The sequence below is a fragment of the Streptomyces longisporus genome (assembly GCF_039532765.1).
In the GTDB taxonomy this organism is placed as follows: Bacteria; Actinomycetota; Actinomycetes; order Streptomycetales; family Streptomycetaceae; genus Streptomyces; species Streptomyces longisporus.
On record NZ_BAAASG010000017.1, the window covers coordinates 230,687 to 286,924 of the forward strand.

At 70.8% G+C, this 56,238-nt stretch carries 51 protein-coding genes (2 of these 51 only partly in view); 13 read left to right on the plus strand and 38 right to left on the minus strand.

Going from position 1 to position 56,238, the window contains the following annotated elements:
- Together ABD355_RS34830 and ureA are read right to left on the minus strand one after the other, a co-directional pair.
- Positions 1-508: the 5' end (the start) of an urease subunit alpha gene (locus ABD355_RS34830; RefSeq protein ID WP_344404910.1), read on the minus strand. It extends 1,187 nt beyond the left edge of the window; only the first 508 of its 1,695 coding nucleotides appear in the window; the start codon lies at positions 506-508; its stop codon lies beyond the left edge, outside the window.
- Positions 505-1,188: an urease subunit gamma gene (gene ureA, locus ABD355_RS34835; RefSeq protein ID WP_344404912.1), complete on the minus strand. Its 684-nt coding sequence runs from the start codon at positions 1,186-1,188 to the stop codon at positions 505-507. The genes ABD355_RS34830 and ureA overlap by 4 nt, the downstream gene beginning before the upstream one ends.
- 140 nt (positions 1,189-1,328) lie before the next feature.
- On the opposite strand from ureA, the gene ABD355_RS34840 reads away from it, so the two are divergent.
- Entirely contained in the window at positions 1,329-2,792 is a 1,464-nt protein-coding gene (locus tag ABD355_RS34840) for a cytosine permease (RefSeq protein ID WP_344405030.1), read from the plus strand.
- Positions 2,793-2,829: 37 nt separating this feature from the next.
- On the opposite strand, the gene ABD355_RS34845 is transcribed toward ABD355_RS34840, so the two are convergent.
- Together ABD355_RS34845 and ABD355_RS34850 are read right to left on the minus strand one after the other, a co-directional pair.
- Entirely contained in the window at positions 2,830-3,918 is a 1,089-nt protein-coding gene (locus ABD355_RS34845) for a branched-chain amino acid aminotransferase (protein WP_344404914.1), read from the minus strand.
- A 252-nt stretch (positions 3,919-4,170) separates the two neighbouring features.
- A complete protein-coding gene (locus tag ABD355_RS34850; protein WP_344404915.1) occupies positions 4,171-5,214 on the minus strand; it encodes a 3-isopropylmalate dehydrogenase in 1,044 nt (347 codons plus the stop codon).
- 142 nt (positions 5,215-5,356) lie between these two features.
- On the opposite strand from ABD355_RS34850, the gene ABD355_RS34855 reads away from it, so the two are divergent.
- Positions 5,357-6,919: a purple acid phosphatase family protein gene (locus tag ABD355_RS34855; protein WP_344404916.1), complete on the plus strand. Its 1,563-nt coding sequence runs from the start codon at positions 5,357-5,359 to the stop codon at positions 6,917-6,919.
- 54 nt (positions 6,920-6,973) lie between these two features.
- Here the strand turns inward: ABD355_RS34855 and ABD355_RS34860 are convergent, their stop codons facing one another.
- Positions 6,974-7,105, minus strand: coding sequence for a hypothetical protein (locus ABD355_RS34860; protein WP_115905715.1), 132 nt, complete (start codon positions 7,103-7,105; stop codon positions 6,974-6,976).
- 309 nt (positions 7,106-7,414) lie between these two features.
- Between ABD355_RS34860 and ABD355_RS34865 the strand changes: the two genes are divergently transcribed.
- Complete coding sequence (locus ABD355_RS34865; protein WP_344404917.1) at positions 7,415-7,621, plus strand: DUF5988 family protein; 207 nt, start codon at positions 7,415-7,417, stop codon at positions 7,619-7,621.
- On the opposite strand, the gene ABD355_RS34870 is transcribed toward ABD355_RS34865, so the two are convergent.
- The 3 genes from ABD355_RS34870 to ABD355_RS34880 form a co-directional block, all read right to left on the minus strand.
- On the minus strand, positions 7,618-8,499 hold the full coding sequence (locus tag ABD355_RS34870) for an alpha/beta fold hydrolase (protein WP_344404918.1): 882 nt from the start codon (positions 8,497-8,499) through the stop codon (positions 7,618-7,620). The genes ABD355_RS34865 and ABD355_RS34870 overlap by 4 nt on opposite strands.
- A gap of 26 nt (positions 8,500-8,525) precedes the next feature.
- On the minus strand, positions 8,526-10,157 hold the full coding sequence (pruA, locus tag ABD355_RS34875) for an L-glutamate gamma-semialdehyde dehydrogenase (RefSeq protein ID WP_344404919.1): 1,632 nt from the start codon (positions 10,155-10,157) through the stop codon (positions 8,526-8,528).
- 77 nt (positions 10,158-10,234) lie between these two features.
- A complete protein-coding gene (locus tag ABD355_RS34880; protein ID WP_344404920.1) occupies positions 10,235-11,161 on the minus strand; it encodes a proline dehydrogenase family protein in 927 nt (308 codons plus the stop codon).
- A gap of 128 nt (positions 11,162-11,289) precedes the next feature.
- Between ABD355_RS34880 and ABD355_RS34885 the strand changes: the two genes are divergently transcribed.
- Positions 11,290-12,501, plus strand: coding sequence for a PucR family transcriptional regulator (locus ABD355_RS34885; protein ID WP_344404922.1), 1,212 nt, complete (start codon positions 11,290-11,292; stop codon positions 12,499-12,501).
- Between the two features lie 16 nt (positions 12,502-12,517).
- On the opposite strand, the gene ABD355_RS34890 is transcribed toward ABD355_RS34885, so the two are convergent.
- Entirely contained in the window at positions 12,518-13,108 is a 591-nt protein-coding gene (locus ABD355_RS34890; protein ID WP_344404924.1) for a TetR/AcrR family transcriptional regulator, read from the minus strand.
- Between the two features lie 96 nt (positions 13,109-13,204).
- Here ABD355_RS34890 and ABD355_RS34895 point away from each other — a divergent pair, with 96 nt between their 5' ends.
- Complete coding sequence (locus ABD355_RS34895) at positions 13,205-14,725, plus strand: MFS transporter (RefSeq protein ID WP_344404925.1); 1,521 nt, start codon at positions 13,205-13,207, stop codon at positions 14,723-14,725.
- A gap of 55 nt (positions 14,726-14,780) precedes the next feature.
- On the opposite strand, the gene serA is transcribed toward ABD355_RS34895, so the two are convergent.
- The 6 genes from serA to ABD355_RS34925 form a co-directional block, all read right to left on the minus strand.
- Entirely contained in the window at positions 14,781-16,370 is a 1,590-nt protein-coding gene (gene serA / locus ABD355_RS34900; RefSeq protein WP_344404926.1) for a phosphoglycerate dehydrogenase, read from the minus strand.
- 252 nt (positions 16,371-16,622) lie between these two features.
- Complete coding sequence (gene ilvC / locus ABD355_RS34905) at positions 16,623-17,621, minus strand: ketol-acid reductoisomerase (RefSeq protein WP_030942878.1); 999 nt, start codon at positions 17,619-17,621, stop codon at positions 16,623-16,625.
- Between the two features lie 118 nt (positions 17,622-17,739).
- Entirely contained in the window at positions 17,740-18,264 is a 525-nt protein-coding gene (gene ilvN, locus ABD355_RS34910) for an acetolactate synthase small subunit (protein WP_059128941.1), read from the minus strand.
- Positions 18,265-18,289: 25 nt separating this feature from the next.
- Positions 18,290-20,143: an acetolactate synthase large subunit gene (locus ABD355_RS34915; RefSeq protein WP_344405031.1), complete on the minus strand. Its 1,854-nt coding sequence runs from the start codon at positions 20,141-20,143 to the stop codon at positions 18,290-18,292.
- 236 nt (positions 20,144-20,379) lie between these two features.
- Positions 20,380-23,391, minus strand: coding sequence for a putative bifunctional diguanylate cyclase/phosphodiesterase (locus ABD355_RS34920; protein WP_344404927.1), 3,012 nt, complete (start codon positions 23,389-23,391; stop codon positions 20,380-20,382).
- Positions 23,392-23,838: 447 nt separating this feature from the next.
- Entirely contained in the window at positions 23,839-24,789 is a 951-nt protein-coding gene (locus tag ABD355_RS34925) for a 2-hydroxyacid dehydrogenase (protein ID WP_344404928.1), read from the minus strand.
- A gap of 75 nt (positions 24,790-24,864) precedes the next feature.
- Between ABD355_RS34925 and ABD355_RS34930 the strand changes: the two genes are divergently transcribed.
- Together ABD355_RS34930 and ABD355_RS34935 are read left to right on the plus strand one after the other, a co-directional pair.
- On the plus strand, positions 24,865-25,863 hold the full coding sequence (locus tag ABD355_RS34930) for an aldo/keto reductase (RefSeq protein ID WP_344404929.1): 999 nt from the start codon (positions 24,865-24,867) through the stop codon (positions 25,861-25,863).
- 157 nt (positions 25,864-26,020) lie between these two features.
- Positions 26,021-27,160, plus strand: a complete 1,140-nt coding sequence (locus ABD355_RS34935) for a PQQ-dependent sugar dehydrogenase (protein WP_344405033.1) — start codon at positions 26,021-26,023, stop codon at positions 27,158-27,160.
- Positions 27,161-27,164: 4 nt separating this feature from the next.
- On the opposite strand, the gene ABD355_RS34940 is transcribed toward ABD355_RS34935, so the two are convergent.
- The 16 genes from ABD355_RS34940 to ABD355_RS35015 form a co-directional block, all read right to left on the minus strand.
- Entirely contained in the window at positions 27,165-27,356 is a 192-nt protein-coding gene (locus ABD355_RS34940; RefSeq protein WP_344404930.1) for a DUF6191 domain-containing protein, read from the minus strand.
- 22 nt (positions 27,357-27,378) lie between these two features.
- Positions 27,379-30,417 carry a helix-turn-helix transcriptional regulator gene (locus ABD355_RS34945; protein ID WP_344404932.1) on the minus strand — a complete coding sequence of 1,013 codons (3,039 nt, stop codon included), beginning with the start codon at positions 30,415-30,417 and terminating at the stop codon, positions 27,379-27,381.
- 134 nt (positions 30,418-30,551) lie between these two features.
- Complete coding sequence (locus ABD355_RS34950) at positions 30,552-30,737, minus strand: hypothetical protein (RefSeq protein WP_344404933.1); 186 nt, start codon at positions 30,735-30,737, stop codon at positions 30,552-30,554.
- 208 nt (positions 30,738-30,945) lie between these two features.
- On the minus strand, positions 30,946-31,503 hold the full coding sequence (locus ABD355_RS34955; protein ID WP_344404934.1) for a hypothetical protein: 558 nt from the start codon (positions 31,501-31,503) through the stop codon (positions 30,946-30,948).
- An 80-nt stretch (positions 31,504-31,583) separates the two neighbouring features.
- On the minus strand, positions 31,584-32,156 hold the full coding sequence (locus ABD355_RS34960) for a GNAT family N-acetyltransferase (RefSeq protein WP_344404935.1): 573 nt from the start codon (positions 32,154-32,156) through the stop codon (positions 31,584-31,586).
- Positions 32,134-34,377: an MMPL family transporter gene (locus ABD355_RS34965; RefSeq protein WP_344404936.1), complete on the minus strand. Its 2,244-nt coding sequence runs from the start codon at positions 34,375-34,377 to the stop codon at positions 32,134-32,136. The genes ABD355_RS34960 and ABD355_RS34965 overlap by 23 nt, the downstream gene beginning before the upstream one ends.
- Before the next feature lie 296 nt (positions 34,378-34,673).
- Positions 34,674-36,188 carry an Asp-tRNA(Asn)/Glu-tRNA(Gln) amidotransferase subunit GatB gene (gene gatB / locus ABD355_RS34970; RefSeq protein WP_344404938.1) on the minus strand — a complete coding sequence of 505 codons (1,515 nt, stop codon included), beginning with the start codon at positions 36,186-36,188 and terminating at the stop codon, positions 34,674-34,676.
- 15 nt (positions 36,189-36,203) lie between these two features.
- Entirely contained in the window at positions 36,204-36,446 is a 243-nt protein-coding gene (locus ABD355_RS34975; RefSeq protein WP_344404939.1) for a hypothetical protein, read from the minus strand.
- Positions 36,443-37,945 carry an Asp-tRNA(Asn)/Glu-tRNA(Gln) amidotransferase subunit GatA gene (gene gatA, locus ABD355_RS34980; RefSeq protein WP_344404940.1) on the minus strand — a complete coding sequence of 501 codons (1,503 nt, stop codon included), beginning with the start codon at positions 37,943-37,945 and terminating at the stop codon, positions 36,443-36,445. Before gatA ends, ABD355_RS34975 begins: the two co-directional genes overlap by 4 nt.
- Positions 37,946-37,950: 5 nt before the next feature.
- Positions 37,951-38,247 (minus strand): Asp-tRNA(Asn)/Glu-tRNA(Gln) amidotransferase subunit GatC, encoded by a 297-nt coding sequence (gene gatC, locus ABD355_RS34985; RefSeq protein WP_030851400.1) that lies wholly within the window; start codon positions 38,245-38,247, stop codon positions 37,951-37,953.
- Between the two features lie 134 nt (positions 38,248-38,381).
- The gene (locus tag ABD355_RS34990; RefSeq protein ID WP_344404943.1) at positions 38,382-38,873 is read right to left on the minus strand and encodes a cupin domain-containing protein; all 492 of its coding nucleotides are present in this window, start codon (positions 38,871-38,873) and stop codon (positions 38,382-38,384) included.
- 102 nt (positions 38,874-38,975) lie between these two features.
- Positions 38,976-41,222 (minus strand): putative bifunctional diguanylate cyclase/phosphodiesterase, encoded by a 2,247-nt coding sequence (locus ABD355_RS34995; RefSeq protein ID WP_344404945.1) that lies wholly within the window; start codon positions 41,220-41,222, stop codon positions 38,976-38,978.
- A gap of 259 nt (positions 41,223-41,481) precedes the next feature.
- Positions 41,482-43,674 (minus strand): NAD-dependent DNA ligase LigA, encoded by a 2,193-nt coding sequence (ligA, locus tag ABD355_RS35000; protein ID WP_344404947.1) that lies wholly within the window; start codon positions 43,672-43,674, stop codon positions 41,482-41,484.
- Between the two features lie 15 nt (positions 43,675-43,689).
- On the minus strand, positions 43,690-44,691 hold the full coding sequence (locus tag ABD355_RS35005; protein WP_344404948.1) for a methionine synthase: 1,002 nt from the start codon (positions 44,689-44,691) through the stop codon (positions 43,690-43,692).
- Between the two features lie 250 nt (positions 44,692-44,941).
- Positions 44,942-45,640, minus strand: coding sequence for an SDR family oxidoreductase (locus ABD355_RS35010; RefSeq protein ID WP_344404950.1), 699 nt, complete (start codon positions 45,638-45,640; stop codon positions 44,942-44,944).
- A gap of 63 nt (positions 45,641-45,703) precedes the next feature.
- Positions 45,704-46,243 (minus strand): LOG family protein, encoded by a 540-nt coding sequence (locus ABD355_RS35015; protein ID WP_344404951.1) that lies wholly within the window; start codon positions 46,241-46,243, stop codon positions 45,704-45,706.
- A gap of 50 nt (positions 46,244-46,293) precedes the next feature.
- Between ABD355_RS35015 and ABD355_RS35020 the strand changes: the two genes are divergently transcribed.
- Together ABD355_RS35020 and ABD355_RS35025 are read left to right on the plus strand one after the other, a co-directional pair.
- The gene (locus ABD355_RS35020; protein ID WP_344404952.1) at positions 46,294-46,617 is read left to right on the plus strand and encodes a DUF427 domain-containing protein; all 324 of its coding nucleotides are present in this window, start codon (positions 46,294-46,296) and stop codon (positions 46,615-46,617) included.
- 59 nt (positions 46,618-46,676) lie between these two features.
- The gene (locus ABD355_RS35025) at positions 46,677-47,501 is read left to right on the plus strand and encodes an alpha/beta fold hydrolase (protein WP_344404953.1); all 825 of its coding nucleotides are present in this window, start codon (positions 46,677-46,679) and stop codon (positions 47,499-47,501) included.
- Here the strand turns inward: ABD355_RS35025 and mnmA are convergent.
- Positions 47,494-48,630 carry a tRNA 2-thiouridine(34) synthase MnmA gene (gene mnmA, locus ABD355_RS35030; RefSeq protein ID WP_344404955.1) on the minus strand — a complete coding sequence of 379 codons (1,137 nt, stop codon included), beginning with the start codon at positions 48,628-48,630 and terminating at the stop codon, positions 47,494-47,496. The two genes, ABD355_RS35025 and mnmA, sit on opposite strands and share 8 nt — an antisense overlap.
- A 60-nt stretch (positions 48,631-48,690) precedes the next feature.
- Here mnmA and ABD355_RS35035 point away from each other — a divergent pair, with 60 nt between their 5' ends.
- Together ABD355_RS35035 and ABD355_RS35040 are read left to right on the plus strand one after the other, a co-directional pair.
- The gene (locus ABD355_RS35035; protein ID WP_344404956.1) at positions 48,691-49,350 is read left to right on the plus strand and encodes an N-acetylmuramoyl-L-alanine amidase; all 660 of its coding nucleotides are present in this window, start codon (positions 48,691-48,693) and stop codon (positions 49,348-49,350) included.
- 239 nt (positions 49,351-49,589) lie between these two features.
- Positions 49,590-51,113 (plus strand): multicopper oxidase family protein, encoded by a 1,524-nt coding sequence (locus tag ABD355_RS35040; RefSeq protein WP_344404958.1) that lies wholly within the window; start codon positions 49,590-49,592, stop codon positions 51,111-51,113.
- 9 nt (positions 51,114-51,122) lie between these two features.
- Here ABD355_RS35040 and ABD355_RS35045 read toward each other — a convergent pair whose 3' ends face one another.
- From ABD355_RS35045 to ABD355_RS35055, 3 genes are all read right to left on the minus strand, one after another.
- Positions 51,123-52,286: a cysteine desulfurase family protein gene (locus ABD355_RS35045; RefSeq protein ID WP_344404959.1), complete on the minus strand. Its 1,164-nt coding sequence runs from the start codon at positions 52,284-52,286 to the stop codon at positions 51,123-51,125.
- A 117-nt stretch (positions 52,287-52,403) separates the two neighbouring features.
- Positions 52,404-52,688, minus strand: a complete 285-nt coding sequence (locus ABD355_RS35050; RefSeq protein WP_344404960.1) for a DUF4190 domain-containing protein — start codon at positions 52,686-52,688, stop codon at positions 52,404-52,406.
- A gap of 51 nt (positions 52,689-52,739) precedes the next feature.
- Positions 52,740-52,901, minus strand: coding sequence for a hypothetical protein (locus ABD355_RS35055; protein WP_181922309.1), 162 nt, complete (start codon positions 52,899-52,901; stop codon positions 52,740-52,742).
- A 146-nt stretch (positions 52,902-53,047) separates the two neighbouring features.
- Between ABD355_RS35055 and ABD355_RS35060 the strand changes: the two genes are divergently transcribed.
- On the plus strand, positions 53,048-53,674 hold the full coding sequence (locus ABD355_RS35060) for a TetR family transcriptional regulator (RefSeq protein WP_344404961.1): 627 nt from the start codon (positions 53,048-53,050) through the stop codon (positions 53,672-53,674).
- A 7-nt stretch (positions 53,675-53,681) separates the two neighbouring features.
- On the opposite strand, the gene ABD355_RS35065 is transcribed toward ABD355_RS35060, so the two are convergent.
- Both ABD355_RS35065 and ABD355_RS35070 read right to left on the minus strand, forming a co-directional pair.
- The gene (locus ABD355_RS35065) at positions 53,682-54,017 is read right to left on the minus strand and encodes a hypothetical protein (protein WP_344404962.1); all 336 of its coding nucleotides are present in this window, start codon (positions 54,015-54,017) and stop codon (positions 53,682-53,684) included.
- Between the two features lie 151 nt (positions 54,018-54,168).
- Positions 54,169-55,146 carry a helix-turn-helix transcriptional regulator gene (locus ABD355_RS35070; RefSeq protein ID WP_344404964.1) on the minus strand — a complete coding sequence of 326 codons (978 nt, stop codon included), beginning with the start codon at positions 55,144-55,146 and terminating at the stop codon, positions 54,169-54,171.
- A 111-nt stretch (positions 55,147-55,257) separates the two neighbouring features.
- Here ABD355_RS35070 and ABD355_RS35075 point away from each other — a divergent pair, with 111 nt between their 5' ends.
- Complete coding sequence (locus ABD355_RS35075) at positions 55,258-55,845, plus strand: TIGR03086 family metal-binding protein (protein ID WP_344405034.1); 588 nt, start codon at positions 55,258-55,260, stop codon at positions 55,843-55,845.
- Positions 55,846-56,014: 169 nt separating this feature from the next.
- On the opposite strand, the gene ABD355_RS35080 is transcribed toward ABD355_RS35075, so the two are convergent.
- On the minus strand, positions 56,015-56,238 hold the end of the coding sequence (locus ABD355_RS35080) for a thioesterase family protein (protein ID WP_344404966.1). It continues 637 nt past the right edge of the window; 224 of the gene's 861 nt are visible here — the last part of the coding sequence; its start codon lies beyond the right edge, outside the window; its stop codon occupies positions 56,015-56,017.

Genomic DNA, 56,238 nt, shown 5'->3' on the forward strand with positions numbered 1-56,238 from the left:
CCCACACGGGCCCGAACTCCTGCCCGATGATCGTGGTCACCCCGGACGCCAGCGAGGCCTCCATGATCCGCGGCGACAGCAGATGGACGTGCGTGTCGACGGCACCGGCGGTGGCGATGAGCCCCTCACCGGACACGATCGAGGTGCCCGTGCCGACGACGACGTCGACCCCGTCGAGGGTGTCGGGGTTCCCGGCGCGCCCGATCGAGCAGATCCGCCCCTCCCGGATGCCGATCGACACCTTCCGGATCCCCTGCACGGCATCGATCACCACCACGTTGCTGATGACGACGTCACAGGTCTCCCGGACGGCCGCGGCCTTGAGGTGCAGCCCGTCACGGGCGGTCTTGCCGAAGCCGGCGAGGAACTCGTCGCCGTACCGCTGGGAGTCGGACTCCACGCGGACGGTCAGCCCGGAGTCCCCGAGCCGGATCCGGTCGCCGGCGCGGGGGCCATGGGTGGCGGCATAGGCACGGGGGTCGATGCTCGGGCGGTGGTCGTTGCTCATCGGTCCGCTCCCAGGTATCCGCAGGCGGCGGCCCTGCGCAGGGCCTCTTCCTTCGCCCCCGGCGCGTCCAGCGCCCCGTCGACGAGCCCCGCGAACCCGATCGCGACCCGCTCGCCCCCGATCGGCACCAGCCCGACCTCGACGCTCTCCCCCGGCCCGAACCGCACCGACGACCCGGCGGGCACGGCGAGCCGCATCCCATAGGCCTGTTCCCGTACGAAGTCGAGGCGCGGGTTGGCCTCGAAGAAGTGGAAGTGGGAGGTGACGGAGACGGGCACGGTGGCGGTGTTGGTCACCGTCAGCCGCACGGCCGCCGCGGGCTCGGCATGCTCGGGCCCGGGCAGCAGCGCGCCCGGCGCCTGCTCCCCCAGCCCGCCCCCGCCGATCGGATCGCTCACCACCGCGAGCCGCGAACCGTCGTCGAAGACGGCCTCCACATGCACCTCGGTGACGACGTCCGCGACGCCGGGCAGCACATCGGCCGGGCCGAGCACGGACCGGGCGCGTTCGACGGCCTCGGCGAGCCGGGCGCCGTCGCGGGCGGCCTCGCAGACGGTGTCCGCGATGAGCGCGGTGGCCTCGGGCACGTTGAGCCGAAGGCCCCGGGCCCGCCGCGCCCGGGCCAGCTCGGCGGCCCCGAAGAGCAGCAGCCGGTCGCGTTCGGTCGGTGTCAGCCGCATGTCCATCCCTCCATTTAGAGTGACACTCTAAACAGAGAACCGTGGGAGAGGAAGGTCTTGACGCCCACAGCGTCAGGAGTCACATTGAGTGCCGCTCACTTTGAGTGCCGCTCTAACCGACCGAAAGGGCCGCCATGCCGATCTCGATAGAACAGCGCGGAGTGGACACCATCCCCGACGAGGAACGCAGCAGCGGGCCCCGCGACCTCGTCTCGATCCTGCTGGGCTCCAACCTCTGTCTCGGCGTGATCATCTTCGGCTGGCTGCCACCGTCGTTCGGCCTGGACTGGTGGTCGTCGCTGAGCTCGATCGTGGTCGGCACGGTGGCGGGCACGGCCCTGACGGCACCCCTGGCCCTGATCTCCCTGCGCACCGCGACGAACCTCTCCACCTCCTCCGGTGCCCAGTTCGGCGTGCGCGGCCGGCTGGTCGGCTCGGTGGTCGGTCTGCTCCTGGCCCTCGGCTACACGGCGCTGACCGTGTGGATCGGCGGGGACGTGATGGTGGGCGTGCTGCGCCGGCTGTTCGGGCTGCCGGTGGACGGAGTGGCGTACGCCCTGGTCTACGCGGTCCTCGCCGGGGCGACGGTGGCGGGCGCGGTGTACGGCTACCGGGTGCTGCTGGCCATGTCCCGGGTCCTGGCGATCGGCATGACGGCGCTGCTGGCGCTGGGCGTCCTCGCCTACGCCCCGCACTTCACCACCTCGGCGATCCCGGAGACCGGCGGCTATCTGCTGGGCGGCTACTGGCCGACCTGGTTCCTGGCCACGGTGGCGGCGGGCCTGTCCGGCCCGATCGCCTTCATCACCCTGCTCGGCGACTACACCCGCTACATCTCCCCGGCCCGCCACTCCTCCCGCCGGGTCCTGCACGCGACCTGGCTCGGCCTGATCCTGGGCCTGCTGGTCCCTCAGCTCTTCGGCACCTTCACGGCGTACGCGGCCCGCGCGGCGGCGGACTACGCGGGCCCGCTGGTGACGGCGTCCCCCGCCTGGTACCTGATCCCGCTCCTGCTCTCCGCCTCCGCGGGCTCGGTCGGCAACGCGGGTCTGATGCTCTACTCCATGGGCCTCGACCTGGACGCCATCCTGCCGCGCGCGTCCCGCGCCCGAGCCACCTACACGGTCGCGATCGTGGCCACCGCCTGCGTCTTCATCGGCCACTACACCTGGAACGCCCAGTCCGCGATGACGTCCTTCGTCCTCCTGCTGACGGCCATCGGCACCCCGTGGGCGGTCATCACCCTCATCGGCTTCGTGCGCTGCCGCGGGGTGTACGACGCGGACGCCCTGCAGGTCTTCAACCGCCGCGCCCGGGGCGGGATCTACTGGTACCGGGCGGGCTGGAACGTACGGGCGACGGTGTCCTGGGCGGTGGGCGCCGGTTTCGGCCTGCTGGGGGTGTCCCTGCCGTCGTACCAGGGCCCACTGCTGTCGCTGACGGGCGGGGTGGACTGCAGCTTCGTACTGTCGGGCCTTGTGGGCGGCGTGACGTACCTGCTCCTGCAGCCGAGGGCTGGGTCCGCGTTCTCAGCCCGTCCGGCGTTTGAGGACGAGGCCGTCCAGGCCGAAACGGGGGGCCTGGGGGGCGCAGCCCCCCAGTAGGGCGCAACACCCCCCGCACAAAACCCCCGCTCAGCCCTCAGCCGAGAACGTGCATCCAGCCGTGCTTGTCCTCCGCCGTCCCGCGCTGGATGTTCAGCAGCGCCTCGCGGAGCTTGAGCGTGACCTCGCCCGGCTCGCCGCCCGCCTGCTGCCACTCGGCGCTCTCGCGCTTGACGGTGCCGACCGGGGTGATCACGGCGGCGGTACCGCAGGCGAAGACCTCGGTCAGCGTGCCGTTCTCGGCGTCGCGCTGCCACTGGTCGATGGAGACCCGGCCCTCCTCGGACTCGTAGCCGAGGTCGCGGGCGACGGTCAGCAGCGAGTCGCGCGTCACGCCCTCCAGGATCGAGCCGGTCAGCGACGGGGTGACGATCTTGTCGCCGTACACGAAGTACAGGTTCATGCCGCCGAGTTCCTCGACCCACTTGTGCTCGACCGCGTCCAGGTAGCAGACCTGGTCGCAGCCCTTGGCGGCGGCCTCGGCCTGGGCGAGCAGGGAGGCCGCGTAGTTGCCGCCCGTCTTCGCGTCGCCCATGCCGCCGGGGACGGCGCGGACGCGGTCCTCGGAGAGCCAGATGGAGACCGGCTTGACGCCGCCGGGGAAGTAGGCGCCGGCCGGGGAGGCGATGACCAGGAAGAGGTACTCGTTGGCGGGCTTCACGCCCAGGCCGACCTCGGTCGCGATCATGAACGGGCGGAGGTAGAGGGACTCCTCGCCGCCGTGCGCGGGCACCCATGCCTTGTCCTGCTGGACGAGGACGTCACAGGCCTCGATGAACGTCTCGACCGGAAGCTCGGGCATGCCGAGGCGGTGCGCGGAGCGCTGGAAGCGCCGGGCGTTCATCTCGGGGCGGAAGGTGGCGACCGAGCCGTCCGGGCGGCGGTAGGCCTTGAGGCCCTCGAAGATCTCCTGGGCGTAGTGCAGGGTCATGTTCGCCGGGTCGAGCGAGAGCGGGCCGTACGGGACGAGCTGGCCGTCGTGCCAGCCGCGGCCCTCGGTCCACTTGATCGTCACCATGTGGTCGGTGAAGTGGCGGCCGAACCCGGGGTTCGCCAGGATCGCCTCGCGCTCCGCGTCGGAGAGTGGCGAGGCCGAGGGCTTGAGCTCGATCGTGGGCGTCGTCATGAGTGGTTGTCCTTCACCGGTTGTGTGTGACGGGCCGCGCTCACGTCCGTACGGCCGGTGGCCAGTGCTAGGACGTCCGAGCATTCCCTCAATCCGCGGCTCCGCGTTCGATTATCGCAAGGCGGGGACCGTGGAAGAAACGGCGTGAAATGCGGCCCAGGGGATGATGGTGGCACCCGGCGGGGACACAGCGGAAGCCGCCGGGTGCTGATGCGACCCGGCGGCTTCGAAAGGTTCGAGTGGCGCTGGGGGTCAGCCGGCTACTCGTACGGCCAGCGCGTCGCCGATCTCCGACGTGGAGCGGGCGGGCTTGCCGGTGCGCTCGGCGAGGTCGGCGGAGACCGCCTCGTCGATGCGGGCGGCCTCGGCCTCGTAGCCGAGGTGGCGCAGCAGCAGCGCGACGGACAGGACGGTGGCGGAGGGGTCGGCCTTGCCCTGGCCCGCGATGTCGGGCGCCGAGCCGTGCACGGGCTCGAACATCGAGGGGAACTCGCCGGACGGGTTGATGTTCCCGCTCGCGGCGACGCCGATGCCGCCGGAGACGGCCGCGGCGAGGTCGGTGATGATGTCGCCGAAGAGGTTGTCGGTGACGATCACGTCGAACCGGCCCGGGTCGGTGACCAGGTAGATGGTCGCCGCGTCGACGTGGATGTAGTCGGTGGTGACCTCGGGGAACTCCTCGGCCACCTTGTTGAAGATGTTCGTCCACAGGTGGCCCGCGAAGGTCAGCACGTTGTTCTTGTGGACCAGCGTGAGCTTCTTGCGGGGGCGGGCCTGGGCGCGGGCGAAGGCGTCGCGGACCACACGCTCGACGCCGAAGGCCGTGTTCACGGAGACCTCGGTGGCGACCTCGTGCTCGGTGCCCTTGCGGATGGTGCCGCCGTTGCCGGTGTACGGGCCCTCGGTGCCCTCACGGACCACGACGAAGTCGATGCTCGGCTCGCCGGCCAGCGGGGTGGCGACACCCGGCAGGAGCTTCGACGGACGCAGGTTGACGTGGTGGTCGAAGGCGAAGCGGAGCTTGAGCAGGAAGCCGCGCTCCAGGACGCCGGAGGGGACGCTCGGGTCACCGATGGCGCCGAGCAGAATGGCGTCGTGCTTCTTCAGCGCGTCGAGGTCGGCGTCGGTGAGGGTCTCACCGGTGGCGTGGTAGCGCTGGGCGCCGAAGTCGTACTCCTTGGTCTCCAGCTTCACATCCTGCGGAAGGACGGCGGAGAGGACCTTCAGACCTTCGGCCACGACCTCCTGGCCGATGCCGTCACCGGGAATCACTGCGAGATTGATGCTGCGAGACATGTCGGCACCCTACTCCGCGTCCCATGGAATGACATGCCGCGTCCGCCATACGGACAGGCCAGTGACGGGGAGCGTCAACTGGTCGTCGCCCGTTCACCCGTATGTCTGGCGGGCGTTGGCAATCGCTGGGAACTTCCCTCCCATGGACATACCCGACTTCGGCATCCCGCCGCAGCTCGCAAGCCGGATGAGCATGGCCGAGCAGCACGAGTACCTGCGCACCAGGCTGATCCGGCGCCGCACGCTGGTGACGGCGGGTGCGGTGGCGGCGGGCGGGGTGCTGAGCGGCTGCGGCGGCGGATCGGGAGCTCAGGGTACGAGGACCCCGGCGCCCGCGCGCCCGACGGTGCACGGCTCCGTCGTCTCCCCCTTCGGCCGGCATCTCGCCTTCGGCGCCGACCCGAAGTCGCAGCTGCGGGTCTCCTGGCAGGTCCCGCTGGCGGTGCGGAAGCCGTACGTCCGCATCGGCCTCAAGCCCGACGATCTGGGCCGGAGGACCGAGGCCGAGGTCCGCGACCTGCACACCCCGGGCGTGCCGGGCGTGCGTCCGGCGCTGGAGCAGTACTACCTGCACGCGGCCCTGGACGGCCTGCGCCCCGGCACGACGTACTACTACGGCGTGGGCCACGAGGGCTTCGATCCGGCGGACGCGAAGCACCGCTCGACGATCGGCACCTTCCGCACGGCGCCGGCCTCCCCGGAGAGGTTCGTGTTCACGGCCTTCGGCGACCAGGGCGTCAGCCGGGCCGCGGCCGCCAACGACCATGTCGTCCTGCGCCAGAACCCCGCCTTCCATCTGCACGCGGGTGACATCTGCTACGCCGACACCAATGGCCGGGGCGAGAAGTCGGACGGCTACGACCCCGCGTTCTGGGACCTGTTCCTCAAGCAGAACGAGCCCGTGGCCAGGTCGGTGCCGTGGATGGTGACGACCGGCAACCACGACATGGAGGCCTGGTACTCGCCGGAGGGCTACGGCGGCCAGCTGGCCCGCTTCTCCCTCCCGGACAGCGGCTTCGACGCCCGCACGGCGCCCGGGGTGTACGCGTTCACCTACGGCAACGTCGGCTTCGTGGCGCTGGACGCGAACGACGTGTCGTACGAGATCCCCGCCAACTTCGGCTACAGCGGCGGCAGGCAGACGAAGTGGCTGGACGGAAAGCTGGCCGAGCTGCGGTCGGCGAAGGGGATCGACTTCATCGTCGTCTTCTTCCACCACTGCGCCTACTCGACCTCCTCGCACGCCTCCGACGGCGGGGTACGGGCGCAGTGGCTGCCACTGTTCGCCCGGCACCAGGTGGACCTGGTGATCAACGGGCACAACCATGTGTACGAGCGGACGGACGCCATCAGGAACGGCGGGGTCGGCAGGCCGGTCCCCATCGGTGCGTCGACCGATCCGACCCGGGACGGGATCGTGTACGTCACGGCGGGCGGCGGCGGACGCGATCTGTACGGCTTCCCGGCGGGTGTGAAGGAGAGCTACGAGGGACACGTCACGCACCACGACTCCGTCGGCACTTTCCAGTGGACGAAGTCGAAGGCATCCGCGGCGGAGACCGTGGAGTGGTCACGGGTGCGCTACCGGGGCTTCTCCCTGCTCAGGGTGGAGGCGGACAGCGGTCCACGGCCCGTCCTGAAGGTGTCGGCGCTCACCGAAAGCGGCGAACGCATCGATCACTTCGAGGTGCGGCGCGGCGCGTGAGTCCGCGCCGCACCTCATGCGGGTGCGGCTCCCGGCTCAGTGGTGATGCCCGGCTCAGTGGCCGGTCGAACCACCGTTGTCCCTGCGGTCCAGGGCGCGCTGGAGGGCGGCTGCGGCGTTCTTGCGGTCGGACTCGCTCGTACGGGAGAGGTGACGGACTCGGCGGCGTGCGGTCGTCTCGGCCATGGGAAATCGACTCCTTCGACATCCGGGAGTGCGGAAAGGGGTTACGAGACGCCGGGTGGGGCGGGGAGCGGTGCCGCAGGGGTTGCCTGCACGGGGCGCGCTCACGACCGCCATTCGCTTGGTCGAGCGAGACGTTCGGCTCCTACAAAAGTAAGCGAGCGGGCCCGGTCTGTCTCCACAATTACTCGGACTTCCTACTATCTGAGACGGCGAATGCGGTCACACCCCTGTGAGCTGGGGCTTCGCCCACACGGCTGATCCTGGGCACGGCGTGCGACAACGGTCACCGGTGGCGGGAACGGTGAGGTCATGAGCGACAAGGCCAAGGCACTTCTCGAGGGCGGCCCGCAGGATCTGCCCGAGCGGATCGTCCCGATCGCGACCCCGGGAGCAGACCTGAAGATCGAGCTGCGCAACGGCTACGAGCACTTCAGGCAGACCACCCGCCACGCGGACACACCGGAGGGCACGCTCCCGGTGTACGAGTGGTGGGAGCGCACGGAACTCCCCGGCTAGCCCCGGGCCCGCAGCGCCGCCGTCAGCGCCTCCCGGAAGCCCTTCGGGTCCTCCACCCACGGCGCGTGCCCGGCCTCCGGCAGCGTCACCCGGCGTACCCGCGGCAGGGCCCGCTCCAGGGAGTCGACCGCCGAGCGCGGCCGCGGGTCCCGCGCGCCGTCGACGATCAGTACGGGCACGTCGAGGGACGCGCAGGCGTCGTGGAGCCCGGGAGTGCCCCAGTTCCGCCGGCGCTCGTCGTTGAGGGCCCTGCTGCACTCGGCGTTGATCCCGAGCCAGGGGTCGGTGAGCCGCCCGGCGTGCTCCAGCGCCCGTTCCCGGTCCGCGTAGTCGGCGGACCACTGGAGCACCGCCCGCTCCCGCTCCTCGTCCTCGCTCAGGTGCGGCCGACCCGTCAACTCCCGCCAGCGGGCCAGCCGTTCGGGGCGCTCGCCGAGGCGCGCGTGCAGGTTCTCCCGGAAGGTGCCGAACCAGTCGGAGTCCGGCCCGATGCCCGTGCCGCTCACGTACATCAGCGCACTCACCCGCCGGGGATGCGCAAGCGCATAGCTCAACGCCAGCTGCGCACCCCACGAGTGACCGAGCAGCGTCATCCGCCGAAGCCCGAAGTGCCGCCGTACGGCGTCGAGATCGGCGACGAAGCGGGCGAGCGTCCAGGGACCACTGACCTCCCGCTGCGAACGCCCGCAGCCCCGCTGGTCCCAGCGGACCACCGGCGTCAGGTCGGCGAGCAGCTCCGCCAGGTCCTCGAAGTAGTCCCACAGGCCCGGCCCGCCGTGGCAGAGCACCAAGGGGTCGCCGCTGCCCGACCGCGCGGCCCACAGACGTACGCCGTCGTCGGCCGTCACGGTCGGGCCCTCGTTCCGCGTCACCGTCATGAGGGGCAGTCTGCCCCGGTGACGGGTCAGCCCATGTGCGGGTACGTGTAGTCCGTCGGCGGGACCAGCGTCTCCTTGATGGCGCGGGTCAGGGTCCAGCGCTGCAGGTTCTGCGGGGCGCCGGCCTTGTCGTTGGTGCCGGAGGCGCGGCCGCCGCCGAAGGGCTGCTGGCCGACGACGGCGCCGGTCGACTTGTCGTTGATGTAGAAGTTGCCCGCCGCGTAGCGGAGCTTGTCCATCGTGTACGCGGCCGCCGCACGGTCGTTGGAGATGACCGAGCCGGTCAGCGCGTAGTCGGACACCGACTCCATCTGGGTCAGCATCTCCTCGTACTTGTCGTCCTCGTAGACGTACACGGCGAGGAACGGGCCGAAGTACTCGGTGCGGAAGACCTCGTTCTCCGGGTCGGTGCACTCGACGACGGTCGGGCGGACGAACCAGCCGACCGAGTCGTCGTAGCTGCCGCCCGCGACGATCGTGCAGGCCGGGTCGGACTTCGCGCGGTCGATGGCGGCCTTGTTCTTGGCGAAGGAGCGCTCGTCGATGACGGCGCCGATGAAGTTGGCGAGGTCGGTGACGTCACCCATGGTCAGGTAGTCGACCTCGGCGGCGAACTCCTCCTTGAAGCCGGAGTTCCAGATCGAGGCCGGAATGTACGCGCGGGAGGTCGCGCTGCACTTCTGGCCCTGGTACTCGAAGGCACCGCGGGTCAGCGCCGTCTTCAGGACCGCGCGGTCGGCGCTGGGGTGGGCGACCAGGAAGTCCTTGCCGCCGGTCTCGCCGACCAGGCGCGGGTAGGAGCGGTACTTCTCGATGTTGTTGCCGACCGTCTTCCACAGGTACTGGAAGGTCTTGGTCGAGCCGGTGAAGTGGATGCCGGCCAGGTCGCGGTGCTCGAGCGCCACCTTGGAGACCTCGATGCCGTCACCGGTGACGAGGTTGATGACGCCCTTGGGCAGACCCGCCTCCTCCAGCAGCTGCATCAGCAGGACGGCCGCGTGGGTCTGGGTCGGGGACGGCTTCCAGACGACGACGTTGCCCATGAGCGCGGGGGCGGTCGGCAGATTGCCCGCGATCGCGGTGAAGTTGAACGGCGTGATCGCGTAGACGAAGCCCTCCAGCGGGCGGTGGTCGAGGCGGTTCCAGACGCCCGGGGAGTTGGCCGGGGGCTGCTCGGCCAGGATCTGGCGGGCGTAGGCGACGTTGAAGCGCCAGAAGTCGATCAGCTCGCAGGGGCAGTCGATCTCGGCCTGCTGGGCGGTCTTCGACTGGCCGAGCATGGTGGACGCCGCGAGGGTCTCGCGCCACGGGCCGGACAGCAGCTCGGCCGCGCGCAGGATGATCGCGGCACGGTCGTCGAAGGACATCGCACGCCAGGCGGGCGCGGCGGCGAGGGCCGCGTCGATGGCGTCCTGCGCGTCCTGCTGGGTGGCGTTGGCGTAGGTGCCCAGGCGGGCCTTGTGGTTGTGCGGCTGCACGACGTCGAACCGCTCACCGCCGCCCATCCGCTTCTCGCCGCCGATCGTCATCGGCAGGTCGACCGGGTTCTCGGCCAGCTCCTTCAGCTTGGCCTCGAGCCGGGCACGCTCGGGCGAGCCGGGGGCGTAGCCGTGCACCGGCTCGTTGACGGGGGTGGGGACCTGGGTCACAGCGTCCATGGGACCGTAACTCCTTGATGTTGAGCGGGGGTTGCGAGCGGGGGTGCGGGCTCAGCCCTTTGACCAGTTCTCGGCGATCAGCCCTTGCTGACCATCGACCGGAGGAAGAAGCGCAGGTTCGCCGGCTTCTCCGCCAGGCGTCGCATGAAGTAGCCGTACCAGTCGGTGCCGTAGGCGGTGTAGACGCGCATGCGGTGGCCCTCGGCGGCCAGCCGCAGGTGCTCGTCGCTGCGGATGCCGTACAGCATCTGGAACTCGTACTCGTCGAGCTTGCGCCCGGCCCGGCGGGCGAGTTCCTGCGCGATGGAGATGAGGCGCGGGTCGTGGGACCCGATCATCGGATACCCCTCGCCCTCCATCAGAGTCCTCAGGACCCGGACGTACGCCTTGTCGATCTCCTGCTTCTGCTGGTACGCGACCTCGGCGGGCTCCTTGTACGCGCCCTTCACCAGCCGCACCCGGCTGCCGGCCGCGGCGAGGCGGCGGGCGTCGGCCTCGGTGCGGAACAGATAGGCCTGGATGACGCAGCCGGTCTGCGGGAAGTCCTTCCGCAGCTCCTCGTGGATGGCGAACATCGAGTCGAGGGTGGTGTGGTCCTCGGCGTCGAGCGTGACCGTCGTACCGATGGCGGCGGCGGCCTCGACGACCGGGCGGACATTGGCGAGGGCGAGCTCGTGGCCGCCGTCCAGCGCCTGCCCGAACATCGACAGCTTCACGGACATCTCGACCCGCTCGCCGAGGCCGAGCTCGCTCAGCCGGTCGATCAGCGTCAGGTAGGCGTCGCGGGCCGCGGCGGCCTGCTCGGGGGTGGTGATGTCCTCGCCGACGACGTCCATCGTCAGCTCCAGACCGCGGCCGGTGAGGTCCTTGATGATCGGCAGGATGTCGTCGACGGTCTCACCGGGGATGAAGCGGTCGACGACCTGCTTGGTCACCGGGGCCGCCGAGATCAGGCGTCGCATCCGGTCGCTGCGCGACGCGGCAAGAATCACGGGACCCAGCACGGGGCACCTCCACAAACCAGCAGATAGAACCACCGTGAAACCTAAGGATCCCTCCGATCCTCAGCCATCGACAGCTGTCACGCATCCGTGCCAGAGATCTCAGACAGATGTATGAAGCGGGCCCGGAAATGCGGGAGAATGCCCGAGTGACGTCCGAAGTCTTCAGCCATGCGGGTGACTACCAGGAGCTGGTCGACGAGATCTCCGAGCTCCTCGGCGTCCCCGCGACCCTGGAGAACCGGGACTTCGAGCTGATCGCCTTCGGTGCGTACGACAGTGAGGGCGACCTCGACGCCTCCGCGCTGGACCCGGTGCGCACCCGCTCGATCCTGACGCGGCGCTCCACGTCCGCGGTCCGTGCGTGGTTCGAGGGCTTCGGCATCACCCGGGCGACGGGCCCGGTCCGTATCCCGCCGACGCCCGAGGCGGGCGTGTACCGGGGACGCATCTGCCTTCCGGTACGCCATCGGGGTGTCGTCCTCGGTTATGTCTGGCTGCTGGACTCCGACCCGGGCCCGACCGAGCGCCAGCTGAGCGCGGCCATGGACGTGGCGGCCCGCATCGGCGCCCTGCTGGCGGACGAGGCGCAGCACGGCGCCGACCTCACCCGGGAGCTGCGGGCCGTGCTCACCGCCGAGCGCGGCTGGCCGCAGGACATGGCGGTGGCGGAGCTGCGCACCGCGCTGGGCGCCCGCGCGGACGGCCTGCACACGGTGGTCTGCGTGGCCCCCTGGCCGTCCGCCGACCCGGACGACGCCCCTTCCGTCCGTACGGTGCCGGGGGCGACGGCGCTGTGCACGGTGCCGTGGGGCGCGGCCTCCCACTCCCTCGCCCTGCTGGTACGGCTGCGCTCGGCGGAGGTCCTGACGCCGGCCACCGCGGCGGCGGGGCGGCTGCTGGAGCGGGCGCGGCAACTGGAGGGGGGCGGCACGGCGGCGTGCGGCATCGCGGCCGCGCGCACCGGGCTCGCGGAGCTGGCGACGGCCTGGCACGAGGCCCTGGCGGCGGCGCGGGCCGCGCTGGCGGAGCCCCGGCTCGGTCCGGTCGCCGAGTGGGCGGACATCGGCCCGTTCCGGCTGCTGACCGCGCTGCCGCCGGAGGTCGCCCACGACCCTGCCGTACGCACCCTGTTGTCCCCCACCTACCGCGAACTCGCCCGCACCGCGGAGATCTACCTCGACTGCGCGGGCCAGGCCGCCCGGACCGCCGCCGAGCTGGGCATCCACCGCCAGACCCTGTACTACCGCCTGTCCCGCGTGGAAAAACTGACGGGCCTCGACCTGGACGACGGCGAGGACCGGCTGCTGCTGCACATGGCGTTGAAGGGCGCACGGCTGTAGCGAGTGGGGCGGCGGGTCAGCTCCCCTTGACGCCCGCGATCACGCGGCGCAGGCCCTCGGTGAGTTGCGTGGCGTCCGTCGCCGTGTCCGGGTTGAAGAGCCACTGCACCATGAGCCCCTGGAGAAGGGTCTGGTAGAAGCGCCCCTCGGTGTCGATGGCCTCCTTGCCCTGCTCCTCCTCCGGGATGTCGTTGAACAGGGGCAGGAGCCCCGAGCGGCCCTGCTCCTCCGCCTCGACCAGCATCCGGCGCACCTGCGGCATGCGGTCGCCCTGAAGGATCAGCTCGAAGCTCAGCATCCAGATCGCACGCGACTCGCCCACCGCCTCGACGATGTTCGTCCACACCGCCTGGAAACGCTCCAGCGACCCGGCGGGCGTCGACTTCGTGGCCTCCCCCTGCCCGCCGGGCTCGAACCGATGCCCCGTGGCCTCGATCAGCGAGACATACGCCTGCACCAGCAGCGCGTCCTTCGACCCGTAGTGGTAGCCGATCGACGCCAGGTTCGTCCCCGACTCCTTGACGATGTCCCGCGCGGTCGTGCGCAGGAACCCCTTCTCCAGCAGGCAGCGCTTGGCGCCTTCGAGCAGATCCTCACGATGTCCCATGCCCCCCACCCTACTCCGATCCATACAAGCGTCCTAGACGCATGACTTATACATTCGTTCTAGACGACCGTTTAAGACGCCCGTACAGTTCCTGTCATGACGAACCCGACGAGCACCACCACCACCCCGCCCGGCCGACTGGCCGGCCGCCGCGAATGGACCGCAGTGGGCGTGCTGATGCTCCCGTTGCTGCTGGTCTCGATGGACGTCTCGGTCCTGTACTTCGCGATCCCGGCCATCAGCGCCGACCTGGAGCCGAGCGGCACCCAGCAGCTGTGGATCTTCGACGTCTACGGCTTCGTCCTGGCCGGCCTGCTGATGACGATGGGCTCCCTGGGCGACCGCATCGGCCGCCGCAAACTCCTCCTGATCGGCGCGGCGGCCTTCGGTATCGCGTCGCTCACCGCGGCCTACGCGAACAGCGCCGAGACCCTGATCGCGGCCCGCGCGGTCCTCGGCATCGGCGGCGCGACTTTGATGCCGTCGACGATGGCGCTGATCCGCACGATGTTCACCGACCCGGGCCAGCGTGCGAAGGCGATCGGCCTGTGGTCCGGTGTGATGACGGCCGGCATCGCGCTCGGCTCGGTGATGAGCGGTGTCCTCGTCCAGTACTTCTGGTGGGGCTCGGTCTTCCTGGTCAACCTGCCCGCGATGGCGCTGCTGCTGATCCTCGGCCCGTTCCTGCTGCCCGAGTCCCGCGACCCCGCCCCCGGCCGCTTCGACTGGCTGAGCGTCCCCCTGTCGATGGCCGCGGTGCTGCCCGTCATCTACGGCCTCAAGGAGATCCCCTCGGAGGGCTGGCACGCCCAGTACGTCGTATCGATCACCGTCGGCCTGCTCTTCGCGACCGCCTTCGTCCACCGCCAGCGCACCGCGGCCTCACCGATGATCTCGCCGGCCCTGTTCCGCGGCCGCGGCTTCGCATCCTCGGTCGTCCTCAACCTCATCGGCTCGTTCGCCATCATGGGCTCGGCGTACTTCACCACGCAGTACCTGCAGTCGGTGCTCGACAAGAGCGCCCTGGAAGCCGCCCTGTGGTCTCTGCTCCCCTCGGTGCCGATCGGCATGGCGGCCCCGATGGCGGCCTCGCTGGTCCAGAAGGGCGTCGACCGCGCCTACGTCGTCACCGCGGGCTTCGCGATCGGCGCGGCCGGCTACGCGCTGCTGGCCTTCACGGACACGGACTCCCTGTGGCTGGTCCTGGTCGCGTGCGGTGTGCTCGCCTCGGGAGTCGTCATGGTCATCTCCCAGATCACGGACGTGGCGCTGAGCAGCGCCCCGGTGGAACGGGCGGGCTCGGCGTCCTCCCTGATGGAGACCGGCGCGGAGTTCGGCGGCGCGCTCGGAATGGCGATCCTCGGCTCCATCGGTACCGCCCTCTACCGCCACGAGATCCCTGCCTCGGCCCCCGCTGCGGCCCACGAAACACTGGGCGGCGCCCTGGCGGTGGCCGCTCAGCTCCCGGGGCGCGCGGGAGACGCCCTGGCGACGACGGCCCGCGAGGCGTTCACCAGCGGAATGCACGGCGCGGCGATCGCCGGGACGGTGGTCCTGGTGGGAGCGGCTGCGCTGGCGGCGAGGGCGCTGCGGGGTGTTCGCGTGAGCGACAAGTAGGGCAACGCGAAGGGGCCGAGCCGACTCACGTCGACTCGGCCCCTCGCGTTGTGTGTCAGACCAGGTTCACGGAGCGGGCGAACGTCGCCCCGATCTCCGCCTCGACCTCGACCAGCACCGCGGGGGGCACCGCGTCGTCGACGGTCAGCACGGCCAGCGCCTCGCCACCGGCCACGGCACGCGAGACCTGCATACCGGCGATGTTGATCCCCGCCTCGCCGAAGATGCGGCCCACCGTGCCGACGACACCGGGACGGTCCTCGTACCGCAGCACGACCATGTGGTCGGCAAGGGCGAGGTCGACGTCGTACTCGCCCACGGCCACGATCTTCTGCAGGTGCTTCGGGCCGGCCAGCGTGCCGGAGACCGACACCTCCTCGCCGGTGCCGAGCGTGCCGCGCACGGTGACGACGTTGCGGTGGTCGGCCGACTCCGAGCTGGTGGTCAGCCGCACCTCTACGCCGCGCTCCTGGGCGAACAGCGGGGCGTTGACGTAGGAGACCGTCTCGGCGACGACGTCCTCGAAGACACCCTTGAGGGCGGACAGCTCCAGCACCTTCACGTCGTGCTGGGTGATCTCGCCGTACACCTCGACGTCGAGGCGGACCGCGACCTCACCCGCGAGCGCGGTGAAGATACGGCCGAGGCGCTCGGCGAGCGGGAGGCCCGGCTTGACGTCCTCGGCGATGACACCGCCCTGCACGTTCACCGCGTCCGGCACGAGCTCACCGGCGAGGGCGAGGCGCACCGAGCGGGCGACGGCGATACCGGCCTTCTCCTGCGCCTCGTCGGTGGAGGCGCCCAGGTGCGGGGTGGCGACGACCTGGTCGAACTCGAACAGCGGGGAGTCCGTGCAGGGCTCCTTCGCGTACACGTCGAGACCGGCACCGGCGACCCGGCCCTCCTTGAGGGCGGAGTACAGCGCCTCCTCGTCGACGATCCCGCCGCGCGCGGCGTTGACGATGCGCACGCTCGGCTTGACCTTGCGCAGCGCCTCGTCGCCGATGAGACCGACGGTCTCGGGGGTCTTGGGCAGGTGGACGGTGATGAAGTCGGAGACCTCGAGCAGCTCGTCGAGCGACAGCACCTTGACGCCCATCTGCGCGGCGCGCGCGGGCTGGATGTACGGGTCGTAGGCGACGACCTTCATGCCGAACCCGGACATGCGCTGGGCGACCAGCGCGCCGATGCGGCCGAGACCGACGACACCGAGGGTCTTCTCGGCGAGCTCGACACCCGTGTACTTGCTGCGCTTCCACTCGCCGTTCTTCAGCGCGGCGTTGGCCTGCGGGATGTGACGGGCTGTGGCGACGATGAGACCGCAGGCCAGCTCGGCGGCGGTCACGATGTTCGAGGTGGGAGCGTTGACGACCATCACGCCGGCCTTGGTGGCGGCGGAGACGTCCACGTTGTCCAGGCCGACGCCGGCTCGTGCGACGACCTTCAGCTTGTTCGCGGCGGCGATCGCCTCTGCGTCCACCTTGGTGGCGGAGCGGATCAGGATCGCGTCGACGTCGGCGATGGCGGGGAGCAGTTCGGCTCGGTCCGCTCCGTTGCAGTGCCGGATCTCGAAGTCCGGGCCAAGCGCGTCCACAGTCGCGGGCGACAGCTCTTCAGCGATGAGTACGACGGGTTTCGAGCTCACGTGAGTCCTCACAAGTCCAATGCGGACGGCCGTCCCGACGGCCGCAGGCGGTGGAGGTTTGCTAGCCGCGTGGAAGACGCACGACGCTGTGGGCCTGACGCGTATGTAATACGGCAGTGTAGTGGCGCGGCGAGGATCGTCTTACGCCTCTTGGGAAGGATCACCCGGACGGGAATCTACATTTTGTAGGGGTCCGGGGTGCAGCCCCGCGACGGCGCCCCCGGCTGGGGGCACCGCCACGGGACACGGAGGTCACGCCTCCTCGTCGACCCAGCTCATCAGCTTGCGCAGCTGCTTGCCGGTGGTCTCCAGCAGGTGCTCGGAGTCGGCCGTCTTGTACTCGTTGTACTTCTTCAGACCGCCGTGGTACTCGGCCATCCACTCACGGGCGAAGGTGCCGTCCTGGATCTCGGCGAGGACCTTCTTCATCTCGGCCTTGGTGGCGTCGGTGATGATCCGCGGGCCGGTGACGTAGTCGCCCCACTCGGCGGTCTCGGAGATCGACCAGCGCATCTTCTCCAGGCCGCCCTCGTACATGAGGTCCACGATCAGCTTCAGCTCGTGCAGGCACTCGAAGTACGCGATCTCCGGCTGGTAGCCCGCCTCGGTCAGCGTCTCGAAACCGGCCTTCACCAGCGCGGCCGTACCACCGCAGAGAACGGCCTGCTCACCGAAGAGGTCGGTCTCGGTCTCCTCGGTGAAGGTGGTCTTGATGACGCCGGCGCGGGTGCCGCCGATGCCCTTGGCGTACGACAGCGCGAGCGCGAAGGCGTTACCGGTCGCGTCCTGCTCGACGGCCGCGATGCACGGAACGCCGCGGCCCTCCTCGTACTGACGGCGCACCAGGTGACCCGGGCCCTTCGGGGCGACCATGCAGACGTCGACGTTCGCCGGGGGCTTGATGAAGTCGAAGCGGATGTTCAGGCCGTGGCCGAAGAACAGCGCGTCGCCGTCCTTGAGGTTGTCCTTGATGGACTCCTCGTAGACCTGGGCCTGGATCGGGTCCGGCACCAGGATCATGATGACGTCGGCCTCGGCGGCGGCCTCGGACGGCGTCACCACGCGCAGGCCCTGCTCCTCGGCCTTCGCCTTGGACTTGGAGCCCTCGTGCAGACCGACACGGACGTCGACACCCGAGTCACGGAGCGACAGCGCGTGGGCGTGGCCCTGGCTGCCGTAACCGATGACCGCGACCTTGCGGCCCTGGATGATGGACAGGTCGGCGTCGGCGTCGTAGAACAGCTCGGCCACTTTGGGTTCTCTCCTTGAGTGCAGATGGTGCGTCCCACCGTATGACGGCGGGCGGAAGGGAAGTCTCGGGGTCTCGGAATACGGGCGGCCGGTGTCACCCGGCCGCCTCAATACGTCCTTACGCCGACCGGTCGAGCGCGCGCAGCGACCGGTCCGTGATCGAGCGGGCGCCCCGGCCGATCGCGATCGTGCCGGACTGGACGAGCTCCTTGATGCCGTACGGCTCCAGCATCTTCAGCATGGCGGACAGCTTGTCGCTGCTGCCGGTGGCCTCGATCGTGACGGCCTCCGGGGAGACGTCGACGGTCTTGGCGCGGAACAGCTGGACGATCTCGACGATCTGGGAGCGCGTCTCGTTGTCGGCGCGCACCTTGACCAGGACGAGTTCGCGCTGGACGGCCTGGGCCGGCTCCAGCTCGACGATCTTCAGCACGTTGACGAGCTTGTTGAGCTGCTTGGTCACCTGCTCGAGCGGCAGGTCCTCGACGTTCACCACGATGGTGATGCGGGAGATGTCGGGGTGCTCGGTGACGCCGACCGCGAGCGAGTCGATGTTGAAGCCGCGGCGGGAGAACAGGGCGGCGATCCGGGCCAGGATGCCCGGGGTGTTCTCCACCAGGACGGAGAGCGTGTGCTTGGACATGGTCTGGTTCCTTTACCTACGGCTCTCAGTCGTCTTCGTTGTCGCCGAAGTCGGGGCGGACGTCCCGAGCGGCCATGATGGTGTCGTTCGAGGTGCCGGCGGCGACCATCGGCCACACCATCGCGTCCTCATGGACGATGAAGTCGATGACGACGGGGCGGTCGTTGATGGAGTTCGCCTCTTCAATGACCTTGTCGAGGTCGGCCGGGTCCTCGCAGCGGATCGCGTAGCAGCCCATGGCCTCCGACAGCTTCACGAAGTCGGGGACGCGGGTGCCGGCGCTGGGCTGCTTGCCGTCCGCCTCCGGGCCGGAGTGCAGCACGGTGTTGGAGTAGCGCTGGTTGTAGAAGAGGGTCTGCCACTGGCGGACCATCCCGAGGGCGCCGTTGTTGATGATGGCGACCTTGATCGGGATGTTGTTCAGGGCGCAGGTGGTGAGCTCCTGATTGGTCATCTGGAAGCAGCCGTCGCCGTCGATCGCCCAGACCGTCTGGTCCGGTGCGCCGGCCTTGGCGCCCATCGCGGCCGGGACCGCGTAGCCCATCGTTCCGGCGCCGCCGGAGTTCAGCCAGGTGGCGGGCTTCTCGTACTCGATGTAGTGCGCGGCCCACATCTGGTGCTGGCCCACGCCCGCGGCGAAGATCGTGCCCTCCGGCGCGAGCTGTCCGATGCGCTGGATGACCTGCTGCGGCGACAGCTGGCCGTTCTCCGGCTGCTCGTAGCCCAGCGGGTAGGTCTCGCGCCAGCGGTTGAGGTCCTTCCACCAGGCGCTGTAGTCGCCCTGGTGGCCCTCGCTGTGCTCCTTCTGGACGGCCTGGATCAGGTCGGCGAGGACCTCGCGCGCGTCCCCGACGATCGGCACGTCCGCGGCGCGGTTCTTGCCGATCTCGGCGGGGTCGATGTCGGCGTGGACGATCTTGGCGTACGGGGCGAAGCTGTCCAGCTTGCCGGTGACGCGGTCGTCGAAGCGGGCTCCGAGGGCGACGATCAGGTCGGCCTTCTGCAGCGCGGTGACGGCGGTGACCGCACCGTGCATGCCCGGCATTCCCACGTGCAGCGGGTGGCTGTCGGGGAATGCGCCGAGCGCCATCAGGGTGGTGGTGACGGGCGCTTGGGTGAGCTCGGCGAGAACCTTGAGCTCGGCGGTGGCGTGTGCCTTGATGACACCGCCGCCGACGTACAGGACGGGCCGCTTCGCGGAGGTGATGAGCTTCGCGGCCTCGCGGATCTGCTTGGCGTGCGGCTTGGTGACCGGGCGGTAGCCGGGCAGGTCCATGACCGGCGGCCAGGAGAAGGTCGTCTGCGCCTGCAGCGCGTCCTTCGCGATGTCGACCAGGACCGGGCCGGGCCGGCCGGTGGAGGCGATGTGGAAGGCCTGCGCGATCACCCGCGGGATGTCCTCCGCCTTGGTGACCAGGAAGTTGTGCTTGGTGATCGGCATGGTGATGCCGACGATGTCCGCCTCCTGGAAGGCGTCCGTGCCGATCGCCTTGGACGCGACCTGCCCGGTGATCGCCACGAGCGGCACCGAGTCCATGTGCGCGTCGGCGATCGGGGTCACCAGGTTGGTGGCGCCCGGTCCTGAGGTCGCCATGCAGACGCCGACCTTGCCGGTGGCCTGCGCGTAGCCCGTCGCCGCGTGGCCGGCCCCCTGCTCGTGGCGGACCAGGACGTGGCGCACCCGGGTGGAGTCCATCATCGGGTCGTACGCGGGAAGGATCGCACCGCCGGGAATGCCGAATACCGTGTCGGCCCCGACCTCCTCGAGAGAGCGGATGAGGGACTTCGCACCCGTGACGTGCTCGGGTGCGGACTGCTGTCCTCCGGATCGGGGCCGCGGCTGCGGATGGGCCCCGGTGGCCTGCTCGGTCATCGTCAGTCTCTTCTCGATGCTGAGGGTTTTTGCGAGGTTTGTGCGGTGTTCAAGCGCTGCACGACTGGTGCCTGTGCAACAAAAAACCCCTCGTGCCGTAAGGCAAGCGAGGGGAGCGCGCCGGGTGTGGTCGCTGGGAGTTCCGGGTCGGTCCGGACATCACCAGCTCAGCCGACGCGCTTTCCAAGTACGAGAATTCGGGTGCGCATGGCACAGACCCTCCCCCCGGCACGCACCACGTGTCAAGTGGGTGGGACGGGAGTCTCATTATGTGAGCGGAGTCCACTTCCGCCTCCCAGAACGGCGGGGACACCACTTGTGTACACCCCTGAACCACCTCCCGCGAACGCGGGCTCGATCGGCCCGTGCGGCACCGGATAATGGCCCGAAGCAAGCGCCCGGCGCACCCGGTACTCGTCCAGCGGACCGGAGAACGCCATGCCCTGCCCGTGCGTGCACCCCATCGCGCGCAGCGCCACGACCTGTTCGGGCAGGTCCACGCCGTCGGCCACGGACTGCAGCCCGAGGTCGGTCGCGATCCGCAGCAGCCCGCTGGTGATCTTGTGCAGCCGCGCCGACTCGACGACGCCCTCGACCAGGCTGCGGTCGAGTTTCAGCACGTCGACGGGGAGTCTGCGCAGTGCCGTGATCGCCGCGTGGCCGCTGCCGAAGCCGTCCAGGGCGATCCGGACGCCGAGTCTGCGCAGGGCGCCCAGGCGCCGCTCCAGCTCGTCCAGGGAGATGCGGGGGTCGGTGTCGGACAGCTCGATCACCAGCGACCCGGAGGGCAGCCCGTGCCGGGTCAGCAGGGCCTCGATCGAGCCGAGCGGCATCGAACGGTCGAGCAGCCGCCGGGCGCTCATCGGGACCGCGACGGGCACCGACAGTCCCGTGCCGGTGCGCTCGGCGGCCTGTTCCACGGCCTCCTCCAGCATCCAGCGGCCGAGCTCGGCGGTCTTGTCGCTGTCCTCGGCGACCCGCAGGAACTCGGCCGGGGTGAACAGCACCCCCTGCGAGGACCGCCAGCGCGCCTGGGCCTCGACCGATGTGATCCGGCCGTCCTCCAGACAGACCACGGGCTGGTGCAGCAGCGCGAACTCGCCGTCGTGCAGTGCGGCACGCAGCCGCGTGGCCAGCTCCGCCTTGCGTACGACGTCCTGCTGCATCTGCGGCGCGTACAGCTCGACGCGGCCCTTGCCGGCCGCCTTGGCGCGGTACATGGCGAGGTCGGCGTTGCGCAGCAGCTCGCCCGCGCCGAGGCCGGGCTCGGCGAAGGCGACGCCGATGGAGGCCGCCACCCGGACATCGTTGCCGTCGATGAGGTACGGCTGCGAGAGCGTGATCCTGAGGCGGTCGGCGAGCTCCAGGATGTGCCGTTCGCGCGCGGAGCGGTCCCGGGTGCCGTCCCCCGCGATCAGGGCCGCGAACTCGTCGCCGCCGAGCCGGGAGGCGGTGTCCCCGTGCCGTACCGCGTCCTGGAGTCTGCGGGCGGCCTGGACGAGCAGTTCGTCCCCGGCCTGGTGCCCGATCGTGTCGTTGACGGCCTTGAAGCCGTCGAGGTCGATGAAGAGGACGGCCGTGCCGCGCAGGGACACCCGGTCGGCGGCCCGGCGACCGGACAGGGCCTGCTGGACGCGCTTGGTGAACAGGGCGCGGTTGGGCAGGTCGGTGAGCGGGTCGTGCTCGGCGTTGTGCTGCAACTGGGCCTGCAGGCGCACTCTTTCGGTCACGTCCCGGCTGTTGAAGATGAGGCCGCCGTGGTGGCGGTTGACCGTGGACTCGACGTTGAGCCAGCCGCCGTCGCCGGACCGGAAGCGGCACTCGATGCGCGTAGTGGGTTCCTCGAGCGGGCTGGCGGCGAGGAAGCGGCGCACCTCGTGCACCACGCAGCCCAGGTCCTCCGGGTGGATGAGATTGGCCAGCTCCGTACCCACGAGGTCCTCGGCGGGCCGTCCGTAGACCCCGGCGGCGGCCGGGGAGACGTAGCGGAGGATGCCGTTGGGGGCGGCGATCATGATGACGTCGCTGGAGCCCTGCACCAGGGAGCGGAAGTGGTTCTCCTTCTGGGCCAGTTCCTGGGTGAGGGTGATGTTGTCGAGCAGCATGATGCCCTGGCGCACCACGAGGGCGAGCACCACCGTGCCGCCGGTGAGGAGCACCACGCGGTCGACGCGGTGGCCGTTCAGGACGGTGTAGAGGATGCCGAGGGTGCACACGGCCGCGGCGAGATAGGGCGTGAGGGCGGCCAGGGAGCCGGCGATGGGCCGGGCGGCCGGATACCGGCCGTGATCACCTCCCTGCGGTGCCGGGTGGTGCTGGTGGGCGCCGCCCCGCTGGCCCGGCACGTGTTCGTGCACCACGCGCGTGTGCCCGTCGAGGTCGCAGCGGTCGGCCTCGGACTGCCGGCCCTGCCGGGGCGCGGCCCAGGGGGCGTACGCGAGGAGCAGGGAGCCGGCGAACCAGCCCGCGTCGAGCAACTGGCCCGAGTGGTAGCTGTTGTGCAGCAGCGGCGAGGTGAACAGGGCGTCGCACATCACCGTCAGCGCCAGCGCGCCGATGGCGGTGTTGACCGCCGTGCGGTTCACCGCGGAGCGCCTGAAGTGCAGCGCGAGCACCATGCTGACCAGGGCGATGTCCAGCAGTGGGTAGGCGAGCGACAGCGCGGTGTGCGCGACGCTCGGCCCGTCGAACTTGGCCGCCTGGGCGAGCGCGAGGCTCCACGACAGCGTGAGCAGCGAGCCGCCGATCAGCCAGGCGTCGAGGGCGAGGCACACCCAGCCGGCCTTGGTCACCGGCCGCTTGGCGAGCACCAGGAGCCCCACGATGGCGGGCGGCGCGAAGCACAGGAAGAACAGGTCGGCATAGCTGGGAGTGGGCACCTGCTCCCCCAGGACGACCTCGTACCACCCCCAGACCCCGTTGCCCAGGGCGGCCATGGCCGAGGAGAGGGCGAACAGCAGCCAGGCGGGTCGAAAGCGGACACGGCGGCCACGGGCGTACAGGAACAGCGACACGGCGGCGGTGCCGGCCGCGGCGCTCAGCCCGAAGTCGCCCATGATCAGCGAGAGTTCGTCCGAACCCCAGCCGAACGCGGAACCGACGGCGTATCCCGCGCAGACCAGGGCCAGGACGAGTTGGGGGACCAGACCGGGTCCGCGGCCGGCGGCCGGCGGACGGGGCACCAGCATCCCCGGCGAAGGCTGTACCCGCACCGCTGCGGCGAGGGTGGTCGTGGGGGGCGGGGGCGAGCTCACCGGGCCCACCCGGTCCGCATCGCTCCCAGGTCCCGCGGCTCCCGGTGCGCTGGGTGCGCATGCCCCCGGCGGCCGTGCCTGCGGTGGTGATGGCTGTGACGGCAGCCGTGACTGCCGTGGTGACCGCGTCTGCGCGCGGCCGTACGCCAGAGTCGCCTCCGGCGGCCCCGTCGCGTCGGATCGCTCGCCCATAGGCCGTGCATCGCCCGTCGCCCCCCTCACAGTCTGAATGTCCATCCCCGGCGCCGAACGGTGCGGCGCAGCCCCTGCTCGGGACGATACACCAGTCTCGTCACTCAGGGACATAGTTCCTCTACGCTCCGTGACGACCAGCGGGAATCGTGAGCACGGACCGCGTCCGCAAGGTTGCGGAGGGTACCGGAAGCGGATTACACGCCCGTTGCGCCCGTCGCGCGGGGCGCGCACGGGACGCTCAAGTCGTCGGGGTCACGCGCCGTTTGCGCCTGTCGTAAGGATCACGTTGCGCAGCGGCTCCCGGTTCACGAACCGGGTCAACTGGTCCACCAGCAGTCGCTTGGCGCGCGGCAGGAACGCCGACGTGGGGCCGCCGACATGGGGGCTGATCAGGACGCCGGGCGCACGCCACAGGGGGTGTTCGCGGGGCAGCGGCTCCGGGTCCGTGACGTCGAGGGCCGCGGTGATGCGGCCGGTCTCCACTTCGGCGAGCAGGGCCTTGGTGTCGACGACGGGGCCGCGGGAGACGTTCACGAGGAGCGCGCCGTCCTTCATACGCGCGAGGAAGCCGGCGCCGGCCAGGCCGCGGGTGGCCTCGGTGAGGGGCGTGACGAGGACGACGACATCCGCCTGGGGCAGCAGGGCGGGCAGATCGGTGAGCGGATGCACCGGGCCGCGCGCCGTGGTGCGCTCAGAGCGCGCGACGCGCGCCACCCGCGCCACCTCGAACGGAACGAGCCGGTCCTCGATGGCGGATCCGATCGAGCCGTACCCGACGATGAGGACGTTCTTGTCGGCCAGGGCGGGCCGGAAGCCGCCGAGCCACTCCCCGCGGTCCTGGGCGCGCACGAAGTCGGGGACGCCGCGCAGCGAGGCGAGGATCAGCGTGAGCGCGAGTTCCGCGGTGCTCGCCTCGTGCACCCCGCGCGCGTTGCACACCTGCACTCCGGGACGCAGGTGCTTCAGCCCCGGCTCCAGGCTGTCGATGCCGGCCGACAGGGTCTGTACGACCTGCACGCCGCTCAACGCGGGCAGCGGACGTACGCCCACGTCACCGGGCTTCATATAGGGGACGACGTAGTAGACGCAGTCGGCGGGGTCCGCGGGGAAGTCGTCGGCGCCGTCCCAGAAACGGTAGTCGGGGCCTTCGGGAAGCCCCTCGATGGTGTCGGGTGGGATGGAAAGCCACACGTCAGCAGTCATGTCAGGAGGCTATGTCAGGTTCATGGGAGCGCAGAGGTTAGGTTGGGGGGCCAGGAGAGGGAGGGTCACGAGCAGGTGGAGCGCAGGACGATCGGCGCGGGGGCACTCGCGGTGGGGGCCGTCGGACTCGGGTGCATGCCGATGAGCTGGGCGTACGGCGGGTCGCGGCAGCGGGGCGAGGCGTCGCTCAGGGCGGTGCACCGGGCGCTGGACGCGGGCTCGACACTCCTGGACACGGCCGACATGTACGGCCCGTTCACCAACGAGCTGTTGCTGGGGCGGGTGTTGAAGGAGCGCCGCCAGGACGCCTTCGTGTCGACGAAGGTCGGCCTGCTGGTGGGCGAGCAGCACATCGTGGCCAACGGCCGCCCCGGCTATGTGAAGCGCGCCTGCGACGCGTCCCTGAGGCGCCTGCAGACGGACGTCATCGACCTGTACCAGCTGCACCGCGCGGACCCGGAGGTCCCGGTGGAGGAGACATGGGGTGCGATGGCTGAGCTGGTCCAGGCCGGAAAGGTACGGGCGTTGGGGCTGTGCGCGGTGGGCGCCCGCGGCGGCCGGCGCTCCGGCGGCCGACTGCACGACGCGACGATCAGGCAACTCCAGCGCGTCCAGCAGGTGTTCCCGGTGAGCGCGGTGGAGGCCGAGCTGTCGGTGTGGTCGCCGGAGGCGCTGGAGTCGCTGCTGCCGTGGTGCGAGGCGCGTGACGTCGGCTTCCTGGCCGCGATGCCGCTCGGCAACGGGTTCCTGACCGGCACGCTCACCCCGGGCCAGGGCTTCGAACCGGACGACCTGCGGGCCCGCCACCCCCGTTTCACCGCGGAGATGATGGCCGCGAACCAGCCGATCGTGGCCGGCCTGCGCCGGGTCGCGGCCCGGCACGGCGACGAGGTCACGCCCGCCCAGGTGGCCCTGGCCTGGGTGCTGGCCCAGGGACGGCACGTGGTCCCGGTCCCGGGCACCAGACACGAGCACCGGGCGACGGAGAACGCCGCGTCCGCGGCCCTCCGTCTGACCCCGGAGGACCTGGCCGAGGTGGCGGGACTGCCGGGGGCGCGAGGATCCTGGGACTGAGGAGGGCGGTCGTAGGACCGGAAGCGGGCGGGTGGCCGCGGCGGCGGAGCTTCGGGATCCATGGACCGGGAACCTGTGGGGCGCGGGCGGTGTAAGACAAGGAGAAGCTGCCGCTGGACCACCGCCCGAAGGGACCAGGATCGTGCTACGACAAGCTGTGCCGGCCATGCTGGCCACGACCGCGCTCGTGCTGACGGCGGGCTGTTCCTCCGGCGGAGGGACCGGGGGCGGCGGTGACGGAACGGGGCCGGGCACCGCGCACTCGTCCCCGTCGCGGCAGGCGGCCGAGAAGGCCCCGCCCGCCAAGGGCTCCGTCAAGGTGCTGCGCACCGTCGCGACAGGCCTGAAGACCCCGTGGGGCCTCGCCCGGCTGCCCGGCGGGGGCCTGCTCGTCTCCTCCCGGGACGAGGGGACGATCACGAAGGTCGACGAGGACACCGGCAGGAAGACCGAGCTGGGCAAGGTCTCCGGGGTCTCCCCCGCCGGAGAGGGCGGCCTCCTCGGCATCGCGCTCTCCCCGGACTTCGCCGCGGACCGCATGATCTACGCCTACTTCACCTCGGCCTCGGACAACCGCATCGTCCGCCTGCTGTACGACGCGAAGAAGCCGGCCGGCGAACAGCTCGGCGCCCCGGACACGATCTTCAAGGGCATCCCCAAGGGCTACATCCACAACGGCGGCCGGATCGCCTTCGGCCCGGACAGGATGCTGTACGCGGGCACGGGCGAGAGCGGAAACCGGGGCCTGGCCCAGGACAGGAAGTCCCTGGGCGGCAAGATCCTCCGTCTCACCCCGGAGGGCGACCCGGCTCCCGGCAACCCCTTCCCGGACTCCCCCGTCTACACCTACGGTCACCGCAACGTTCAGGGCCTGGCCTGGGACCCCGAACAACGCCTGTTCGCCTCGGAGTTCGGCCAGGACACCTGGGACGAGCTGAACGCGATCAAGCCGGGTGACGACTACGGCTGGCCGGACGCCGAGGGCAGGTCGTCCGACCCCGAGTACCACAACCCGATCGCCCAGTGGCACACGGGCGACGCCTCCCCCAGCGGCATCGCCTATGCCGAGGGCTCGATCTGGATGGCGGGTCTGAAGGGCCGGTGCCTGTGGCGCATCCCCCTGAAGGGCACGGCGGCCGCGGCCGATCCGCAGCCCTTCCTGCAGGGCAGGTACGGCCGCCTGCGCACCGTGCTCCCGGCCGGCGGCGGCAAGCTGTGGCTGACGACGAGCAACACGGACGGGCGAGGAGACCCGAAGTCCGGCGACGACCGGATACTGGAGCTGCAGGTCCGCTGAGGCATCACTCCTCGGCAGCGTCCGTCCCGTCATCCTGCCGGGGCGGCCGTACGACGACCTTCCCGGACTCGAGGTCTATCGGCCCGCGTCCGGGGTCGTTGTCGCCGACGTCCTCGCGGGTCAGCTCCAGCCTCTTCTTCTCGTCGCGGGTGTGTTTGCGGCCGGGTGCGAAGAGTTCCTCGAAGACGTTGAACATCGCTTTCCCTCCAGCTGCTGAGTCATCCGGCGATCAGCCGGTCGCCGTCCCCCGTCGGGAAGAGTCCCCGTCGATGCGCCACCGCCGCCGCCTCTCCTCTTCCTGAGACGCCGAGCTTGCCCAGAATGTTCGACACATGGACGCTCGCGGTCTTCGGGGAGATGAAGAGTTCCTCGGCTATCTGGCGGTTGGTGCGGCCGGCGGCCACCAGGCGCAGGACGTCGCGTTCCCGTCCGGTGAGGCCGAGCGCCTCCGCGGGATCCGCGGGCCGCCGTTCCGGGACGCTCTTCAGGGCGAGGCGGGCCCGCTGGGCGAGCAGGGCGACGGCGTCGGCGAGGGGGCGGGCGCCGAGGTGGTCGGCCACCGCGTGGGCCAGGCGCAGCAGTTCGGTGGCGCGGTCGCGCTCGTCGTCGCCGCCCGAGGCGAGAAGGGCCTCGGCGAGTCGATGGCGGACGCGGGCGAGGTCGTAGGGGCGGTCCAGGGATTCGAAGCAGGTGACCACGTCCGACCAGGTGTCGGTGGTGTCGCGGCCCTCGGCGCGGGCGAGTTCGGCGCGGACCCACTGCTCGTGGGCGAGCCAGATGGGGGTGTCGGTGGTGGTCTTCTTGACGGCCTCGCGCAGCCGTTCCAGGGCGTCGGCGCGGCCCTGTGCCGCCGCGGGCAGGCTCCGGGCGTCGGCCTCGGCGGTGGCGGCGGCGAGCAGCAGTGGCCAGCCGTAGCGCTGGGTGCCGGGCGGGATGTCGGAGACCAGGGCGCGGGCGAGTTCGGCCCGGGCGTCGAGGAGGCGGCCCTCGCCGGCGGCCACTCCGATCTCGATGCGGGAGAGGAGCAGGGTGTGCTGCGGCATGGGGTCGTGTGTGCCCAAGTAGCCTCGTGCCGCGGCGAGTTGGCGGGCGGCCTCGGGCAGGTCACCGCGGCCGAGGGCGACGTGCGCGAGACAGCTGGCGCCGCCGCCCCGGGGCTTGGCGCCGTGTCCCACGCGCAGGGCGCCGGCCGCCGCGTCGGCGGCCTCGTCCCAGCGGCCCAGCGAGTAGAGCGCCTCGGAGAGGTTGGCCCACACCCAGGCCTCGGAGTCCAGCTGGCCGAACTTCCTGGTGTAGACGAGGCCTTCCTGGAGGAGGGGAACGGCTTCCCGGGTGCGGCCGACCGCGTCCAGCTCGGAGGCCAGATTGACGTAGGCGCGACCGGCGACGGACGAGACGCCCTCCTCCAGGGCCCGGTCCTTGACCTCGTACATCTCGGCGAGGCCCGCCTCGACGGAGCCCGCGTCGACCATCAGGCCGCCGTAGGTGAGGCGGGCGTTGAGCTCGATCTCGCGGGCGCCGACCATGCGCGCGTACTCGACGGCGCGCTCGGCCGAGGAGAGTGCCTCGGGGCCGGGTTCGTGGAGCATCGACCAGTTGGCGGCGGTGGAGAGCACCTCGGCGTGCACCTCGGAGGGCGGCAGGCCGCGGACCAGCTCCTGGGCGGTGCCGAGTTCCTTCCAGCCGTCGCCGCGGGCCAGGGCCTGCACGAGACGGGAGCGCTGCACCCAGAACCAGGCGGCGCGCAGGGGGTCGCCCTCGTCCTCCAGCAGATGCAGGGCCCGCTTGGTGATCTTCAGGGCGCGTTCGCGTTCCCCGGACAGCCGGCCGGCGACCGCGGCCTCGGCCATCAGGTCCAGATAGCGCAGGGGTGTGGTGACCGGATCGCAGCCGCAGGGCGGGTAGACCTCGGTGTAGTCGATGGGGCGCAGCCGGTCCCGCACCTCCTCGGGGGCGGTGTCCCACAGCTCCATCGCCCGCTCCAGGAGCCGCAGTTGCTCGCTGTAGGCGTGGCGGCAGCGGGCCTCTACGGAGGCGTCCAGGACGGCGGGGAGGGCCTTGGCCGCGCTGTGGGCGTGGTACCAGTAGCTGGCCAGGCGCATGACGCGCTGGTCGGCGGGGACGAGCGCCGGGTCGGCCTCCAGGGCCTCGGCGTAGCGGCGGTTGAGGCGCGAGCGCTCGCCGGGCAGCAGGTCGTCGCTGACCGCCTCGCGGACCAGGGAGTGGCGGAAGCGGTAGCCGTCGCCGGCGGGCGTGGCCAGCAGGATGTTGGCGTTCACGGCGGCCCGCAGCGCCTCGATGAGGTCGTCCTCGGCGAGCCCGGCGACGGCGGCGAGCAGCGGGTACTCGACGGTCGAGCCGCCCTCGGCGACGATCCGGGCGACCCGCTGGGCGGTCTCTGGCAGGCCCTCGACACGGACCAGGAGCAGGTCGCGCAGGGAGTCGGTGAGGCCGGTGCCGCAGCCCTCGCTGGCGCAGACGGCGAGTTCCTCGACGAAGAAGGCGTTGCCGTCGGAGCGTTCGAAGATGTCGTCGACCTGGGTGGGGTCCGGTTCGGCGGCGAGGATGCCGGCGATCTGGCGGCCGACCTCCTCCCGGTTGAAGCGGCCGAGTTCGACGCGGCGGACGGTGCGCAGCCGGTCGAGTTCCGCGAGCAGGGGGCGCAGCGGGTGACGGCGGTGGATGTCGTCGGCGCGGTAGGTGGCGAGGAGGACCAGGCGGCCGGTGCGCAGGGTGCGGAAGAGGTAGGCGAGGAGGTGGCGGGTGGAGGCGTCGGCCCAGTGCAGGTCTTCGAGGGCGACCACGACGGTCCGGTCGGCGGCGACGCGCTCCAGGACGCGGGCGGTGAGTTCGAAGAGGCGGGCCATGCCCTCCTCGTCGTGCCGCCCCCCGGAGGCTTCGCCCAGTTCGGGCAGGAGCCGGGTGAGCTCCTCCTCCTGGCCGGCGGCCGCGGCGGCGAGCTGCTCGGGCAGTTCGCGGCGCAGGGCGCGCAGGGCGGTGGAGAAGGGGGCGAAGGGCAGCCCGTCGGCGCCTATCTCGACACAGCCGCCGAGCGCGACGACGGCGCCCTCGCGGCAGGCCGCGGTGGCGAACTCCTCGACCAGCCGGGTCTTGCCGACTCCGGCCTCACCGCCGATCAGGAGGGCCTGAGGGGTGCCTGCGGCGGCTTGGGCGAGGGCGTCGTTCAGGGTGTCGAGTTCTTCTGTTCGGCCGACGAACACGGGGCTTACGGACCTGGTCTCCACGACGCCGAGCATCGCATGAGGGTCCGACAGCGCGGGAACGGTTTTCGTCCGGAGGCTGTCGCCCCCGGACCTCCGCATCAGCCCTGAAGGGGCCTCGTCCTCAAGCGCCGGACCGGCCGGTTGCGGCCGGCCGGCGCTTGCCGCGCTCATGCCGCGCGGGCGGAGCGAAGCCGGCGAAGACCCCGGCTATGGCTTTCGTCCTCGGCGGCATGGCGGGTGGCCTCGTGGCGGGCGGCGCGGCGGCCGCGGACGACCTCGCGGGCCAGCCGCTCCTGCTCGGCCTGGCGGATCAGCTCGGCGGAGCGGTACTGGGAGATCTCGTACTCGTACATGGTGGGTCCCTTGTGAGAGGCGGTTTTCGGGCTTCGCTTGCTGCGATGCCTCTACCTTCGTCTCCAAGGGGGGTGCGCCACATCGGGAGAGTTCCGCATCTTCGGGGCCGCCGGGGGCCTTAGATGTGCCTGAGGGGCCTCAGGAGCTCCGTAAGGTGCTTACAGATGCCCTAAGACCCCTCAGGACCTGCGGTGATGCGGTGGTTGTTCAGCCGGTGGACGGCAGGCCGAGCAGGAGGTCGGAGTACTGCAGGACGGCCAGCAGCAGGCCGATGACGCCGAGTGCGACACCGCCCCAGGCGACCGACTTGATCCAGACGGGCTGCGGCTTGCCGGGGGCGCCGAAGGCGGGCCGGGCGAGCACCACGACGCCGACGATCAGCGCGAGGAGCGCGAACGCGCCGCCCCAGAACGCGGTGGCCTTCCAGGCGTCGCCGTAGCCCTCCTTGAGGAGCTTGGCGACGTTGGAGGACTGCGCGGTCTGCGCATGCATCTGGCCGATGAGGGACTGGCGGGCGGAGGCGACGGTGCCGACCCAGCTGCCGGTCAGCGAGATGACGCCGAGCGCGGCGGAGACGACGGCCCCGGCGCCCTGGCCGACGCCGGAGGGCTCCCGGTCGCCGCCGTCGCTCTCGACAAGGTCTGCCTCGGCGGTCGCCTCCTCGGGGGTCTCCTCGGCTGCGGTGGCGTGCACCGTCTCCTCGTCGGGCTTCACTTCGGCGGCCTCGGTCGTGCCGGCCTCGTCATCAGTCTTGGTGGTTCCCATACCTCGCACCGTACGGACGCTGTCTGAGAGGTCTCTTAATGATCGTCCAGGCGATCGTGGAGGCCCCTTCTTACGGATCTTCACTCATGGTTGTGTGCGGCACGCGCGCGTGCTGCGCGCCACTCCGGGGCGAGGATCGACCACACCTCCAGGTCGTGCCGCACCCCACCATAGGGGTGCGCCTGGCGCCGTACACCGTCGCGGGTCATTCCGAGGCGCCGGGCGACGTTCAGGCTGGGTACGTTCCCCGAGGCGGCGACCCATTCGATGCGGTGGATGCCGCGCTCCTCGACCGCCCAGTCGATGAGCACCCGCATCGCCCGGGTGACCAGTCCGCGGCCCGTCGCCGCGGGCTCCAGCCAGCAGCCGACCTCGGCGTTCTGGGTCTCCGCGTTGAAGTTCAGCGTGAGCACGCCACCCACGAGCTTTCCGTCCAGCCAGATGCCGTGGAGCGAGCCGCTGTCGGCGGCGCGCATGTCCGCGTACCGCTGGAGCACCTCCCGCGCGGAGGGCACGTCCACGGCCTTGGAACCGAAGGCGATGAACTGTCCGATGAAGTCCCGCCCGCGCTCCAGATGCGCCAGGAACTCCCCGGCGTGCCACGGCTCCAGGGGACGCAGTTCGGCGTCCTCACCCAGAGGTATCGCGTACATCCTCGTCCTGCCCCTTCGCCAGTACGTCCGCCACCTCGGCGTCCGTCGCCGCGGCCAGCCTCTCATGGGCCGCGCGGGCCTCGGGCGGTTCGATGCTGATGCGGGGCAGGCGCTGGTCGAGCCAGCGGGGCAGCCACCAGTTGGCGGCGCCGAGCAGGTGCATGAGGGCCGGTACCAGCAGCGTGCGCAGCACGAAGGCGTCGAGGGCGACCGCGGAGGCGAGCGCGATGCCGAACATGGCGATCACCCGGTCGCCGCTGAGGACGAAGGCGAGGAAGACCGAGATCATGATGACCGCGGCGGAGTTGATCACCCGGCTGGTCTCGGCGAGCCCGACACGGACGGCGCGCCGGTTGTCGCCGGTCTCCAGCCACTCCTCGTACATCCGGCTGACCAGGAAGACCTGGTAGTCCATGGAGAGCCCGAAGAGGACCGACACCATGATCACGGGGAGGAAGGGCTCGATGGGACCCGCCCGGCCGAGGCCCAGCAGCTCGCTCCCCCAGCCCCACTGGAAGATCGCGACGACGACGCCGAAGGCGGCGGCGACCGCGGCGACGTTCATCGCGGCGGCCTTCAGCGGGATGCCGAGGGACCGGAAGGCGAGCAGCAGGAGCAGACAGCCGAGGCCGATGACGACGCCCACGAACAGGGGCAGCTTGCCGACGATGACGGCGGCGAAGTCGTCGTAGCTCGCCGTCACACCGCCGACGTGCAGGTCGAGCGAGGTGCCGGTCTCGGCGCGCGGCAGCACCTCGGTGCGCAGCCGGTCGACGAGGGCGCTGGTCTTCTGCGACTGGGGCGCCGACTCGGGGACGATCGTGAAGTACGCGGTGTCCCCGCCGGTGTTGTACGTCACCGGAGTCACCGACGCGACGCCCTCGGTGGTGCGGATGGTGGCGTCGAGGTTGTCGAGGGCGAGCTTGTCCTCGGCGCCGTCCACGCGCGTCACCACGGTCAGCGGGCCGTTCACGCCGGGCCCGAACCCGTCGGCGAGAAGGTCGTACGCCTGCCTGGTGGTGGATGTCTTCGGGTCGTTGCCCTGGTCGGAGGTGCCCAGGTGGAGGGAGAGGGTGGGCAGCGCGAGGACGGTCATGACGGCCAGCGCGACGATGCCGAGCACCTTGGGGTGGCGCTCCACGAACGCCGACCAGCGGTGGGCGAAGCCGGTCGGCAGCTCCGGCTGCGGCCCGTGCTCCTCCAGATGGCGCCGCTCGCGCCGGCTCAGGGCGCGCGGGCCGATCAGGGACAGCAGGGCGGGCAGCAGGGTGACGGAGGCCGCGACCGTCAGGACGACCGTCAGACAGGCGGCGATCGCGACGCCGTTGAGGAAGCTGAGTCTGAGGATCAGCATGCCCAGCAGGGCGATGCAAACCGTGGCACCCGCGAAGACCACGGCGCGTCCCGTGGTCGCCACGGCACCGGTGACCGCCTCGGTGACGGACAGCCCGCGTTTGAGCCCGCGTCGGTGTCTGGTGACGATGAACAGCGCGTAGTCGATGCCGACGCCGAGCCCGATCAGCATGCCGAGCATGGGCGCGAAGTCGGCGACGGTCATGGCGTGCCCGAGCAGCACGATCGCGCCGTACGCGGTACCGACGCTCACCAGCGCGGTCGCGATGGGCAGCATCGAGGCGGCGAGGGAGCCGAAGGCGAGGAACAGGACGGCGGCGGCGACGACCACGCCGACCACCTCGGCGAGGTGTCCGCCCGCCGTCTCGGTGAGCCCTATGGCGCTGCCGCCCAGCTCCACCTGGAGACCGTCGGCCCGGGCCGCCTCGGCCGTGCGCACGACGGCCTCGGCCTCGGGTTTCCTGATGTCCTCGGCCGGGTGGTCGAAGGTGATCGTGGCGTACGCGGTGTGCCCGTCGGCGCTGATCCGGCCCGTGCCCTGGCCGTCGTAGGGACCGGCGACGGACGCGATGCCCGGCAGGTCAGCGATCTTGTCCAGGGTCTCGGTCATCGTCTGTTCGACGTCGGCGGCGCGGACCGTGCCGGAGGTGGTGTGCCACACGACGGTGTCGCTGTCGCCGCCGAACCCCGGGAAGCCGTCCTGCAGCAGTTGCATGGCCCGGCCGGACTGGGTGCCGGGGACCTCGTAGTCGTTCGAGTACGCCGAGCCGGTGACGGCGGCGGCCGCGCTCACCCCGCCGAAGGCGAGGAGCCACAGCAGTACCGCCACGAGGCGGTGCCGAACACACCAACGTGCAAGGGCTGCCACGAACGTGCTCCCAGGTGGATTTGTGGATCTTTGACCGGGAACAGTCGTTCACAGGATGAACAGCCCGCAAAGAACGCATGAGCAATGCGAAGACCACTCTTGCAGGCAGAAGTGATCGTTTATGCCATTCGTGGACTTATTCACAGGAGTGGGAGCCAGATCACAGGACAGTAACGGGAACTCTGTCACCTCATGGACACCAGGTGTGGGGCGTCCACGACGGCTGCCCATGCCCCGGTTCGACATGGTTCGGGGGCTGTGCCGGTGTACCGGCACAGCCCCCGAGACCGGGATGCTCAGCCCTCGCTGACGCCGAGCTTCTGAAGGATCAGCTCCTTGACGCGGGCCGCGTCGGCCTGACCGCGGGTCGCCTTCATGACCGCGCCGACCAGGGCGCCGGCCGCGGCCACCTTGCCGCCGCGGATCTTGTCGGCGATGCCCGGGTTGCCGGCGATGGCCTCGTCGACCGCCGTACCCAGCGCCGAGTCGTCGGAGACGACCTTCAGACCGCGCTTGTCGACGACCTCGTCCGGGGTGCCCTCGCCCGCGAGAACGCCCTCGATGACCTGGCGGGCCAGCTTGTCGTTCAGGTCACCGGAGTTGACCAGGGCGGTGACCCGGGCGACCTGCTCCGGCGTGATCGCCAGCTCGTCGAGCGAGACGCCCGACTCGTTGGCGCTGCGCGCCAGCTCGCCCATCCACCACTTGCGGGCGGAGGCCGCGTCGGCACCGGCGTCGATCGTCGCGACGATCGGGTCCAGCGCTCCGGCGTTGAGGATCGCCTGCATGTCGGTGGCGGAGATGCCCCACTCGGCGAGCAGCCGGGTACGGCGGGCCAGCGGCAGCTCGGGCAGCGCCGCCCGGATCTCCTCGACCCACTCGCGCGAGGGGGCCACCGGCACCAGGTCCGGCTCGGGGAAGTACCGGTAGTCCTCGGCCTCTTCCTTCACCCGGCCCGAGGTCGTCGACCCGGTGTCCTCGTGGAAGTGGCGGGTCTCCTGGACGATCGTGCCGCCGCTGTTCAGCACGGCCGCGTGCCGCTGGATCTCGAAACGGGCCGCACGCTCCACGGACCGCAGCGAGTTGACGTTCTTCGTCTCGGAGCGCGTGCCGAACTTCTCGCTGCCCTTGGGCATCAGCGAGAGGTTCACGTCGCAGCGCATCTGCCCCATTTCCATCCGGGCTTCCGACACACCGAGCGCCTTGATGACCTCGCGCAGCTCACGGACGTACGCCTTGGCCACCTCGGGGGCACGGTCGCCCGCGCCGACGATCGGCTTGGTGACGATCTCGATGAGCGGGATGCCGGCCCGGTTGTAGTCGAGCAGCGAGTGCGAGGCGCCATGGATACGGCCGGTCGCGCCGCCCACATGGGTCGACTTGCCGGTGTCCTCCTCCATGTGGGCGCGCTCGATCTCCACGCGGAAGGTCTCGCCGTCCTCCAGCTGTACGTCGAGGTAGCCGTTGAAGGCGATCGGCTCGTCGTACTGGGAGGTCTGGAAGTTCTTCGGCATGTCCGGATAGAAGTAGTTCTTCCGGGCGAAGCGGCACCACTCGGCGATCTCGCAGTTCAGCGCGAGCCCGATCTTGATCGCCGACTCGACGCCGGTCGCGTTGACGACCGGGAGCGAGCCGGGCAGGCCGAGGCAGGTGGGACAGGTCTGCGTGTTGGCGTCCTGACCGAGTTCGGTCGAACAGCCGCAGAACATCTTGGTCTTGGTGCCGAGTTCGACATGGACCTCGAGGCCCATGACGGGGTCGTACGACGCCAGCGCGTCCTCGTACGACTCCAGGTCGGTCGTGGTGGTCACGGTGAAACTTCCCTCTCAGCCCAGCAGGACGTCGTCGTCGCCCAGCCGCTTCAGCTCGCGGTACAGGACGGCGAGACCGGTGACGATCCCGACGGCGGCCACGGTCGCGTCGATCAGCCGCAGCGTGTCCTGCTCGGAACGTGCCTTCTTGATCCGCTTGGCGACACCCAGCGCGCCGAAGGCGGTGGTGGCGATGGACACGTACGTACCGGACTTGGACTTCTTGAAGTCCTTGGCCTTGGTCAGTGTCTTGGTCACAGCGACGGAGCCTCCTCGAGGAGCGGGTGCCCCCACCTTTCCACGAAGGCGGCCTCGACGGCTGCGCCGACCTTGTAAAGACGGTCGTCCTTCAGCGCGGGGGCGATGATCTGCAGCCCGACCGGGAGGTTGTCCTCCGGGGCCAGACCGCAGGGCAGCGACATGGCCGCGTTGCCCGCGAGGTTCGTGGGGATGGTGCACAGGTCGGCGAGGTACATCGCCATCGGGTCGTCGGCGCGCTCGCCGATCGGGAAGGCGGTGGTCGGGGTCGTCGGCGAGACGATGACGTCGACCTGCTCGAAGGCCTTCTCGAAGTCGCGCGTGATCAGCGTGCGGACCTTCTGGGCGGAGCCGTAGTAGGCGTCGTAGTAGCCGCTGGACAGGGCGTACGTGCCGAGCATGATGCGGCGCTTCACCTCGGGGCCGAAGCCCTCGGCGCGGGTGAGGGAGGTGACCTCCTCGGCGGAGTGCGTGCCGTCGTCGCCGGTCCGCAGGCCGTAGCGCAGGCCGTCGAAACGGGCGAGGTTCGAGGAACACTCGCTCGGCGCGATCAGGTAGTACGCCGACAGCGCGAGGTCGAAGGACGGGCAGTCCAGCTCGACGATCTCGGCGCCCAGTTCCTTCAGCAGCGCGACGGACTCGTCGAACCGCTGGATGACGCCGGCCTGGTAGCCCTCGCCGCGGAACTGCTTGACGACGCCGACGCGCATGCCCTCGACGCTGCCGTTGCGGGCGGCCTCGACGACCGGCGGGACGGGCGCGTCGATGGACGTCGAGTCGAGCGGGTCGTGCCCGGCGATGACCTCGTGCAGCAGCGCCGCGTCCAGGACCGTACGGGCGCAGGGGCCGCCCTGGTCGAGGGAGGAGGAGAAGGCGACCATGCCGTAGCGGGAGACCGCCCCGTACGTCGGCTTCACGCCCACCGTGCCGGTGACGGCGGCCGGCTGGCGGATGGAGCCGCCGGTGTCGGTGCCGATGGCGAGGGGTGCCTGGAAGGAGGCGAGCGCGGCGGAGGAGCCGCCGCCGGAGCCGCCGGGGATGCGGGTGAGGTCCCACGGGTTGCCGGTGGGCCCGAAGGCACTGTTCTCCGTCGACGACCCCATGGCGAACTCGTCCATGTTGGTCTTGCCGAGGATGACGACGTCGGCGGCCTTCAGCTTCTGGGTGAGGGTCGCGTCGTACGGCGGGATCCAGCCCTCGAGGATCTTCGAACCGACGGTCGTCGGGATGCCCTCGGTGGTGAAGATGTCCTTGAGTGCGAGCGGCACACCGGCGAGAGGGCCGAGCTTCTCGCCCCGCTCCCGCTTCTCGTCGACGGCACGGGCCTGGGCCAGCGCACCCTCGCGGTCGACGTGCAGGAAGGCGTGCACCTTCTCGTCGACGGCCTCGATACGGGCCAGGTGGGCCTCGGTGACCTGGACGGCCGTGAGCTCGCCGGAGGCGATCTTCGCGGCGGTCTCGGCGGCCGTGAGCTTGATGATGTTGACGTTGTCCGTCATGGCGGTTAGTCCTCCCCCAGGATCTGCGGCACCTTGAAACGCTGCTGCTCCTGGGCCGGGGCGCCGGAGAGCGCCTGCTCGGGGGTGAGCGAGGGACGGACCTCGTCCTTGCGCATGACGTTCGTCAGCGGGAGCGGGTGCGAGGTCGGCGGTACGTCTTGGTCGGCGACCTCGCTGACGCGAGCCACCGCGCCGATGATGTCGTCCAGCTGTCCCGCGAAGTGTTCGAGCTCTTCGGGCTTCAGCTCCAGACGCGCCAGCCGGGCGAGGTGGGCGACCTCCTCGCGCGTGATGCCAGGCATGCAGCGTTCCTCTGGGGTGAGTGTGTGTGGTTGGGGGCAGGCGGAAATGTGACGCCAGTCCCCAATCCTATGGGGCGGGGCCCGGTGACCGTGAAACGGTTTCCCGGACCTTACGCCCAAGGGGCCGGCGGCAGTCAGCGGCGCCCGTCCCAGGCCTCGCTCTTCATGAAGTGGTTGTCATACAGCTCCTGTACTTCCAGCAGGCTTTCGGGGGTGACGTCGCCGAGGGCGATGCGCTGGAGGTGGCGGAAGTACTCGAAGCGTTCGACGCCGGGCGTCAGGACGATGAGGAGGTCGGCGTCGGCACCGGGCACGGCGGCGAAGGCATGCGGCTTGCCCGGCGGGACGACGACGAGGTCCCCCGGTCCTGCGGTGACGACGTCCTCGCCGGAGAGGATCTCAGCGGCGCCGTCGAGCAGGAAGAACATCTCGGCGGAGTTGTCGTGCCAGTGTGGTTTGGCGCCGTCCGCGCCGTCGGTGAGGGTGACACGCTGGGTGGAGAGCGCCCCGCCCGTCGAGCTGCTGTCGGCCAGCAGCCTGACGGTGGTGGGAGCAAATCCGACCACCTCGGCCTCGGCCTCGCGGACGATCACGGAGTCATCGAACTTCGGCACGAACAGCGACATTCCTGAATCCCCTTGTGACGACGGTACGGACCACGGACCTGATCGAACTAGGCAGAGCAGCACAGCGCACCGCCGGCCCGCACGGGTGGGCCGGTGGGCGAACTACTCGTCGGTCGCCGCGGCCGGCAGGGCCGCGCGAGGCCGCTGCCAGCCCCGCGATCCCCGCGCCCGCAGCCACGCCGTCGTCTCCTCCGGCGGCATCGCGGCCGCGACCAGCCAGCCCTGTACGGCGTCGCAGCCGAGGTCGCGCAGCCGCTCCCAGGTCTCGTCGTCCTCGACGCCCTCCGCGACGACCAGCAGCCCGAGGGAATGGGCGAGGTCGACCGTGCAGCGGACGATCTCCGCGTCCTCCGCGTCGACGGCGAGGCGGGCCACGAAGGAGCGGTCGATCTTCAGCTCGCTCACCGGGAGCCGCCGCAGATGCACCAGGGAGGAGTAGCCGGTGCCGAAGTCGTCCAGGGACATCTTCACGCCGTGCCCGGTCAGTCCGGCCAGTGTGTCGGCGGCGCGCTGCGGGTCCTCGAGCAGGACGTGTTCCGTTATCTCCAGTTGGAGCGCTCCCGCCGGGACTCCGTGCCGGGCCAGCCGGGCGGCGACGGAGCCCGCGAAACCGGGGGTGTGGACGTCACGCGGGGAGACGTTGACCGCGACCGGCACATGCAGGCCCTGGGCCCGCCACCGGGCCACCTGTCCCAGCGCCGTCTCCAGGACGTACTCCGTGAGATGGGGCATCAGCCCCGAGGACTCGGCGATCGCTATGAACTCGTCCGGCGGCACCTTCCCGCGCTCGGGATGCACCCACCGGACCAGGGCCTCAAGTCCCGCGACCTGGCCGTCGAAGCGGACCTTGGGCTGGTAGTGCAGCTGCACCTCGTGCGCGTCCAGCGCCCGGCGCAGATCGCCGAGCAGGCCCAGCCGGTCCGGTGTGTTGGAGTCCCGCTTGGACTCGTACACCTCGACGCCCGTACGGTCCCGCTTCGCCTGGTACATCGCCACGTCCGCCCGCCGCAGCAGCCCCTCGGCATCCAGCGCGTGGTCCGGGAAGACGGCGACGCCCGCGCTGGCCTCCAGCACGAGGGTGAGCCCGTCCAGGTCGAGCGGGGAACTGAGCGCGGCGACGAGGCTCCGGGCGACCCGGGTCGCGGAGGTCGTGGAGTCGGCGACCGGGAGTAAAACGGCGAACTCGTCACCGCCGAGCCGCGCGGCCTCCGCTCCGCGGGGCAGGGCGAGGCGCAGCCGGTCGGCTATCTGCAGGAGCAGCCGGTCACCGGCGAGATGCCCCAGGGTGTCGTTGACCGAGCGGAAGCGGTCCAGGTCGATCAGCATCAGGGCGGCGCGGGCGCCGATGCGTTCGGCGTCGTCCAGCGCGGTCCAGATGCGCTCGAGGAGCCACTGCCGGTTGGGCAGCCCGGTCAGCGGGTCGCGCAGCTGCTCCTCGGCCCGGGCCCGGGCTATCCACAGAGTGGAGTCGAGGGCGATCAGCGGGATGGCGAACAGCGGCAGCAGCACCGGCTGGGCGACGGCGACCACGCAGACCAGCGGGGCGATGCCGAACAGCGCGACCGCGACCAGGCCCTGTCTGACCAGGGCGGTCCGGGCGACGGTGGGCAGTCCGCCGTGGCGCGGGGCGTGCAGGTACCACAGGAGGGTGCGGGTGACCAGGAGGTAGGCGACGGCGACCAGCATCACCTCGGGCGCGGTGTAGAGCGTCCAGGTGTCGGGGGTCCAGGGTTTCTCCACGGACGGCACCCGTCCGAAGGCGCCCAGCACCAGGGCTCCGGCTCCGATGCCGAGGATGTCCACCGAGCCGTGCAGCACGCCCTGGCGCCAGCGGTTGCGCCGGGCTATGCCGACCAGCACGACCACGGTGAGGCTGACCATTCCGGCGGGCACCCAGCCGTAGAGCAGCAGGACGGCGAGGGTGAGGGCGGCGCCCGAGCCGGTGCCGCCCCACCAGCGGGAGCGGCCGAGCATGACCAGGTGGCCGACGATGATGCCGGTCAGCACGGCGAAGGACCAGCCGACGGTGCCGGCCGGGAAGAGCGCGTGGGTGCCGGCGAAACCGCGGTAGAAGCCGGCGCCGAGGACGAAGGCCGCCGCCGCGACGACCGCCGCGGGCAGTGCGGGCCAGGACATGTGCCGTTCGTGTTCGGGGTCCGGCAGTCCGGGAGGGTGGTCGGCGGTGAGGTGCGGGGCGCGCCCGTCCGTCACGGTGTACTGTCCGGTGGCGCGCCCCTCCGCACCCGGACGCTCCGACGGCCGCCCGGCCCACCGGCTCGCCCGCCATGCGCCGGTGACCCGGCGCAGGCGCAGCCGTGAGTCAGGGGCGGCGCTCTCGGTCGGTTCCATTCCCGTCCCTCTCACAGCCGGCGGTGCCCACGCCACGCGGCCCGTTGCCCGACATCCATCAACGGCACCGCGTTGGAAAACCCTTCCCCTTGCTCGTCAAGAGCAAGGGGATGCCCCAACCGCAGCTGGGCACGGCAGGTGCACACCTCAACAGTAGGCCGCAGAAGGCTTCCACGGGCAGCGGTCGTAGACGGTTGCCCGAATGCACCCCGGCCACCCGTATGCATCTGGTATGCGCCGATCGGGTGGCCTTCAATCGCTATTCCGCTGTGGGAAGCGCAACTTCGGCCGCCGCGTCCGGTCCCTGTTCCAGCAGGACGTTGAAGCCCTCCTCGTTCAGAACGGGCACCTTGACCTGCATCGCCTTGTCATATTTCGACCCAGGATTGTCACCTACGACGACGAAGGATGTCTTCTTCGAAACGGAACCGGTTACTTTCGCTCCGCGGCTCTGCAGCGCCTCCTTCGCACCGTCGCGGGTGAAGTGCTCGAGAGTGCCGGTGACCACGACGGTCAGCCCTTCGAGCGGCCGCGGCCCCTCGTCCTCGCCCGAACTCTCCTCCTCCATGCGCACGCCCGCGGCCCGCCACTTGCGCAGGATCTTCTGGTGCCATTCCTCGGCGAACCATTCCTTGAGGGAGGCGGCGATGATTCCGCCGACGCCGTCGGTGTTCGCCAGCTCCTCCTCGGTGGCCTGCTCGATGCGCTCGATCGACCGGAACTCGCGGGCCAGCGCCTCGGCGGCGACGGGGCCGACGTGACGGATCGACAGGCCCGTGAGGATGCGCGCGAGCGGGCGCTCCTTGGCCGCGGCGATGTTCTCCAGCATGGCAACCGCGTTCTTCTTCGGCTCGCCCTGCTGGTTGGCGAAGACCGTGGCGACCTTCTCCTCGCCGGTCTTCGGGTCGCGCTTGGGCAGCCCGCTGTCCTGGTCGAGGACGTACGCCTTGATGGGCAGCAGCCGCTCGATGGTGAGGTCGAACAGGTCGCCCTCGTCCGCGAGGGGCGGGTCCTCCGGTTCCAGCGGCTTGGTGAGGGCCGCCGCGGCGACATAGCCGAAGTGCTCGATGTCCAGTGCCTTGCGGCCCGCCAGATAGAACAGCCGCTCGCGCAACTGGGCCGGGCAGGTGCGGGCGTTGGGGCAGCGCAGGTCGACGTCGCCCTCCTTCATCGGCCGAAGCGCCGTACCGCACTCGGGGCACTCGGCCGGCATCACGAACTCGCGCTCGCTGCCGTCGCGCAGGTCGACGACCGGGCCGAGGATCTCCGGGATGACGTCACCGGCCTTGCGCAGCACCACCGTGTCGCCGATGAGGACGCCCTTGGCCTTGACGACGTCCTGGTTGTGCAGGGTGGCGAACTCGACCTCGGAGCCGGCCACCGTGACCGGTTCGACCTGGGCGTACGGAGTGACCCGGCCCGTACGGCCCACGCCCACGCGGATGTTGATGAGCTTGGTGTTGACCTCCTCCGGCGCGTACTTGTACGCGATCGCCCAGCGCGGGGCGCGGGAGGTGGAGCCGAGCCGTCCCTGGAGCGGGATCTCGTCCAGCTTGACGACCACTCCGTCGATCTCGTGCTCCACGGAGTGGCGGTTCTCGCCGTAGTAGGCGATGAACTCCCGTACGCCGTCGAGGCCGTCGACCACCTTGTTGTGCCGGGAGGTGGGCAGGCCCCAGGTCTTGAGGAGGTCATAGGCCTGGGAGAGGCGGGTGAGGCCCTCGAAGCCCTCCAGGGCGCCGATGCCGTGGACGACCATGTGGAGCGGGCGGGTGGCGGTGACGCGGGGGTCCTTCTGGCGCAGTGAACCGGCCGCCGCGTTGCGCGGGTTGGCGAAGGGTTTGTCGCCGGCCTCCACCAGACGGGCGTTGAGCTCCTCGAACTTCTCCATCGGGAAGTAGACCTCGCCGCGGATCTCCACGAGGTCGGGGACGCGGTCACCGCCCAGCCTGTCCGGAATCTCCGCGATCGTACGGACATTGGGGGTGATGTCCTCGCCGGTGCGGCCGTCGCCGCGGGTCGCCGCGCGCGTGAGGCGGCCCCGCTCGTAGGTGAGGTTGACGGCGAGGCCGTCGACCTTGAGCTCGCACAGGAGGTGGTAGCCGGGCCCGCCGACGTCCCTGGCGACGCGCTCCGCCCAGGCGGCCAGTTCCTCGTCGCTGAAGGCGTTGTCCAGGGACAGCATGCGGGAGCGGTGCTCGACGGAGGTGAACTCCGTCTCGTACGCCCCCGCGACCTTCTGGGTCGGGGAGTCCGGCGTGCGCAGTTCGGAGTACTCCTCCTCCAGCGCCTCCAGGGAGCGCAGGAGCTTGTCGAACTCCGCGTCGCTGATGACCGGAGCGTCCTTCACGTAGTACCGGAAGCGGTGCTCCTCGATCTGCTCAGCGAGCTTCGCGTGCTTCTCCCGTGCCTCGGCGGGCACCGTCGTCTCCGCTTGCTTGTCGCCGGCCACCGTGTTGTCCTCCCGTTACTCTGGGTTGTCCGCGAGGGATCTCGCCGCCCGGACGCAGTGGGCGAGGGCCCTGCGTGCGTAGTCCGGGGAGGCCCCCGCGAGTCCGCACGACGGGGTGAGGGTGACCGCCTCCGCGAGAAGTCCCGGTTGCAGCCCCAGCCTGCGCCACAGCGTCCTGACACCCATGACGCTACCGGCAGGGTCTGACAATGGGCCGTCCGTGCCCGGTACGACACCTGCGAAGAGCCGGGTACCCGCTTCCACCGCCTCTCCGATGGTGTCGTCGTCACGCTCGGTGAGGAGCGAGAAGTCGAAGGAGACCGCCGCCGCGCCCGCCCTTCGCAGGAGGGCGAAGGGGACGTCCGGTGCGCAGGAGTGGACCACGGTGGGGCCGTCGCTGTGAACCCCGAGGACCTCGCGGAGGGTGGCCTCGACGAGCTGGCGGTCGACGGCGCGGTGGGTGCGGTAGCCGCTGGCGGTCTTCACCCGGCCGCGCAGGACGGCGGTGAGGGAGGGTTCGTCGAGCTGGAGGACGAGGTGGGCGCCGGGGATGCGGCGCTGCAGCTCGGCCAGGTGCAAGCGGATTCCCTCGGTGAGGGAGGCGGCGAGGTCGCGGCAGGCGCCGGCGTCGGAGAGGGCCGCCTCGCCGTTCTTCAGTTCCAGGGCGGCGGCGAGGGTCCAGGGGCCGACCGCCTGCACCTTGAGGGGGCCCTCGTACCCCTGCGTGAACTCCTCGATCGCGTCGAGGTCCTCGCCGAGCCATGACCTGGCCCGCTTGGTGTCCCGCCCCGGGCGGTCGCCGATGCGCCAGCCGCTGGGTTCCACGCGGGCGTACAGCTCGACGAGCATCCCTGCGGTTCTGCCGATCATGTCGGCGCCGGGGCCGCGGGCCGGGAGCTCGGGCAGGTGGGGGAAGTCCTCGAAGGTCCCGGTGACGGTCTTGGCCGCCTCGCGGGCGTCGCCGCCGGGCATGGAGCCGATGCCGGTGGCGGGGCCGAAGGAAAGGTCTGCGTTCACACGAGAAGCCTATGTTTCCGCCCCCGCCACCCCTACCCGTCCCGTCCCTGGGGGCTCCGCCCCCAGACCCCCGTTCGGCCTGAACGGCCTCGTCCTCAAACGCCGGACGGGCTGAAAGATCAAGCCCCGGCCGGCGAAAAATCAGCCCCTCCCGCCACAATCCAGCCCCTCCGGCGTTTGAGGAGCAGGGGCCCAGGGGGCTGGCCCCCGGGTCGGGACGGGAAGGGGCGGCGGGGGCGAAAAACGTCCGTCAGCGGCCCGGGCGGACCGTCAGGTCGTTGATCTCCGCGTCCCGCGGCAGGTCCACCGCCAGAAGGATCGTCGTCGCGACCGACTCGGGGTCGATCCACTTCGACGCGTCGTACTCCTTGCCCTCCTGCTGGTGGACCTTGGCCTGCATGGGGCTGGCCGTGCGGCCGGGAAAGACCGAGGTGACACGGACGCCGTTGCCGTGCTCCTCGTGCCGCAGCGAGTCCGCCAGGGCCTTCAGGCCGTGTTTCGAGGCCGCGTAGGCGGACCAGTCGGCATGGGCGTTCAGGCCCGCGCCGGAGTTGACGAAGACCACATGACCGCGGGCCGCGCGGAGTTGGGGCAGGAAGTGGCGGGTCAGCTCGGCCGGGGCGATCAGGTTGACGTTGAGCTGGTGGCGCCAGGTCTTGGGCGTCAGCTCGCCGACCGGCCCGAGGTCGACCACACCCGCGATGTGGAGCAGGGAGTCCACCCGGTCCGGCAGCGTCTGGTGCGAGAAGGCCCAGGACAGCTTGTCCGGGTCGGCCAGGTCGCCGACCAGCGTCCTCGCACCGGGAAACTCCGCCGCGAGTTCCTTCGCGCGGCCCGCGTCGCGCGCGTGGAGCACGAGTTCGTCCCCGCGCGCGTGGAGGCGGCGGGCGACGGCCGCGCCGATGCCGGAGCCCGCTCCGGTGATCACATGGGTAGCCATGCCCGCCATGCTCGCACCCGCGGGGACCCGCGCAACGCCCCGCCCCGCTCCGCCGCCCGCATCATGCCCGCGTCACTCGATGCCCTGGCTCTCCTCCAGGTAGGCCAGCGCACCCACCGGCTCCTCCGCGAAGAACACCAGGTCGGTGAGGGGCCGGGGCAGGAACCCCTCGTCCTCCATGCGCCGGAACTGCTCCTTGAGGCCGTCGTAGAAACCCGCGGTGTTGAGCAGGACCACGGGCTTGTCGGTGTGACCGTGCTTCTTCAGTTCCAGGATCTCGGTGGCTTCGTCCAGGGTTCCCGTCCCGCCGACCATGACGACCACCGCGTCAGCCTTCTCCAGGAGCAGCCTCTTGCGCTCGGCGAGGTCACGGGCGATCACCATCTCGTCCGCGCCCGGCCGCGCCTTGGCCGCCAGGAAGTCCACGGAGACCCCGCACAGCCGTCCTCCGGCCTCCTGCACGCCGTCGGCGACCACCTTCATCAGGCCGACGTCCGAACCGCCCCACACCAGCGTGTGCCCGCCCTTGCCCAGCAGTTCGGCGAACTCGCGCGCGGGGCGCGTGTACCGGTCGTCGAGGTCGGCGGCGGAGAGGAAGACGCAGATTCGCATGCCCTCACCGTACGCGGGAAGAAAGGGGGCTTGGCGAATGCTTTTCCGGTATGGCCGAAGGACACACGATCACCATCGAGCAGAGCGACCGGCACGTGCGCGTGGTGCACGGCGAGCAGGTCCTGGCGGAGAGCGAACGGGCCCTCGTCCTCAGGGAGACGGGCTGTCCGCCGCGGTACTACATCCCCGCCGAGGACGTACGGCTCGATCTGCTGACCCCGTCCGACACCCACACCTACTGCCCGTTCAAGGGCACCGCGAGCTACTGGTCGCTGCCGGACGCGGCGGACCTGGTGTGGTCCTATCCCGAGCCCAAGCCGGAGGTCGCCGAGATCAAGGACCACCTCTGCTTCTACGAAGTCGAGCTGTCGTGAGCGAGGTCTTCAGCGCGTAAGGGCGATTATTTCCCCGCCTTGGGGCAGTCTCCACAGGCATGGACAAGAAGACCATTTCGCACGACGGCACCTCTCTCGCCTACCAGCGCACCGGGGAGGGGCCCGCGGTCATCCTCGTCAGCGGAGCGATGTCGACGGGTGCCACCGTGGCACCCCTCGCCGGGCCGCTCGCCGGCCGTTTCAGCGTCGTCTCCTACGACCGCCGGGGCCGCGGCGAGAGCGGCGACACCCAGCCGTACGCGGTGGCCCGCGAGGTCGAGGATCTCGCCGCGCTCATCGACGCGGTGGGCGGCGAGGCCTCGCTGTACGGCATCTCGTCGGGCGGCGCGCTGGTCCTGGAGGCGGCCGCGAGCGGGCTGCCGGTCCGCCGGGTCGCCGTGTACGAGGTGCCGTTCGCGGTGTACGAGGGAGGCGCGAAGGAGCGCGCCGAGTACACCGAGCAGCTCGAGGAGGCGCTCGGGCAGGGCCGGCGCGGGGACGCGGTCGAGCTGTTCCTCAGGCTCACCGGGCTGGCCGAGGAGATGATCCAGAGCGCCCGCAACTCCCCCATGTGGTCCGGCATGGAGGCGATCGCGCCGAGTCTGGCGTACGACAACGCGGTGATGGGAGACGGCCTGGTGCCGCTGGACCGGCTGGCCGGGATCGAGGTTCCCGTTCTGTCCCTCGCGGGCAGCGCGAGCCCCGCCTGGATGCGCGAGGCCGCCAGGGCCGTGGCCGAAACCGCACCCCAGGGAACGTACCGAATCCTGGAGGGACAGACCCACATGGTGGATCCGAACGTCCTCGCGCCGGTGCTGGCGGAGTTCTTCCGGACGGATGGTCACCGCGCGCCCCTGTCCGGCGGCCCGGGATCCGTCACGTGACGGAAGTCGTCGTCCTCGCGCGCGTGGTCGTCGCGATCGTCGCCGAGCCCACCACGCGCGTGCCGTCGTACAGCACGATCGCCTGGCCGGGGGCGACCCCGCGGACGGGCTCCGCGAAGGAGACCTCCAGGGTGCCGTCGACGAGTTCGGCGGTGACCTCGGTCTCGCCGCCGTGGGCGCGCAGCTGGGCGGTGTAGTTGCCGGGGCCGGAGGGCGCGGTGCCGCACCAGCGGGGCTTGATCGCGGTCAGGGCGGTCACGTCCAGGGCGTCGGCCGGGCCCACCGTCACCGTGTTGTTCACCGGCGAGATGTCCAGGACGTAGCGCGGCTTGCCGTCGGGTGCGGGAGTGCCGATGCGCAGGCCCTTGCGCTGGCCGATGGTGAAGCCGTACGCGCCCTCGTGGGTGCCCAGCTTGGCGCCGGACTCGTCGACGATGTCGCCCTCGGCCTTGCCGAGCCGGTTGGCGAGGAACCCCTGGGTGTCGCCGTCGGCAATGAAGCAGATGTCGTGCGAGTCGGGCTTCTTCGCGACCGCGAGGCCGCGGCGCTCGGCCTCGGCGCGGATCTCGTCCTTGGTCGTCACGGTGTCGCCGAGCGGGAAGAGGGCGTGCGCCAGCTGCTTCTCGTCCAGGACGCCGAGGACGTACGACTGGTCCTTGGCCATGTCGGAGGCGCGGTGCAGCTCGCGGGTGCCGTCCTCGTTCACGATCACCTGGGCGTAGTGGCCGGTGCAGACGGCGTCGAAGCCGAGCGCGAGGGCCTTGTCCAGCAGGGCCGCGAACTTGATCTTCTCGTTGCAGCGCAGGCACGGGTTCGGGGTGCGGCCGGCCTCGTACTCGGCGACGAAGTCCTCGACGACGTCCTCGCGGAAGCGGTCGGCGAGGTCCCAGACGTAGAACGGGATGCCGATGACGTCCGCGGCGCGGCGGGCGTCCCGCGAGTCCTCGATGGTGCAACAGCCACGCGCGCCCGTGCGGAAGGACTGCGGGTTCGCGGAGAGCGCGAGGTGGACGCCGGTCACGTCGTGGCCGGCCTCCGCGGCGCGGGCGGCGGCGACTGCGGAGTCCACTCCGCCGGACATGGCGGCGAGTACGCGAAGGGGGCGGGGGCGCTGCGAGGTGTCAGTCATAACCCTTCAAGAGTACGGGCGCCCGGGAACCGGGGCCCACGAGTATCCGTTGGTGATCGCATGGGGGCGAGCAGGAGTGACTCGGACCGGCGGATCGGCCGCCGTGCGCTTTTGGTGGGCGGGGCGGCGGCCGCGGTCGGTACGGCGGTGCTGGCGCGTCAGGAGCTGTCGCACCTGTGGTGGCGGCTGCCGGGGGTGGAGAAGCCGCGCACCCCGGGTGCGGTCGACTTCCGGGGTGCGCAGTGGGTGGCGGCCTCCTCGGCGAACTACCGGCGGGCCGACCGGCCGGACGACTACTCGATAGACCGGGTGATCATCCATGTCACCCAGGGCGACTTCGCGAGCGCGGTCAAGGCCTTCCAGGACCCGGACCACAAGGCCGCGGCCCACTACATCGTCCGCAAGGACGGGCACGTAACCCAGATGATCCGCGAGCTGGACGTGGCGTTCCAGGCGGGCAACCGCGAGTACAACGAACGCGGTGTCGGCATCGAGCACGAGGGCTTCGTGGAGAACAGATCGTCCTTCACGGACGCGATGTACGCCTCCTCGGCGCGGCTGACCGCGGGGATCTGCCGGCGGTACGGCATACCCGTCGACCGGGAGCACATCATCGGGCATGTGGAGGTGCCGGGAACGGACCACACCGATCCGGGGCCGTACTGGGACTGGGACCGGTACATGGGGCTCGTGCGGTCGGTGAAGACAGCGAAGCCGTAGAAGACGACGAAGTCGTAGAAAGCAACGAAGTCGTAGAAGGCAACGAAGTCGTAAAGGCTTCCGCCGGGACGAGGTGTCCGTTGCGTCCCTCACGCCCTGCGCGATCTGGCCTTCCTCAACTTGGCTTTCCTTCAAGGAGGTTGGGCGAGGCGGACGCTCAGGGCGCCTTCACAGCCGGCACGGCTTGCTCCTGACTTCACCCCAGTCCTCGCACAGTCCTTGGTTCAACGATCCCGCCCATGACTCACACCACTGAGCCCGGCTCGGCCACGGGCGGACACGGCGAGAACCCCCGCAAGGGCAAAGGCATGCACCGGCGCAGCTTCCTCGGCGGCATGGCCGGAGTCGGTCTCGGGGCCGTCGCCGGGGCCGGGGCCGCCTTCTCCCTGCTGACGGAGGCGGGCAGGAGCAAGGCGGGCGCCGCGACCAACACCGCCACCCTGACCGTCCCGGATCTGCTGGAGGGCACCACCTCCGGCAGCACCACCACCTTCACGCTGGAGGCGAAGACCGGCACCGCCGAGGTGCTCCCCGGGGTCACCAGCGACACGATGGGCTACAACCAGCCCTTCCTCGGCCCCACCATGAAGTGGACCAGCGGCGACACGATCCTGCTCGACATCACCAACAGCCTGGGCGAGGACACCACCGTCCACTTCCACGGCGCCCATGTCCCGGCCAAGATGGACGGCGGCCCCCAGGTCGCCTTCGCCGACGGGAAGACCTGGTCTCCGACGTTCACGGTCAAGGACGACGCCAAGACGCTCTGGTACCACCCGCACGCCCTGGGCACCACGGCCAAGCAGGCGGTGCACGGCCTGGCCGGCATGATCATCGTCGAGGACGACTCGACCGCGTCCTCGGACCTCCCCGGCACCTACGGCACGGACGACATCCCGCTGATCTTCCAGAGCCTCGCCACCGACAGCGCCGGCGACCTCAAGTACAACCTGGCCGGATATCTGAGCAGCGGGCTGAGCTTTCCGCTACTGCTGAACGGCACCAACGTCGACGACACCACGCTCACCTTCACCGCGACCAAGACGCGCACCCGGTTCCGGGTGCTCAACGCCTCGCCGTCCGACATCATCACCATCCAGCGCGGCGACGGCGGCAACCTCAACCAGATCGCCACCGACCAGGGCTACCTCACCGCGGCCACCGAGGTGACCAGCATCCGGCTGGTGGCCGGCGCCCGCGCCGAGTTCGTGCTGGACCTGTCGGACGCCGTGACGCTCCAGGCCGTCGTCACCACCGGCTGGGTGCGCGGCGGCAGCGGCACCTACGACGTGCTCGCCATCACCGCGTCCGGCACCGACACCCCGGCCGGCCTGCCGAGCTCGCTCAACACGATCGACCGGTACGACACCAGCAGCTTCACCGCCCGGACCATCACGCTCGGCCAGAGCGGCACCTCGATGACGATCGACGGTTCGGTGGGCACGAGCATGTCGTCCATGGCCATGATCAGCACCACGCTGGGCGCCAAGGAGATCTGGACGATCAAGAACAACACCCAGCTGGAGCACTCGTTCCATCTGCACGACGTGCCGTACCAGCTGGTCTCCGTCAACGGCGCGGATCCGACCGGAGTCGACCTCGGCTGGTTCGACACCTACGAGGTGGTCGGCGGCGGAACCATCAAGATCGCCATGGAGTTCACGGACTTCTCCGACGACACCTACATGTACATGCTCCACTGCCATCTGCTGCAGCACGAGGACGAGGGAATGATGGCCTCCCTCATGGTGACGGAGAGCTAGCGGGACGTCTCAGGTGAGCCCGGCGGCTCGAGCCCGCTCGACCGCCGGGCCGATCGCCTTCGCCAGGGCCTCGACGTCGGCCTCGGTGGAGGTGTGGCCGAGGGAGAAGCGCAGGGTGCCGCGGGCCAGGTCGGGGTCGGTGCCGGTGGCCAGCAGGACGTGGCTGGGCTGGGCGACGCCCGCGGTGCAGGCGGAGCCGGTCGAGCACTCGATGCCCTGTGCGTCGAGGAGCAGCAGCAGGGAGTCGCCCTCGCAGCCCGGGAAGGTGAAGTGGGCGTTGGCCGGAAGGCGGTCCACGGGGTCCCCGCCCAGGATCGCGTCCGGAACCGCCGTACGGACGGCTTCGACCAGGCTGTCGCGCAGGGCACCGATCTCCCGCGCGAACCACTCGCGCTGCTCGGCGGCGAGGCGCCCGGCCACCGCGAAGGAGGCGACGGCGGGCACGTCGAGGGTGCCGGAGCGGACATGGCGCTCCTGGCCGCCGCCGTGCAGGACCGGTACGGGGGTGTACTCGCGGCCGAGGACCAGCGCACCGATGCCGTACGGGCCGCCGATCTTGTGCCCGGAGACCGTCATCGCGGCGAGTCCGGAAGCGGCGAAGTCGACCCGGACCTGCCCGAAGGCCTGGACCGCGTCGGCGTGCAGCGGGACGGCGAACTCCCGTGCCACGTCGGCGAGTTCACGGACCGGCATGACCGTGCCGATCTCGTTGTTCGCCCACATCACGGTTGCCAGGGCCACATCGTCGGGATTGCGGGCGATGGCCTCGCGCAACGCCTCGGGACGGACCCTTCCGTACGGGTCGACCGGGAGGTACTCGACGGTGGCGCCCTCGTGTTCGCCGAGCCAGTGCACGGCGTCGAGGACGGCATGGTGCTCGACGGGGCTGGCGAGGACACGGGTGCGGGCCGGGTCGGCGTCGCGGCGGGACCAGTAAAGGCCCTTCACGGCGAGGTTGTCGGCCTCGGTGCCGCCGGAGGTGAGAACGACCTCGCTGGGGCGGGCGCCGAGCGCTTCCGCAAGGGTCTCGCGGGCCTCCTCGACGGTACGGCGGGCCTGCCGGCCGGAGGCATGGAGGGAGGAGGCGTTGCCGGTGACGCTCAGCTGCGCGGTCATCGCCTCGACCGCCTCGGGGAGCATCGGCGTGGTCGCGGCGTGGTCGAGGTAAGCCATGGTGGGGCCGATTCTACGGGGCCCCCGTCGTCGGCAGTACGTCCGGACCGGGCGGTGCGGCGACCGGGCCCCGTCGTCCTCGGGGAGGTCGGCCGTCCGTCATGGTGCGCCTCGGGCTCACAGGCTCCACGAAACGGTGTTGGACAGCTGCATGGCGATCACCAGGACCACCAGGTCGGCCACACCGAGGGCCATACCCAGGTATGCGCGGCCACGGCGGGCGGTGCCGCGCCAGAGGGCGACGGCGGCCAGGACGATGGCGACGGGGCCGAGGAAGATGTTCAGCACGAGCAGGCCGAGAAGGCCGAGGATGAAGGACGCGACGGCCATACCGTCGGCGTCGCGGGCGGGCTTGCGGGTGGCGGTGTCGGTGCGGCTCGTGGCCGGGGCGGTGAGTTGCATCGTGCTCAGCTCCAGGAAGTCGGAAGTCGGGTCGTGCGGCCGACTCGGCGGTCAGTTGGCCGAGGTGCGGCGGCTGTGGCGCTCACGGGCGGCGAAGATGCCGAGCCAGACGGCGATGCCGACGGCCACGAGAGCGGTGACGGTCAGCGGCGCGTGGGCCACGGTGCCCAGGACGACGCCGAGCAGCATGAGTGCGGCGACGAGGAACAGCATGGGATTCGATCCCCCTCCGTGCGCCCCGGGAGGGCGCCTCTGGTTAAGTTTCGGTGAACGGTTGTAGTAACACTTGTTCACTGACTACAGAGTCTAGCGCGCCTGACGGCTTTCCAAATCCGGAGAACAGTTGTTAACTGGATGACATGAGTCACACCCTCGGCATCCGGCAGGCCCAGAAGCAGAAGACGCGTCAGGCGCTCCTGGACGCGGCGCTCGGCCTGCTGGAGGAGCAGAGCCTGAGCAGCCTGGGCCTGCGCGAGGTCACGCGCGCCGTGGGCGTCGCCCCGACCGCCTTCTACCGCCACTTCCGCTCCATTGCGGATCTCGGCGTGGCCCTGGTCGAGGAGGCGCTGGGCAGCCTGCACCCGATGATCCGGACGACGGTGTCCGCGGCCGACTCCAGCGAGGAACGCATAGCGCGTGCCATCGAGTTGATCGCCGGCCATGTGGACGGGTACCCCGCCCATGTCCGCTTTATCGCCCGCGAGCGACACGGCGGGGTCCAGCCGGTGCGGGACGCCATCCGGGACCAACTCGCCCGGTTCGCCGAGGAGGTGAAGGGCGAGCTCGCCAAGGACCCGGAGTCCGAGGGCTGGAACGACGACGACCTCCTCATGCTGGCCCATCTGTACGTGGACCAGATGCTGATCACCGCCTCGCTGTTCCTGGAGGCCCTGGAGGGCACCGAGGAGGACCGGGAGCGCGTGGCGCAGGTGGCGACCCGTCAGATGCGGCTGATCAGCATCGGGCGGCACCACTGGCCGGGTTGAGCCGACCTCAGTTCTCGGTGGCCTGCGCGGCGGGGGCGCCGCTGGGTGCGGCACCGCCGCCGGGGCCGCCCTGACCGCCGCAGCCACCGCCCCGGCCGCCTCCGCCGGGGCCTCCATGACCGCCACCCACGGCCGCACCGGCGCTGGGCGCGCCGCTGGGCCTGCCCGAGGGGGCGCCGCTCGGCCGCCCGGAAGCGTTGCCGGTCGGTGCCTGACAGGCCTGCTGCTGCCCGGAGTTGCCGCTGTTCGAGGACGACGACGAGTCGCCCGAGCCGCAGGCCGCCAGGACCAGGGGCGAGAGCGCCAGCAGGGCCACCGCGGGGACGAGACGCACACGCTTCATGAGAAACAACTCCAAGGAAGATGAAGGCAGATGAGGGGTCCTCAAGTGCGGAAACTCAATCAACGGCGCTTAGGGCTTCCTTGGGGGCGCTCTGTCCGCGGCCTGTGACTCAGGTCAAGCAGATCCCAAGAGACCGCGCTGACCTGCGGCTTCACTGACCGCTCTCGCCTACTCGCTGGTACAGGTCCGTGACGGAAGCGGCCGCGGCGGCCAGTTCCGCGCGCACCTCGGGCGGCGAGAGGACCTCCACGTGGTCGGCGAACTGAAGCAGCTGGCGCGCCTGACCGACGACGCCGTACGAGAGCCGCGCGGTCACCCACTCGGCCTCGCCGTCGTCCTCGGGGAGTTCGGCGAGCTGTGCGGCGTGCAGGCGCAGGAACATGTCGAGGCGGTCGCGGCGGACGCGGACGGTGACGTCGAGCCCGCCGGGACGCTCCTCGACCTGGCGGCGCAGCACCTCCCAGACATCGGCGAGTTCGACACCCGGCCGCCGCTTCACGTCCTCGTCCAGGACGGCGGCGGACCGCACCCGGTCGGCGCGGAAGAGCTGCGGTTTCGCGCGCCGGTCGGCGACGAGGTACCAGATGCCCGCCTTCGACACGAGTCCGTACGGGTCGACGGTGTACGTCCGTGCCTCCTGCGCCCCGCTGTGCCGGTAGCGCAGCCGCAGCCGCCGGTCGGCGAAGACGGCGTCCTGCAGGGTGTCCAGGTCGACGGCGGGCTGCGGACCGCCCTTCCAGCGCGTGGCGTCGACGAGGATGCGGCGGGAGGTCACCTCGGCGGCGGGGCGGTACGGCGCCGGCAGCGCGGCCATCACCTTGCGCAGCGCCGAGCCGAGCGCCGCGTCCAGGCCGAGCGCGGCGTGTGCGCCCTGGGCGGCGAGGATGAACAGGGCGCGTGACTCGTCCGCGGTCAGCCCCGTGACATCCGTACGGAACCCGGCAAGCAGCTCGATGCCGCCGTGCCGCCCGCGCTCGGCGTACACCGGGACACCGGAGGCGGACAGGGCCTCTACGTCCCGGTAGATGGTCCGCACCGACACCTCCAGCCGGTCGGCGAGTTCATGCGCGGGGACGCGGCCGCGGGTCTGCAGGAGCAGCAGGATCGAGAGCAGTCGGTCGGACTTCACGGCACCAGAATCGCGCCGCGCGAAGGTCTCCGGCAAATGTTGACGGAAACTGTCAGGTTATGCGGCGACTCTCTGACCCAAGCCCTTCAGAGAGAGGTCCCCATGAACGCCATGAACGCCATCGACCCCCGTCCCGTGTACGCCCGCGCCACCGAGCAGGCGGCGGCGCTCATCAAGACGGTACGTCCCGAGCAGCTGGCCGGCCCGACCCCGTGCACCGAGTTCGACGTGCGGACCCTGCTCGGTCACATCGTCGGCGGCAGCCTGCGCATCGCGGTGGTCGGCGAGGGCGGCGACGGGCTCGCGGTGCACCCGTTCACGGACGATGTGGCCGACGACGACTGGACGGGCGTGTACGACGAGGTCCGCACCCGGGTCCTCAAGGCCTGGGCGAGCGACGACCGCATGGAAGCCCCGGTGCGCGTCCCCTGGGGCGAGGTACCGGGCCGCGCGGCCCTGTCGGGGTACGTGATGGAACTGGTGACCCACACCTGGGACCTCTCCGAGTCCCTGGGCCACCCCCTGGACCTCGACCCGGACCTGGCCGAGTTCGCCCTCGCCACCGCCCGCCGCGTCCTGCCCGACCCGCAGCGCGACGACGAGACCCCCTTCGCCGACGTCCTGCCGGCCCCTGAAGGAGCCGACACCTACCGCCAGTTGGCAGCCTGGCTCGGCCGGGCTCCGCTCAGCCGAGCCTGATCGCCCCCGCCGCCCCTTCTTGCCCCGACCCGGGGGCCGGCCCCCGGGCCCCCGCTCCTCAAACGCCGGAGGGGCTGAATTCGGCTCAGCCAACCCAGCCCGTCCGGCGTTTGAGGACGAGGCCGTTCAGACCGAACGGGTCCCCCGCGCAACCCGCGGAGCGCCTGACTCAGCCGAGCCTCACGCGGGCCAGCTGGCGGGACTGGGCGACCAGGCGGTCGTTGCTGTCCCAGACCTCCGCGTCCTCCTCCAGGAAGCCGCCGGCCAGGTTGCGGGTGGTGATCGAGACGCGGAGGGGGCCGGGGGCCGGGCGGGAGCGGACGTGGACCGTGAGCTCCACCGTGGGCACCCAGCCCTTCAGGCCGAGTTCGAAGGCCGTGGGCGGGAGTGCGT

What these genes read in the sequence shown, in the direction of transcription:
- ilvN (WP_059128941.1), bottom strand. Translation starts at nt 18,264, where the DNA reads ATGTCCAAGCACACGCTCTCCGTCCTGGTGGAGAACACCCCGGGCATC.
- ABD355_RS35015 (WP_344404951.1), bottom strand. Translation starts at nt 46,243, where the DNA reads ATGCGAATCTGCGTCTTCCTCTCCGCCGCCGACCTCGACGACCGGTAC.
- ABD355_RS34955 (WP_344404934.1), bottom strand. Translation starts at nt 31,503, where the DNA reads ATGGGAACCACCAAGACTGATGACGAGGCCGGCACGACCGAGGCCGCC.
- ABD355_RS34890 (WP_344404924.1), bottom strand. Translation starts at nt 13,108, where the DNA reads ATGGGACATCGTGAGGATCTGCTCGAAGGCGCCAAGCGCTGCCTGCTG.
- ABD355_RS34940 (WP_344404930.1), bottom strand. Translation starts at nt 27,356, where the DNA reads ATGTTCAACGTCTTCGAGGAACTCTTCGCACCCGGCCGCAAACACACC.
- mnmA (WP_344404955.1), bottom strand. Translation starts at nt 48,630, where the DNA reads ATGACTGACACCTCGCAGCGCCCCCGCCCCCTTCGCGTACTCGCCGCC.
- ABD355_RS34895 (WP_344404925.1), top strand. Translation starts at nt 13,205, where the DNA reads ATGACGAACCCGACGAGCACCACCACCACCCCGCCCGGCCGACTGGCC.
- ABD355_RS34945 (WP_344404932.1), bottom strand. Translation starts at nt 30,417, where the DNA reads ATGCTCGGCGTCGTGGAGACCAGGTCCGTAAGCCCCGTGTTCGTCGGC.
- gatA (WP_344404940.1), bottom strand. Translation starts at nt 37,945, where the DNA reads ATGACGGACAACGTCAACATCATCAAGCTCACGGCCGCCGAGACCGCC.
- ABD355_RS35025 (WP_344404953.1), top strand. Translation starts at nt 46,677, where the DNA reads ATGGACAAGAAGACCATTTCGCACGACGGCACCTCTCTCGCCTACCAG.
- ABD355_RS35045 (WP_344404959.1), bottom strand. Translation starts at nt 52,286, where the DNA reads ATGGCTTACCTCGACCACGCCGCGACCACGCCGATGCTCCCCGAGGCG.
- ABD355_RS34960 (WP_344404935.1), bottom strand. Translation starts at nt 32,156, where the DNA reads ATGTACGCGATACCTCTGGGTGAGGACGCCGAACTGCGTCCCCTGGAG.
- ABD355_RS35060 (WP_344404961.1), top strand. Translation starts at nt 53,048, where the DNA reads ATGAGTCACACCCTCGGCATCCGGCAGGCCCAGAAGCAGAAGACGCGT.
- ureA (WP_344404912.1), bottom strand. Translation starts at nt 1,188, where the DNA reads ATGCGGCTGACACCGACCGAACGCGACCGGCTGCTGCTCTTCGGGGCC.
- ABD355_RS34995 (WP_344404945.1), bottom strand. Translation starts at nt 41,222, where the DNA reads ATGGAACCGACCGAGAGCGCCGCCCCTGACTCACGGCTGCGCCTGCGC.
- ABD355_RS35020 (WP_344404952.1), top strand. Translation starts at nt 46,294, where the DNA reads ATGGCCGAAGGACACACGATCACCATCGAGCAGAGCGACCGGCACGTG.
- ABD355_RS35040 (WP_344404958.1), top strand. Translation starts at nt 49,590, where the DNA reads ATGACTCACACCACTGAGCCCGGCTCGGCCACGGGCGGACACGGCGAG.
- ABD355_RS35010 (WP_344404950.1), bottom strand. Translation starts at nt 45,640, where the DNA reads ATGGCGGGCATGGCTACCCATGTGATCACCGGAGCGGGCTCCGGCATC.
- ABD355_RS34860 (WP_115905715.1), bottom strand. Translation starts at nt 7,105, where the DNA reads ATGGCCGAGACGACCGCACGCCGCCGAGTCCGTCACCTCTCCCGTACG.
- ABD355_RS35065 (WP_344404962.1), bottom strand. Translation starts at nt 54,017, where the DNA reads ATGAAGCGTGTGCGTCTCGTCCCCGCGGTGGCCCTGCTGGCGCTCTCG.
- ABD355_RS34855 (WP_344404916.1), top strand. Translation starts at nt 5,357, where the DNA reads ATGGACATACCCGACTTCGGCATCCCGCCGCAGCTCGCAAGCCGGATG.
- ABD355_RS34925 (WP_344404928.1), bottom strand. Translation starts at nt 24,789, where the DNA reads ATGACTGCTGACGTGTGGCTTTCCATCCCACCCGACACCATCGAGGGG.
- ABD355_RS35050 (WP_344404960.1), bottom strand. Translation starts at nt 52,688, where the DNA reads ATGCAACTCACCGCCCCGGCCACGAGCCGCACCGACACCGCCACCCGC.
- ABD355_RS34870 (WP_344404918.1), bottom strand. Translation starts at nt 8,499, where the DNA reads ATGACGGTGACGCGGAACGAGGGCCCGACCGTGACGGCCGACGACGGC.
- ABD355_RS34885 (WP_344404922.1), top strand. Translation starts at nt 11,290, where the DNA reads ATGCGGGAGAATGCCCGAGTGACGTCCGAAGTCTTCAGCCATGCGGGT.
- ABD355_RS34950 (WP_344404933.1), bottom strand. Translation starts at nt 30,737, where the DNA reads ATGTACGAGTACGAGATCTCCCAGTACCGCTCCGCCGAGCTGATCCGC.
- ABD355_RS34865 (WP_344404917.1), top strand. Translation starts at nt 7,415, where the DNA reads ATGAGCGACAAGGCCAAGGCACTTCTCGAGGGCGGCCCGCAGGATCTG.
- ABD355_RS34990 (WP_344404943.1), bottom strand. Translation starts at nt 38,873, where the DNA reads ATGTCGCTGTTCGTGCCGAAGTTCGATGACTCCGTGATCGTCCGCGAG.
- ABD355_RS34845 (WP_344404914.1), bottom strand. Translation starts at nt 3,918, where the DNA reads ATGACGACGCCCACGATCGAGCTCAAGCCCTCGGCCTCGCCACTCTCC.
- pruA (WP_344404919.1), bottom strand. Translation starts at nt 10,157, where the DNA reads ATGGACGCTGTGACCCAGGTCCCCACCCCCGTCAACGAGCCGGTGCAC.
- ABD355_RS35035 (WP_344404956.1), top strand. Translation starts at nt 48,691, where the DNA reads ATGGGGGCGAGCAGGAGTGACTCGGACCGGCGGATCGGCCGCCGTGCG.
- ABD355_RS35055 (WP_181922309.1), bottom strand. Translation starts at nt 52,901, where the DNA reads ATGCTGTTCCTCGTCGCCGCACTCATGCTGCTCGGCGTCGTCCTGGGC.
- ABD355_RS34850 (WP_344404915.1), bottom strand. Translation starts at nt 5,214, where the DNA reads ATGTCTCGCAGCATCAATCTCGCAGTGATTCCCGGTGACGGCATCGGC.
- ABD355_RS35075 (WP_344405034.1), top strand. Translation starts at nt 55,258, where the DNA reads ATGAACGCCATCGACCCCCGTCCCGTGTACGCCCGCGCCACCGAGCAG.
- gatC (WP_030851400.1), bottom strand. Translation starts at nt 38,247, where the DNA reads ATGCCTGGCATCACGCGCGAGGAGGTCGCCCACCTCGCCCGGCTGGCG.